Raw genomic sequence first — 56968 nt, forward strand, 5'->3', positions numbered from 1 at the left:
AGGGTTGGTTTCGGATGGCCGAAGTCGATTGACAGCGGCTGCCGGAAATGATCTTATTGCCCGGCCTCCTGACCCCCAACGCTTGCGGGAGACCTCATGTCAAAGCGTAGAGGCTTCACCCTGGCCGCCACTGCGGCCCTTCTCCTCCTCACCGTGACGACGCCGAGCGCGTCGGCCGTCGCGATGCTGGGGCCGAACGACCCCGGGCCGGTCTACCAGACGGTGACCGGCCTGAGCGGCAAGCTCTCCCTGCAGACCAACGGCCGTCCCGACGGCCAGGACATGGTCTTCAGGATCTCCGGCTCGGTCTACGCCAACGTGCCGGGCAACAACCTGGCGCCGCACATCGTGCACGGCCAGAAGCTGTTCAACATCGAAGGCTTCAACATCCGGCGGCTGTACCGCGTGCCCAACACCACGCAGCTCTACCAGCTCTCGCGCGAGATCGTCTTCTATACCGACCCGGCCAACCCCACGCAGATCCTGCAGACGTGGTACAACCCGGTCAGCAGCACGACCTATCCCGTCGTCCCCATCAACAACGACGCGGTGAACTTCGGCCCGTTCAACGTCACCCCCGGCTTCGCCGGACCGCCGCTGCGCCAGATGCACGACGAGACGCAGTGGACCTCCGACATCCCGGTGCGCACCGACTACGGCGCCACGCTGAGCGAGACCTTCGGCCTGCGCAACGGCGTGTACGTGGCCCAGGAGATGTTCGACTTCTATGTCGACGACCGTGAGGTCGCCGCCCGTACGGTCACCGGCACGGTGCCGACCGGCGCGATGAAGACCAAGATCAGCTGGGCCAGGACCAGCCCGTGGACGCCGTTCATGTGCATGCCCGAGCAGGTCATCGGCGGACAGCTCACCTACCACGCCCGCGCGTGGATCCTCGACAGCTACAACGACGTCGAGCCCTGGCTGCGCACGGCCGTCAACACCAACTACCCGCTGTACCAGGCCTCGCCCACGGCCCCAGGCCCGAGCGAGAACTCCTGGACCTCCTTCTACAAGAAGCAGCTCAACAACGGCGCCACCACCTGGCCCAACTGGTGCACCGCCAACGGCAGCAGCTAGCCGTACACCCGGGCCCGGAAGTTCAGCAGGAGGCAACCGTGACAGACGTCAGGAATCCGCTCACCGGACAGGTCGAGCGTCAGCTCGCCCCGCCCTCGGCGGAGCGGCTCGCGGCCACGGCCGACGAGCTGCGCGCGCTCGCGCCCGCCTGGCGGAACGCCGATCGAGGCGCCGCCCTGTCACGGTTCGCCGCCGCGCTCGCCGACGACACCGCCCTGCTCGACGCCCTGGTGGCCGACACCGGCAGGCACGTCGAGTCGGCCATGGAACGCCAGATCGTCGCCGCCATGCTCCAGCGCTGGGTACGGCAGGCGCCGGACCTGCTGGTGGCGGCGCCGGACACGCAGGCCGCCATGCCGGGCGTGGTCGTGGGGGCCGAGCTCGTGCCCTACGACCTCGTCGGTGTGATCAGCCCGTGGAACTTCCCGCTGCTGCTCGGCCTGATCGACGCCGTGCCGGCGCTGGCGGCCGGATGCGCGGTGCTGGTCAAGCCGAGCGAGGTCACCCCTCGCTTCATCGAGCCGCTGATGCGGCTGGTGCCGCCGGAGGTGCCGCTGCGGGTGGTCGAGGGCGCGGGCGAGACGGGCGCGGCGCTCGTCGACCTGGTCGACGTCGTCGTCTTCACCGGCAGTGTGCCCACCGGCCGCAAGGTCGCCGAGGCCGCCGCGCGTGCCTTCGTCCCGGCCTTCCTCGAACTCGGCGGCAAGGACCCGGCGATCGTCCTGGCCGGGAGCGACCTGGAGCGCGCCTCGTCGGCCGTCCTGTGGGGCGGCACGGCCAACGCCGGGCAGTCCTGCCAGTCGATCGAACGCGTCTACGTCGAGGAAGCGGCGCACGAGGAGTTCCTCGCCCTGCTGACGGCCAAGGCGGCCAGGACCGGGCTCACGTGCGAGGGCGGCCCGATCGGCCCGCTCATCTCGGCGGGCCAGGCCGACCGCATCGCCGCCCATCTGGCCGACGCCGTCGAGCGCGGCGCCGTCGTGCACACGGGCGGCACGATCGAGACGCACGGCGGCGGGCTGTGGTGCCGTCCCACGGTGCTTTCGGCCGTCGACCACTCCATGGCCGTGATGACCGAGGAGACGTTCGGCCCGATCCTGCCCGTCATGCCGGTCGCGGGCGTCGAGGAGGCCGTACGCGCCGCCAACGACTCGGTGTACGGCCTGTCGGCCGCCGTGTTCGCCGCCGACGAGGCCACCGCGCGGGCCGTGGCGTCGCGGCTGCTGGTCGGCGCGGTCAGTGTGAACGACGCCTCCCTGACCGCGATGGTGCACGAGGGGGAGAAGAACTCCTTCGGCCTGTCCGGCCTCGGCGGCTCCCGCATGGGCCCCTCGTCGATCCGCAGGTTCCTGCGCCACCGCTCCCATCTGGTCAGCCGTTCCACCCGGCCGTCGCCGTGGTGGCACCCGCTGGGCTAGGAGGCGTCCGTCAGGCGATCCAGCCCGGGGTGCCGAAGTCGGCGCCGTCGGCGCCGGCCGCCCTGGCCCGGCCCTGGGCGGTGACGATGGCGCTGAACCCCTCGTCCGCGCCGGGCGTCACGCGGCGCGGCGTCCGGGGCGGCATCACCACGGTGTCGCCCTCCGCCACGGTGAAGCTCTCGTCGCCCAGGTCGATCGCCGCGCTCCCCCTGAGGAACGTCCACACCTGCTCGCTGTCGAAGTCGTGCAGCGGACCGGCGGCCTGCCCGGCCGCGGCGTCGACGCGCCACAGCGACTGGGTGGCGCCGCCCTGGGTGGGGGAGGCGAGCGTGGTCATGACGGCGGCGGGGGTGCTGGTCGTACGGTTGTCGGCGTTGCGCATGACAGTCATCCGGTCGATCTCCTAAACTGGTCAATGTGATTGTCTATATCGTCAACCAGGTTGTCCATCATGTCAAGTAGCCCCCAGGACCCGCCGGGCTTCGAGCTCCCGCTGCGCCTGTTCCTCGGCTTCCGCGTGCTCATCGACGACCTGCACGCCGAACTCGCCCGCCAGGGGCATCCCGACCTGCGTCCCATGCACGGCTTCGTCCTGCAAGCCGTCGGCCCGCACGGCACCACGGCCGTGGAGCTCGCCCGTACGATCGGCGTCTCCAAGCAGGCCGCGGGCAAGACCGTGGAGACGCTGGAGCGCCTCGGCTATCTCGCGCGCACTCCCGATCCGCACGACGCGCGCTCCAAGCGCATCCACCTGACCGGCAGGGGAGTCGACGCGCTGGCCCGATCGGCCCGTGTCTTCGACGACCTGCGCGCCTCCTGGGCCACGCGTCTCGGCGAGGCCAACCTCCGCCGGATGGAGTCGGACCTGCGCAAGGTGACTCCGCCCGACATCTTCCGGCTCGACGTGCCGGGCTGGTTCGGCGGGTCGATGTAGGGCGTGTGCGGAGGTGGGGTCAGTGCGCGGCGGGGCTCTTGATGCCGCGCACGAGGCGGCCCACCTCGGCGCGCAGGTGCACGAAGGCGGGCAGTTCGCGGGTGGCGATCTGGTCGCGCGGGGAGGGCAGGTCGACGGGGAGGTCGCCGATGACCGACGACGGCGACTTCGACAGCACCACCACGCGGTCGCCCACGTACACGCTCTCGTCGATGTCGTGGGTGATGAGGACGATCGTCATACCGTGCACCTCGCGGACCTTGAGCACCAGGTCCTCCAGGTCCTCCCGTGTCTGGGCGTCGACCGAGCCGAAGGGCTCGTCCATCAGCATCAGCCTGGGCCGGTAGGCGATGGCCCTGGCGATGGCGACGCGCTGCTGCATACCGCCCGACATCTCCCACGGGTACTTCTCACCCGCGTCGGCGAGTCCGACCTGCTCCAGCGCCTCCTGGGCCTGGCTGCGCCTGGCGGCCTTGTCCAGGCCCTTGCGGCGCAGGGGGAGGGCGACGTTGCTCGCGGCCGACATCCAGGGGAACAGCGAGCGGTTGTAGTCCTGGAAGACGACGGCGAGGTCGTCGGGCGTGCCCTGGACCTGGACGTCGTTGAGCCTGATGGTGCCGCCCGTGGGCTTGAGCAGCCCGGCGACCGACCTGAGCAGGGTGGACTTGCCGCAGCCCGACGGGCCGACGACGCAGACGATCTCCCCTTCGGCCACCCGCAGGTCGATGCCGCCGAGAATCTGCTTGGCGGCGGGGCCGGTGCCATAGGTGTGGGTGAGATTGCCGATCTCAAGCATGTCTGTCCCTATTCACAGTCGAAATAGCGATATATCCGGATTGGGGTGCTCGTTGACACTGGCGGGGCGGGAGTGATCTTATGGTCGGCGCTCGCTCTGCGTTCCCGGAGTTCCGTGCGCGCACCAAAGACGTCGTCCGGGTGGAAATAATGGCATATCGGGCACTTGCCCTCCAGGTGGAGACGCGTGCTGTGAACAGCGTCGCCGATCCGAGGGCCGAGATTCGGGCCGCGGTCGAACGCGTGAATGCGAAGATCGGCGGTGCTCGCGCCTGGATCGGTCCTGACCTGCGACTCGTCGTCCTGCCGGAATACGTTTTCACCGGATTCCCCTTCGGGGAGAGCATCGGAGAATGGCGGGACAAAGCCGCACTCGCCCCCGACGGCCCCGAGTACAAATCGCTCGGCGAGATCGCACGCGCTCACGGCGTCTTCCTCTGTGTGAACGCCTACGAGAGCGACGAGCACTTCCCCGACCTCTTCTTCCAGGCCTCGGTCGTGTTCGACCCCACCGGCGCCGTCGTGCTGCGCTACCGGCGGCTGCACTCGATGTACTCGCCCTCGCCCTACGACGTGTGGGAGCGCTACCTCGACGTCTACGGCATGGACGGCGTGCTGCCCGTCGCCAGGACCGAGATCGGCAATCTGGCGGTGATCGCGTCGGAGGAGATCCTCTATCCCGAGCTCGCCAGGTCGCTGGCCCTGCGTGGCGCCGAGGTGTTCCTGCACCCGACGTCGGAGGCCACCTCGCCGATGCTCACCGGAAAGGCGATCGCCCGCAGGGCCAGGGCGGTGGAGAACATCGCCTACGTCGTCTCGGCCAACAGCGGCGGCCTGCGCGGCATCTCCATCCCCTCCGACTCCACCAACGGCGGCTCCGAACTCCTCGACTACGAGGGCAGGCAGCTGGTCCAGGCGGCGGCGGGCGAGTCGGTCGTCGCCGCGGCCGAACTCGACATCGAGGCCCTGCGCCGCCAGCGCACCCGCCCCGGCATGGGCAACCTGCTGTCGCGGGTCAAGCCCGCGCTGTGGGCCCAGGAGTACGGCAGGCACGACGTCGAGCGCCCCAACGGCCTCGAACACGTCGTGCCGGACCGGGCCTGGTTCGCCCAGCGCCAGCGCGAGGCCATCGAACGGCTCTACGGAGCGCCCTGACGGCAGGCCCCGCGACAACGGCGGCCCCGCCGCGGAGCCGTGCACGGCTGTGCGCTCCACGACGGGGCCGCCCGGTCCTTGACGCGTCAGGTCGTCCTCCTGGCACCCCTGTGCCAGCTCAGCAGGTGCCGCTCGGCGGCCAGGAAGCCGGTGTTCAGCAGCACGCCCAGCACGCCCAGCAGGACGATGCCCGCCCACATGGCCGGGATGTCGAACGCGCTCTGCGCCTCCAGCATGCGGTGGCCGATGCCCTCGCTGCTGCCGTACAGCTCGGAGATCACCATCATGATCAGGGCGAGCGAGACGCTGAGGCGAAGGCCCGCGAAGATCTTCGGGGCGGCGGCGGGCAGGATGACGCGCAGCAGGCGCTGGGTCCGGCTGACCTTGAACACCTCGCCGGTCTCGATGTACTGGCGGTCGACGAAGCGGGAGCCGTCGATGGCGTTGATCAGGACGGGCCAGATCACCCCGTAGACGATCGAGGCGAGCTGCATCGGCGTACCGATCTTGAACAGCAGCAGGAACACGGGCAGCAGCGCCGAAGGCGGCACCGAGCGGCCGAAGTGCAGCAGCGGGTCGACGAAGGCGGTCAGCCGCTGCGAGCGGCCGAGCGCCACGCCGAGGCCGACGCCGATGACGGCGGCCATCGCCCAGCCCGCGGCCAGTCTGCCCAGGCTCGGGATCAGGTCGTCGACGGCCTCGTCGGTCAGGAAGACCTGCGACAGCGGCCCGGAGAACCACATCTCGTGCAGCCTGGCGACGATCGTGGTCGGCGGCGGGAAGTACACGGCCTGGATCGAGCGGGTGCTCAGCTCCCAGGCGACGGCGGCGACCGGCAGCAGCCAGTACCAGCCGAGGCGGCGCAGCACGTTCACGTGGTCTCTCCAGCCCTGGCCTGGTGCCAGCGGAACAGCCGCCGCTCACCGGCCGTGAACAGCGCGTTGGCCAGCAGCCCGATGACCCCGGCCCACACGGTGGCGCCGAGCATGCGGTCGATCCGGTTGGCGCTACCCGCCTGGACGAGGAAGTTGCCGATGCCGCCGTCCCCGCCCGCGACCAGCTCCACGCTGACCGCGACGATCAGCGTGACGCCGACCGCGATCCGCACGCCGGTGGCGATGAAGGGAGCCGCGCTCGGCAGCGAGACCCGCAGCACGACCGACAGCGGCCCGAAGCCGAAGCTGCGCAACGTCTGCTTGGCCACCGGGTCGACGTCGCTCAGGCCGTACATCGTGTTGATGAGCAGCGGCCACGAGCAGGTGTAGACGATCAGCGCGGTCTTGGCGTCGTGGCTCTCGGTCCACAGGAACATCGCCAGCGGGATCAGCGACACCGACGGGATCGGCCGCAGGAACTCCACCAGCGGCCTGACCGACCGCTCGACCACGGGCACGGTGCCCAGCACCAGCCCCACGGGCACGGCCACGGCCACGGCGATGACGAGCCCGGTGGCGCAGGCGGCGAGCGTGGCGCCGACGTGGGCGAGGAACTCGCTCTCCACCAGCAGCCCGGCCGCCGCGACCAGGACGGTCGAGGCGTAGGGCAGTACCTCGGGGTCGATGAACCCGAGCCTGCCCGCCGCCTCAACGAGCACGAGGGCTCCCAGAACACCCAGGAGCCCTCGCACGATGTTCTTCAGTGTCATCCGAGCTTTGCCGCGATCAGCGTGGAGACGTCCGGCTTGGTCTTGAGGTAGCCGTAGCCGGTGAGCATGTCGGCGAGCTTCTGGAAGCTGGCGACGTCGGGCTCGGCGGAGAAGACGCCGAGCTTCATGGCGGCCGCTGCCTCGGCCGGGATCTGGGTATAGGTCGGGATGACCTCGTCGATCGCCTTACGGTCGGTGCCGGCCAGGGCCTGGGCCTTGGCGAGCGCGCGCTTGAAGGCGGCGGCGGTGTTCGGGTTCTTGGTCAGCCACTCCTCCGACACGCCCCAGCCGTCGATCGGCAGTCCGGCGGTCGGGCCGCTCATCGTGTCGATGAGCACCCGGTGACCGGCCTGCTCGGCGGCGGCGAGGAAGGGCTGCACCAGCCAGGCGGCGTCGACCTTCTTGCTGGACAGGGCGCCGAGCTGGTCCTGGAACTGCACCGCGACGAAGCTGACGTCCTCGGGCTTGAGCCCGGCCTCCTGCAGGTGGGCGTTGGTGACGGTCTGGCCGAGCGCCTTGAGCACGTTGACCGCGACCGTCTTGCCCTTGAGGTCCTTGGCCTCCTTGATGGGGGAGTCCTTGGGCACCACGACACCGGCGATCCCGGGAGCCGCCTCCTGCACGTGCTGGAACAGCTTCAGCTTGGCGGCTCCGGAGTCGTTGATGGTCAGCAGCGAGACATAGCTGGTCAGGAAGGCGTCCATGCTGCCGTTGAGGATCTTCGGCATGACCGCCTGGGGGGCCTGGATGATCTCGGTCTTGACCGTCAGGCCCTCCTCCTTGAAGAACCCCTTCTTCTCGGCGATGAACAGCGGCGCCGAGGACGGCACCGGCACCACGCCGATCGTCAGGGTGGTCTTCTCCAGCGCTGCTCCGCCGCCGCTCTTGGCGGGTTCGGCGGACTTCGCCGCGTCGGTCGTCCCGCCGCAGGCCGCGAGGGCGAGGGCGAGGGCCGTCACGGCCACGCTGATACGTGCTGACTTCATGGGATCGGTGCTCCTACTGTCCGGGGCCGGTGAAGATCATCGATTGGACGTCGACTTTGCTCTTGAGGTAGCCGAGTTCCAGCAACAGGTCGGAGACCCGCTGGATTCTGGTCGCGTTGAGCGAGGTGGGGAAGGTCCCCATGGCCATGGTCATGACGGCCTCCTTGGGGATCTGGGTGAAGGTGGGGACGACCTCGGCCAGCGCGCTGCGGTCTTCCGCGATCTCGCGCTGAGCCTTCGAGACCGCGCGCTGGAAGGCGGCGGCGGTCTTCGGGTACTTGATCGTCCACTCTTCTGTGGAGCCCCAGCCGTCGATCGGCATCGACTCGGTCGGCCCCGTGTTCGTGTCGATCAGGAGCGTGGCGCCGCTCTGCTGAGCGGCCGACAGGAACGGTTCGACCAGCCATGCGGCGTCGACCTGGCCGGTCTTGAGCGCGCCGATCTGGGCCTGGAAGTCGATGGCGACGAAGTTGACGTCCTCCGGGACCATGCCGTTGACCTGGAGATGGGCGCTGACCTGCATGGTGCCGAGGTTGTTCAGCGAGTTCACGCCGATGTTCTTGCCCTTGAGGTCCTTGGGCGAACGGATCTTCGACCCCTTGGGCACGACCACGCCCGAGATGCCTCGCGCACCCGCCAGGGTGTCTCCGAGGATCTTGAACTTGCCCATCCCGCTGCCCTGCATGGTGCAGAAGGCGACGTAGCTGCCCTTGAAGATGTCGATGCTGCCGTTGAGGATCTTCGGCATCACCGCCTGGGGAGCCTGGATGACCTCGGTCTTCATCGTCAGGCCCTCGGCCTTGAAGTAGCCGCGCTTGTCGGCGAGGAAGACCGGCGCCGACGCGGCGATGGGCACGATGCCGATGGTGATCGTCGACTTTTCGAGTTTGGTCGGGTCACCCGTGGCGTTCTCCCCTTCGGGGCTCGAGCCGCTGCAGCCGGCGAGTGCCAGCGCTGTGACGAGGCCGATTATGGACACACGGGTGAAAGGCCCGAAAGTCATGAGACTCCTCGACAGGTGACGCGGGGGACCGCACCCGGTTAAGGGCCAACTCGCGATGAGGCTGATGCCGGGCGGACAGGCGAGGATCGTACAGGAGAAGGTTTGGTATTGCCATGAATTGCCCGAATTCATTAGCCCGGATTTTGGCCATCCGTCACGAGTGTCCGAATACCTACCCATATTGAGCGGTTGGGGCTGATGTGAAAAATGTGAAGGTCGCCCAATTTGGAACGATTGAAACAGATGAGACCTCTGTAATGTTGGCCTGACTCATCAGTATGTGCTCCAATTGCCTCTTGTCTCAGGGGCGTCCGTTCACCCCCTGTACCCCCGTGGATCCGCGAGAGGGATGCGAGTCACGTGAGGACAGGAACGACCGCGAACGACCGCGGCCCCCATCGGTCCGGGCTTTCGCCCGCTGCGGGAGGAGCAACTCCCGTGACAAGAAGGGCGACACGCGTGAAAGACGGCAGGTTTGCGCTGCGCAACTGGCGCGTGCGGTGGCGTCTCATCGCGCTCATTGCCGTTCCCACTGCGGTAGGTGTCTGGGTCGGCGCGCTGCAGATCGTGGACTCGGTCGCCCGCGCCAACGACTACCAGCGCATCCTGCAGAAGGCCGAGCTCAGCGACTCCGTCGCCGGCCTGGTGCACGAGCTCTCCCTTGAGCGCGACCGCGCGGTGTACTTCGTGGCCAGCGGACGCGGCAGCAGGGCGAAGGCCAGCCTGCAGGACCAGTTCAAGGTCGTCGACTCCGCCGCCGCCGCGGTCAAGGCGAAGGCCGCCCTCATCGACGTGGACCACGGCCCCGGCGCCTACGCCATCGTGCAGCAGATGACCGGCCGCCTGGCCGAGGTGCCCTTCGCCAGGAAGACCGTCGTGGAGTCGGAGCTGCCCGCGCTGCCGACCATGCAGAAGTACGTCCAGATCATCGACGTCTTCCAGAAGTTCCACGACGAGATCGGCCGCGGTGACACCGACGAGACGCTGATCGACAGCATCCGTGCGCTCGGCGCCCTGACCAGGGCCAAGGACCAGGTCTCCCGCCAGCGAGGACTGCTGTCCTCGGCGATCCTGAACGGCAGCTTCCAGGCCAACGAACGCACGACCTTCCTCGCGGCACGCGCCCAGCAGGAGAGCGAGGTCGTCGCGTTCAAGTCGCTGGCCTCCATCGACCAGCTCCAGACCTACGAGGACACCGTCACCGGCGCCAAGATCGACCGCGCCGAACTCTTCCGCCTGCGCGCCATGGCCCAGGCCGACGAGGGCGTCAAGCTGGACGTCGACCCCAGGAGCAGGCAGGACGCCGACCGCTGGTTCGAGGCCGTCAGCGGCACCGTCGACACCATGCGCGCGGTGGAGAAGCGCCTGTCGGACTCCATCAACGTCCAGGCGCGCTCGCTGCAGGACTCGGCCCAGAGCTCCGCGCTCATCGCCGGTGTCGCCAGCGCCCTGCTGCTGCTCCTCGTCCTGGCCGTCACCGCCCTCATGGCCCGCTCTCTCGTACGCCCCCTGCGCACGCTGCGCGCCGAGGCCCTGCAGATCGCCGGACAGGGCCTGCCCGAGACCGTGCGCCAGCTGCGCGAGTCCGGCGAGGAGGCGGTGCCCGACGTCGCCCCGATCGGCGTCGACTCCCAGGAGGAGATCGGCGAAGTCGCCCGCGCCTTCGACGAGGTGCACCGCGAAGCCGTACGGCTGGCCGGTGAGGAGTCCAGGCTCCGCAGCAACATCAACGCGATGTTCGTCAACCTCTCGCGCCGCAGCCAGACGCTCGTCGAGCGCCAGATCACCCTGATCGACGGCCTTGAGCAGGGCGAGCATGACGAGGGCAGACTCGCCAACCTCTTCAAGCTCGACCACCTCGCCACCCGCATGCGCCGCAACAGCGAGAACCTCCTGGTCCTCGCCGGGCAGGAGACGCCGCGCCGCTGGAGCCAGCCGGTGCAGCTCGTCGACGTCGCCCGCGCCTCGCTGTCGGAGGTCGAGAACTACGAGCGCGTCACGCTCCAGGTCTCGGCCGGTGTCGCCGTCGCCGGCCAGGCCGTCAACGACGTCATCCACCTGCTCGCCGAGCTGGTGGAGAACGCGCTGGCCTTCTCGCCCCGCGAGACCCGTGTCATCGTCGCCGCCAACCGCATCGACACCGGCGGCGTGATGATGTCGATCACCGACTCCGGCATCGGCATGACGCCCGAAGAGCTGGCGCAGGCCAACTCCAGGCTCACCGACATGCAGGCCGTCGACGTCTCCGTCTCGCGCCGCATGGGACTGTTCGTGGTCGCCAGGCTGTCGCAGCGCCACGAGATCCGGGTGCAGCTGCGCCCGCACGGCTCGGGCGGCCTGACCGCCATGGTGCTCCTGCCCGAATCGCTGGTCGGCGCCCAGTCGGCGATGTTCAGCGGGGTCGGCGGCCGGGCCACCGAGGCCACGACCGGCAACTGGAGCGACGGGCCCAGCGGCGCCTGGACCGACTCGCCGAGCGGGGCGTGGACCGACGCGCCCAGCGGCAACTGGGCCGGAGCGGGAGCCGGGGGCCCCAGCACCACCTGGCCGCCCTCCGCGGGCTGGCCGTCCGACCCGGGCACCGGCGGCTGGCCGTCGGACCCCGGCACGGGCTGGGGCAACACCGGACCGCGCGAGCCCGCCGCACCCAGCGCCTGGAACACCTCCGACTCCCAGCCGCCCGCCGCGTGGAACTCCAGCGACCAGCAGCCGGGCAGCTGGAGCAGCCTCGACCGCACCAGCGGCAACGCCTGGGGCGAGCCGCGCCCGCAGGGCGCGCCCTCGGCCTTCGGCGGACCGCCTCCGGCCGCGCCACCTCGCCAGGGCGGCGACGCCTGGTCGACCGGTGGGCGCCAGGGCGGCGGCGACGTCTGGCAGAGCGCCGACCAGGGCGGCAGGCAGGCCGACGCCTGGCAGGGCGACCCCTCCGACCGCGACCGCACCTGGAGCTTCGGCGACCGGGCGCTGTCGGGACCGCTCGGCGCGCCCGTCGCCCAGCGCAGGCCCGACTTCGACTTCCCCGAGACCGAGTCGGCCGCGACCGGCCCGATCCCCATCGTGAAGCCGGCCGGCGGCGACGAGTTCCTGCCGATCTTCGCATCGGTCGAGTCGGCCTGGTTCCAGCAGGGCGAAGGCGGCCAGGAGGCGCCCTCGTGGGGCAGCGCCGCCGCCGACGCGGGCTGGAGCGCGGCCGAGGTCGTACGGGAGCCGGTCAAGGAGGCGCCCACCGCCGCGGGCCTGCCCAAGCGCGTGCCCAAGGCGAACCTCATCCCCGGCTCCGCCGACGTCGCCGCCGCACCCAAGCTCGCGCCGATGCCGGAGGTCTCACCCGACAGGGTGCGCAGCAGGCTGTCCAGCTTCCAGCAGGGCCTCAGGTCCGCGCGGGACGACATCAACGAGGGCCGGGCGTTCCCCAGCGGCCCCAGGGAGGAGGGCGAATGAACGAGCTGAGCCACGCGGCCAGAGGCGTCGACTGGCTGATCACCGATTTCGTCAACACGGTCCCAGGCGTTGCCCACGCGGTCGTGGTGTCGTCGGACGGACTGCCGCTCGCGGCCTCGTCCGGCTTCCCCAGGGACCGGGCCGACCAGCTCGCGGCCATCGCCTCGGGGCTGATCAGCCTCACCCAGGGCGCGGCCAGGGTGTTCGAGGGCGGTGTCGTCAACCAGACCATCGTCGAGATGCAGCGCGGCCTGATGCTGATCATGTCGATCAGCGACGGCTCCTGCCTGGCCGTGCTCGCCTCGCCCGAGTGCGACATGGGATTGGTGGCCTACCAGATGACGCTCATGGTCGACCGGGCAGGACAGGTCCTCACACCCGCGGTGCGGGCCGAACTACGATCCAGCCAGTCCAGGTGATGTAAGTGACGGACCACTGGCAGCCCCATCAGCCGATGCAGCCCGAACCGGCATCGCCGGTCCGTCCCTACGCGGTGACGGGAGGCAGAACCGCGCCGCGCACGAACTACGCCATGGAAGCACTGGTCTCCTCGGCGACCTCGCAACACCATGACCTCTCCCTGCACACGCCGGAGTACCAGGCCATCAGCGCGCTGTGCCGGCAGATCAGATCGGTCGCGGAGATCTCGGCGCTGCTGCGCATCCCGCTCGGCGTGGTCAGAGTGCTGGTCGCGGACATGGCGGCCGAGGGCCTCGTCCGCGTGCACCAGCCACAGCTGGACGCCGGCAGACCGGACGTCAACCTGCTCGAAAGGGTGCTCAGTGGACTTCGCAGGCTCTAGCCGCGGGCTGACCTCGACGAAGATCGTCGTGGCGGGCGGCTTCGGGGTGGGTAAGACGACGTTCGTCGGTGCGGTGTCGGAGATCCTCCCGCTCACCACCGAGGCCGTCATGACCGACGCCTCGCGCGGCATCGACGACCTCGGCCTCACGCCGAACAAGACCACCACCACCGTGGCCATGGACTTCGGCCGCGTCTCCCTGGACCAGGAGCTGATCCTCTACCTGTTCGGCACCCCCGGCCAGCACAGGTTCTGGTTCATGTGGGACGACCTGGTACGAGGGGCCATCGGCGCCGTCGTGCTGGTCGACACCCGCAGGCTAGAGGACAGCTTCCCCGCGGTCGACTACTTCGAGGAGGCGCAGCTGCCCTTCGTCATCGGTCTCAACGGGTGGGACGGCTCCCACCCGCACGGCGACGACGAGGTACGCGAGGCGCTGACCCTCTCCCCGCAGGTTCCCATCGTGCGACTGGACGCGCGGTCGCGCGACTCGGTCAAGGGCACGCTGATCACGCTGGTGGAACACGCGCTCACGATTCGCATGGCCGTACCCGGTTGGGGCCGTTAGGTTTCGCGGGAGCGCTCACACGGTGGGCCTGACCGGGTCGTCAGGTCCGCCGGAGCGGTTAGGCTGAGTCGGAGACCACGCACATTCGCTTCGAGGGCTGGCCAATCACGTGTTCGAGACGCTTTCCGACCGGCTGACATCGGTCTTCTCCTCTCTCCGCGCCAAGGGACGCCTCTCCGAGGCCGACATCGACGCCACCTGCCGCGAGATCCGCATCGCGCTGCTGGAGGCCGATGTCGCGCTGCCCGTGGTGAAGGCGTTCGTCGCCCAGGTGAAAGAGCGCGCGCGGGGTTCGGAGGTCTCCCAGGCGCTCAATCCGGCGCAGCAGGTCGTCAAGATCGTCAATGACGAGCTCATCGAGATCCTCGGCGGCGAGACCCGCAGGCTCCGCTACGCCAAGAACCCGCCGACCGTCATCATGCTGGCCGGTCTGCAGGGTGCGGGCAAGACGACGCTCGCGGGCAAGCTGGCCAGGTGGCTGAGCGAGCAGGGCCACGTGCCGCTGCTGGTCGCGGCCGACCTGCAGCGTCCCAACGCCGTGCAGCAGCTGGCCGTCATGGCCGAGCGCGCCGGTGTGGCCGTCTTCGCGCCCGAGCCGGGCAACGGCGTCGGCGACCCGGTCGCGGTGGCCAGGCAGTCGATCGAGCAGGCCAAGCGGGCCCAGCACGACATCGTGATCATCGACACCGCCGGTCGCCTCGGCATCGACCAGGAGTTGATGAAGCAGGCCGCCGACATCCGCGACGCGGTCTCGCCAGACGAGATCCTGTTCGTCGTCGACGCCATGATCGGTCAGGACGCCGTGAGCACGGCCCAGGCGTTCATGGAGGGCGTCGGCTTCGACGGCGTCGTGCTCACCAAGCTCGACGGCGACGCCAGGGGTGGCGCCGCGCTGTCGGTGCGGCACATCACCGGCAAGCCGATCATGTTCGCCTCGACGGGTGAGAAGCTCGAGGACTTCGACGCCTTCCACCCCGACCGCATGGCCTCGCGCATCCTCGACATGGGTGACATCCTCACCCTGATCGAGCAGGCGCAGAAGACCTTCGACGAGGCCGAGGCCGCCAAGATGGCGGGCAAGCTGACCTCGGGCGAGGGCTTCACGCTCGACGACTTCCTCGAGCAGATGCAGATGGTCCAGAAGATGGGCCCGATCAAGAACCTGCTCGGCATGATGCCCGGCATGGGGCAGATGCGCGATCAGATCAACAACATCGACGACCGCGACCTGGACCGCGTCGCCGCGATCATCCGCTCGATGACGCCGGGCGAGCGCCAGGACCCCAAGATCATCCAGGGCACGCGCAGGGCGCGCATCGCCAAGGGCTCGGGCGTCACGGTCACCGAGGTCAACAACCTGGTCACCCGCTTCTTCGAGGCCCAGAAGATGATGAAGCGGATGGCGGGCGGCATGGGCATCCCCGGCATGCCGGGCGGGCGCGGCAAGGCCGCCAAGGCCGCGCAGAAGAAGAACAAGAAGGGCCGTCGCGTCAGCGGCGACCCGCGCAAGGCCGCGCTCGGCAAGCAGGCCCAGCCCCAGCCGGAGCAGCCCGCGTCCGGCGGCACGGGCGGCGGCGCGCTCGGCAATCTCGGCGGCAAGCTGCCGCCGGGCCTGCAGCTCCCGCCCGGCTTCGACCCGTCGAAGTTCAAGCTGCCGGGCCAGGACAAATAATCACGGTCGCGAGCGGGTGTGTCCTCCTCACCCTCTCGCGTCTGGCACAATGACATGTTGGAACATCGTGGCCATGCGGGTGCCCTCTCACCCCCGCCGGTCATGCCTGTCCCTCGAACGGCCTGCACGTCGTGCCCCACTCGATGAGTAGCCCGCTCACCCACGCACTAATGCAGGAGAGACCACTCAAGTGGCAGTCAAGATCAAGCTCAAGCGGCTCGGCATGATCCGCAACCCGCAGTACCGCATCGTCATCGCCGACAGCCGCACCAAGCGTGACGGCCGGGCGATCGAGGAGATCGGCCTGTACCACCCGAAGGAGTCGCCCTCGCGCATCGAGGTCAACGCCGAGCGGGCGGCCTACTGGCTGGGTGTCGGCGCGCAGCCGACCGAGCCCGTGCTCAAGCTCCTCAAGCTGACCGGCGACTGGCAGAAGTTCAAGGGCGAGGCCGCTCCGGCTCCTCTCCTCGTGGCCGAGCCCAAGGCCGACCGGCACGCGATCTACGAGGCCGCGGCCAAGGAGGCCCTGTCCGGTGGCGACACCGGCTCGACCGCCACCACGCCGAAGAAGGCCAAGAAGGCCGTCGCTGAGGCCCCGGCTGAGGCCGCCCCCGAGGCTGCCGCCGCCGAGGAGAAGACCGAGGGCGAGGCCTGACGTGCTCGAGGAGGCACTCGAGCACCTCGTTAAGGGCATCGTCGAACACGGTGACGATGTCCGGGTCCGTGCTCGCCGCATCCGCAGCGGGCGCGTGCTGGAGGTCCGGGTCCACCCCGAGGACCTCGGCAAGGTCATCGGCCGTGGCGGCCGGACGGCCAAAGCGCTTCGCACGGTCGTGAACGCGCTGTCCGATGGCAAATACGTCAGGGTCGACCTGCTCGACCTCAACGAAGCCGTCCGCTAGCCACACAGTCAAGAGTCGCCCTCATCGGTTCTCCGGTGGGGGCGCTCCTGCTTTTCTCCCAGCACTTTTCTCCCAGCACTTTTCTTCCAGTACATTTCGACAGCTCTCAGGACGTCTCAGGAAGGTAGGTTGCCGCCGTGCAGCTAGTCGTCGGCCGGATCGGCCGCCCGCACGGGGTGCGCGGTGAGGTCACCATCGAGGTCCGCACCGACGACCCCGAGCTGAGGTTCGCCGCCGGGAGCACGCTGGTCACCGACCCCGCCTCGCGCGGGCCGCTCGTCATCGAGAGCCGCCGCTGGCACCAGGAGGTGCTGCTGCTGCGCTTCGCCGGGGTCACCTCACGCGAAGGCGCCGAGGAACTGCGCAACACGATGCTGGTCATCGACTCCGCCGACGTCGCCGCGCCCGAGGACCCCGACGAGTTCAACGACCACCAGCTCATCGGGCTGCGCGTCGTCACCGTGGGGGGCGAGGACGTCGGCGAGGTGTCCGACGTGCTGCACCACGGCCAGGACCTGCTCGTCGTCAAGCGCGCCGCAGGGCTCGACGACGCCTACGTGCCGTTCGTCAAGGCGCTCGTGCCCGATGTCGACCTGGACAAGGGCATACTCGTCGTGGACGCGCCGCCCGGACTTCTGGACTCCTGATGCGCCTCGACATCGTCTCGCTCTTCCCCGAGTACTTCTCCCCGCTCGACGTCTCGCTCATCGGCAAGGCGCGGGCCAGGGGCACCCTCGACGTGCACGTGCACCAGTTGCGCGACTGGGCGCACGACGTGCACAAGAGCGTCGACGACACGCCGTACGGCGGCGGTCCCGGCATGGTGATGAAGCCGGAGGTGTGGGGCGAGGCCATCGACGAGATCGCCGGAGACGGCGCCCCGCGCCTGGTCGTGCCCACCCCGAGCGGTCGCCCCTTCACCCAGGAGCTGGCCCAGGAACTGGCGGGCGAGCCGTGGCTGCTGTTCGCCTGCGGCCGCTACGAGGGCATCGACTCCAGGGTCATGCAGGAGTACGGCTCCCGCCTGCGGGTCACCGAGGTCAGCATCGGCGACTACGTGCTCGCCGGGGGCGAGGTCGCGGTCCTGGTCATGGTCGAGGCCGTCGGCAGGCTGCTGCCCGGCGTGCTCGGCAACGCCCAGTCGGTGGCCGACGACTCCTTCGCGCCCGGCGCCATGCGCAACCTGCTGGAGGGCCCCGTCTACACCAAGCCGCCCGTATGGCGTGGCCACGAGGTGCCCGACGTGCTGCTGTCCGGCCATCACGGCAAGGTCGCCCGCTGGCGTCGCGACCAGGCCCTTCGCCGCACGGTGGGCAACCGGCCGGACCTGGCGGCGGGGCTGGACCCGGCCTCGCTCGACAAGCACGACCGCAAGCTGCTCGATGAGCTGTCGTTTCGCTTGTCGCCGGAAGATGTGGCAAACTGAATCGCTGCCGACCGTCCTTCGGTCCGGCAGGCATGCCCGAGAAAGCCCAGCGGGCGTCATTCGAATCCAGCAGGCGTGTCCCCCTCGTCGCGGTGTCCCGGTCCGGGGCACGGCCGGGTGGACCTCCGCGTGCTCGCGAAACCTGAGGAACTAGCTGTCATGCACACGAAGATCCAGGAGCTTGAGAAGGCCACCCTGCGCAGCGACGTCCCGGACTTCCGTCCCGGTGACACGCTCGAGGTTCACGTCAAGGTCGTCGAAGGCAACCGGTCCCGCGTCCAGGTCTTCAAGGGCTTCGTGCTCCGCCGCCAGGGCAGTGGCGCCCGCGAGACCTTCACGGTCCGCAAGGTGAGCTACTCCGTCGGCGTCGAGCGCACCTTCCCGGTGCACAGCCCGGTCATCGAGAAGATCGTTCTCGTGACCCGCGGCGACGTGCGCCGTGCGAAGCTCTACTACATGCGCGACCTGCGCGGCAAGGCCGCCCGCATCCGCGAGAAGCGCGACGCCCTTCCGGCGAAGTAAACGCACTCCCGCTTTCCGAACGGCCCGTACTCCCGTTGAATGGGGGAGTGCGGGCCGTTTCGCGTGTTCTCCAGGGTGTGGGCGAGGCCGGTCGTGCGACGTCGCGGCGAGGGGCGGAGTCCTGCTCGGGCAGGCGTGATGGACGGAGGGTGGGCGGTGACCACGGGGGGCGTGCCTTGGCGGTAGCCGTCATATGTGGGGGCGAAAGGGGTAGGGGCCTTCCTTTATGTCGAGCGACGCGTCGGCGGTGTAGCGTTTCTCGGGCCTGGACATCATCTAGGCTCGTCAGCGATGACTAGCGAGAGCCAGGAGCACGGTGCGGCGCGCCGCCCTGTCGAAGACGAGGTGGACGTGGTCGCGGAAGACACCCAGAAGCCAGCCAAGAAGTCGAAGGACAAGAAGGGGTCGTTCTGGCGAGAACTTCCCGTTCTGGTCGTCGTCGCGCTGGTGCTGGCCCTGATTATCAAGACCTTCGTGATTCAGGCGTTCTACATTCCGTCGGAGTCGATGGAGAACACCCTGCTGAAGAACGACAGGGTCCTGGTCAACAAGCTCGTCTACCACACGCGTGACATCGAGCGCGGCGACGTGGTCGTCTTCTCCGGCGTCGACTCCTGGGACGGCGAGGTCCAGTTCGAGGAGCCGTCGAACCCGATCGCGGCGTTCTTCCGCTGGGTCGGCACGGCGTTCGGCGTCGTGCCCGGCGAGAAGGACTACATCAAGCGCGTCATCGGCGTGCCGGGCGACACCGTCAAGTGCTGCGACCCCAAGGGCCGCGTCACGGTCAACGGCACCGCCATCGACGAGGAGAGCTACCTCTATCCGGACGACGCGCCCTCGCGCGACTTCTTCTCGATCAAGGTTCCGCCTGGCCGGCTCTGGGTGATGGGCGACCATCGCGGCGTCTCCTACGACTCCCGCTCGCACCAGGGCGATCCGGGCGGGGGTACCATCCCCATTGGCCAGGTCATCGGCCGGGCGTTCGTGATCGTCTGGCCGTTCAACCGGGCCACCACCCTGTCCATCCCCGAGACGTTCTCGCAGCCGGGTCTGCAGGCGGCCGGGGCGCTGACCGGTGCCGTGCCGTTCCTGGCCGGATTCGTCGGTGCTGTGCCGCTGGTCCTGGTGCGTCGTCGCTGGCTTTCGAGGCGGTAGCCGTACCTCATGTCCGTTGTCGATCCCTCCACCGAAGAGCCCACCGAGCAAGAGCCCTCCGGATCCGACGCCGAGCCCGCCGCCAAGAAGAAGGGCGGGGGGCTGAAGGAGTCGGTCTTCCTCGTCGTGCTCGGCGTGGTCGTGGCGCTGCTGTTGCAGGCGTTCGTGCTCGGCTCGTTCTACATTCCGTCGGAGTCGATGGAGAACACCCTGCGTATCAACGACAGGGTGATCGTGAACAAGCTCAGCGGCTCGCCCGGGCGTGGTGAGGTCGTGGTGTTCAAGGGCTGGGACGGGCTCGACACGATCAAGAGGGTCATCGGCGTGGCCGGGGACACCGTCGAGTGCTGCGATGCCAAGAAGCGCATCAAGATCAACGGGGTGCCGCTCGAAGAGGACTACCTGTTCCCCGGGGACTTTCCTTCCGGTGACAAGTTCAAGGTCACGGTTCCGGCCGGGAAGTTGTGGCTGATGGGGGATCATCGCACGGCCTCGGCCGACTCGCGGGCGCACATGGATCAGCCCGGTGGCGGGTGGATCTCGGTGGATTCGGTGATCGGGCGGGCCGTGGCGCTGTACTGGCCGTTCTCGCATGCCGGGATCCTGTCGACGCCGAAGGGCTTCGAGAGCATCAAGTGATGGTGCGGGGGCTTCGCGGGGCTCAGGGGCTTCAGGGGCTTCGCGAGGTTCAGGGGCTTCGGGGTTTCGGGGGTTTCCGGTGGCTGGGGTCGGGCGCGTTCGCTGAGAGCTTTTCGGTCGCAGTTTGCGGTGATTGGGGCGTACGCTGCCTCTGTCATGACACATGCGTTTCGTCCACGGCCCAGCGTTGTACGGCGCGACTCGGGGCTCTACGCCTACGAGCGGGCGCTGGCACGTCGCGGCCTCAGCCCCATCGCGGGCGTCGACGAGGCCGGACGGGGCGCGTGCGCGGGCCCGCTGGTCGTCTCGGCCGTGATCCTCGCGAAGCCGATCGAGGGCCTGGGCGACTCCAAGATGCTGACCCCGGCGACCAGATCCAGGCTCTGCGACCAGATCATGGCTTCGGCCGCTAGCGTGGGTGTCGTGGTCGTACCCTCCACCGAGATCGACGCGCGCGGCGTGCACAAGTGCAACGTCGAGGGAATGCGCCGCGCGGTGGCGAGGTTGACCCTGGCTCCCGAGTACGTCCTCACCGACGGTTTCCCCATCCCCGGCCTGGCGGTGCCTTCGCTGGCCATGTGGAAGGGCGACCAGGTGGCGGCATGCGTCGCCGCAGCCTCGATCGTGGCCAAGGTGACACGGGACCGGATGATGGAGTCGCTCGACGTCCTTCACCCGGAGTACGGCTTCGCGGTGCACAAGGGGTATACAACCCTCGCGCATCGCAAGGCACTGGTGGAGCATGGGCCATGTGCCGAGCATCGCTTCTCGTTCGTCACCGTGGCGCGTACACGGACCCACGGGGGTAAGGGGATGGGCGAGAATGAAGTGGGGGCCGGTGTTGCCTGATCGGGCGGACCGGGGTTTGGGTTCAACAGGAGGACCGGGATGAGCGCAGAGGATCTCGAGAAGTACGAAACCGAGATGGAGCTGCAGCTTTACCGCGAGTACCGCGACGTGGTCGGCCTGTTCACCTATGTCGTCGAGACCGAGCGGCGTTTCTATCTGACCAACTCGGTGGACCTCGACGTGCGTACGGCCGAGAACGGCGATGTGTTCTTCGATGTGAAGATGCAGGACGCGTGGGTGTGGGACATGTATCGGCCTGCGCGGTTCGTGAAGAACGTGCGCGTGGTGACGTTCAAGGACGTCAACGTGGAGGAGCTGGCGAAGCCTGATCTGGAGATGCCTAAGGAAGGGTTCTCCAGCTAGGGGGTGGGGCTGGGGTTCGGGGGTGTTGGGTGGTGTGTGCGTGGCTTTTGGTGTGCGGTTTGGGGGATTGTCGTGATTTGAGAACCCGCGGGTTGGCGGTTGGTGGGGTGGAGGTTCTGGCGACCGCTCGGTGGTGAGGTGATGCTCGTCGGTGCCGGGCGGTGCCGGGCGGTGCCGGGCGGTGCCGGGCGGTGCCGGGCGGTGCCGGGCGGCGGGGGCTGGTTCGCTGGGTGACTGGCTTTTCGCGGGGAGGTCGGTAAGCGGTGGCCTGTTTGGAGAGGGCGTCGTCTCGGGCGTGGAGTAGATCTGCGCGGAGAACTTTCGCTGCGTCCCATGAAGGCTGCGTCCCATGAAGGCAGGGCAGGGCAGGGGAGGGCAGGGCAGGACGGGCATGGGTGCGGGCCTGTGGCTTGACCTCAAGTCCGGTAGAGGTTGCAGAGTGGGTGCGCTCCAGTAGATCCACCGGAAGGAACGGTCATGCGCGCCGTCGTACTGCACGAGTTCGGTCCCCCTGAGAACCTTCGCTACGAGAGCGTCCCCGATCCCGTGCCGGGGCCGGGCGAGGTACGCGTCTCGGTGAGGGCCGCGGGAGTCCACCAGATCGAGACGGCGATGCGCGAAGGGCTGGACATCGGCCCGCCCCTCCCCGAACTCCCGGCGATCTTCGGAGGTGAGATCGCCGGCACGGTCGAGTCCGTCGGGCCGAACGTGGACGAGGCCTGGCTCGGCGCCCAGGTGGTAACCGCGCAGAGCCGACCCGGTGGCTACGCCGAACTCGCCGTCGCCGACGTGTCGTCCCTGCACCGGATTCCGCCCGGCCTGACGTACGAGGCCGCCGTCACCATGGTCGTCACCGGCACCACGACCGTCGGGCTGCTCGACATCGCCGAGCTCACGCCAGACGACGTGGTCCTGGTCACCTCCGCGGCCGGAGGCATCGGCCGTCTGGTGGTCCAGTTCGCCCGTGGTCTCGGCGCCACGGTCATCGGCGCGGCGGGCGGTCCGGCCAAGACGGCGGCCGTACGGGAGCTCGGCGCCGACGTCGCAGTCGACTACAACCTGCCCGGCTGGACGGACGCCGTACGCGACGCCTTGGGTGGGCGTGCCTTGGGCGGGCGTGGCGTCACCGTCGTACTGGACGGCGTCGAGGGGGCCAAGGGGCGCGCGGCGTTCGAGTTGCTGGGCGAGGGAGGGCGTTACATCACCATCGGCGCGGCATCGCGGGAGGAGTTCCGCCCCGACGAGGCGGAGCTGAAGAAGCGCGGCGTGCGCTTCACGGATGCGCTGATGCTGCTCCTGGAAGGGCAGGACGCCCTTGCCGACGAGGCCCGCGCTCTCTCGGCAGCTGCTGACGGGGCCATGGTGCCCGCCTTCCAGGTGTTTCCCCTATCGCAGGCGGCTGCGGCGCATGCTGCTCTGGGGGCTCGGGCCACGACGGGCAAGGTCGTCCTTGTTCCTGATGTCTACCTGTGAGGTGTGGTGGGGTGAGCGTGGGGGGTGATGCCTTGCGCTAGTGATGGTGGGCGTGGGGTGGTTGATGCCTTCTGCGTGTGACGCTGGTGGGCGTGGGTCGGCCTTCTGACGCCTGCCTAGGTCGGCTCTGGTGACAGGCGCTTGGCTTGCGGCGGTGGCTCTGGCGTCACGCGCGTGGCCTATGACAGTGGCTCTGGTGTCACGCGCCGTGCTGGCCGTTCATATCCGGCATCACGTGCATGGCCTATGACGACGGCTCCGGTTCCGCGCGCCGGGCCGGCCGTTCATACCGCTGGTTCCACGCGCCCGGCCAGCCGCTCATACCGCTGCCGTGCCGCCTGGGCCGTACCCAGTCCCAGGCCGAACGCGATCTCCTGCCAGGTGAGCCCACGCCCACGCGCCATGAGCAGCAGCGCCGCCTCCAACTGATCCATCTCGCCCCGGACCAACGGCACCAGCGTCAACGCCGCAGTGATGTCGGCATTGTCGACTTCCGCCTCGCCCTCCTCCCGCAAGGCACTCCCACCCGCCAGAAACGACACCAGTCGCACGGCTTCATGCGCTCCCAGCACATCCGGATGAACCTGCCGAGCCCTCTGCTCCGGCGTAGCCGCATGCCGCTCGGCAATCCGCATCAACGAGGCGTAGACACGATGCGCCCGAGCCTGAGCAGGGTCGGGCGGAGTGAACGGATCGTTTCCATCAGTCATAGGCCCAAGAATGACAACACAATCAATACGTTGTCAACAGCCTGATGCAAACAGAACGTTCAAAACACATCATTCACGCCCACGCCCACGCGTCGAGCATTGCCAGCTCAAGATCGTCAATCGTGCAGGCTTATCCACAACCTCACGCCACCCGAGCGCCTCCGTCCCCAGAACCTCATTCGCCCGCCCGGCCCCACCCCCACCTGCGACACCCTCAACCCCGGAGGTGGTCACATGGCCGCGAAGGACGAGTTGGGCAGACACGGCGAGCAGGTAGCGGTCGACTACCTGACGGCCCAGGGCATGCAGATCCTCGACCGCAACTGGCGCAGCCCCCAAGGTGAGATCGACGTGCTCGCCCAAGACGGCACCAAGCTGATCGTCGTAGAGGTGAAGACCAGATCGGGCCGCACCCACGGCACAGCCCTCGAATCCGTCAGACCGTCCAAGATCGCCAAGCTCCGCATCCTGACCGGCCAATGGCTGTCGGCCCACCCCCAGCGTTTCGACTCCGTCCGCATCGACGTGATCGCCCTCGAACGCCTCGGCGACGACTACACCCTGCGCCACGTACGGGGGGTGTTCTAGATGGCGGTGGCCCGCACCCGCAGCGTCGCCCTGGTCGGCGTGACCGGCCGAAGCGTCGAGGTCGAAGCCGACGTGGCCAACGGCCTGGCCGGAATCCACATCATCGGCCTACCGGACACCGCCCTGAGCGAGGCCCGGGACCGCGTGCGCTCGGCCGTGGTCAACAGCGGGTACTCATGGCCCGACGCCCGCATCACCGTGAGCCTGTTCCCCGCCAGCCTCCCCAAGCGCGGCAGCCAGTTCGACCTGGCCATAGCCGTCGCCATACTCGGCGCAGCGGGAGTGGTCCCCGCCGACCGCATCGTCGAGCCGTTCTTCCTCGGCGAGCTGGGCCTCGACGGCAGACTCAGACCCGTACGCGGCGTTCTGCCCTCCGTCATCGGCGCGGCGAAAAGCGGCGACGCCACCATGGTCGTCCCAGCGGCCAACGCCGCAGAGGCTAGCCTCGTCCCGGACGTCGCCATCGTCGCCATTTCCGACCTACGCCAACTGGTCACCTGGCTCCAGCGCGACAGGGACGCCCCCGCCGCCGCACCCGAGCCCCCTGTCGACCAGCCGAGCGCCGGATCGCTCATCCCCGAGCCGGGCCCTGTGCCGTCCGAGCCGCCCACAGTCGACCTCTCCGACGTCGTGGGCCAGGCGACAGGCCGCCGAGCCATCGAAATCTGCGCCGCAGGCGGCCACAACCTCTGGCTGCTCGGCCCGCCGGGCACCGGCAAAACCCTCCTGGCCGAACGCCTCCCCACCCTGCTGCCCGACCTGGAGCCGGACCACGCCCTGGAGGTGACAGCCATCCACTCCGTGGCCGGGGCACTGCCGCACAACAGCCCGATGATGACCCGTCCACCGTTCGTCAGCCCCCACCACACCGCCACGGCCGCCTCCATCATCGGCGGAGGCAGCGCCGTCATCCGTCCGGGAGCAGTCTCCCTGGCCCACAGGGGAGTGCTTTTCCTGGACGAGGCTCCCGAGTTCCCGCGCCACGCCCTCGACTCCCTTCGCCAGCCCCTCGAATCCGGCAGCGTCACCGTCGCCCGCTCGGTCGGCACGGTCACCTTTCCTGCCCGCTTCATGCTGGTCCTCGCGGCCAACCCCTGCCCGTGCTCCCAGCCCCCCACAGCCACAGACCTGTGCCAATGCTCACCCGTCACCAGACGCCGCTACCTGGGCAGACTGTCGGGCCCACTCCTCGACCGCATCGACATGAAGGTAACCGTCGCCCGTTCCACCCGTCGCGAGCTCATGGCCGACCGAGCCTTCGTCGAATCCAGTCAAACCGTCGCCGAACGCGTTCTCCTGGCCCGCGACCGCGCCGCCAAACGCCTGGCCGCAACCCCGTGGCGCACCAATGCCGAGATCCCGTCCTCGGCCCTGCACAGCACGTTCCGCCCCGCCCCTGCGGCCATGAAGCCGATGACGTCCTGCCTCGACTCCGGCACCCTCAGCGCCCGGGGCCTGGACCGCGTCCTCCGCGTCGCCTGGACCATCGCCGACCTGTCCAACAGGCCTCGCCCCACAGAAGAAGAAACCACCCAGGCCCTCGCATTCTGGCTAGGAGTAGGCCGTTGACCCCCACACAGCCCACCCCAACGCCACCACCATGCGACACCCCCGACCCCAACCACACGCCACCGCCCCTACCTCAGACGCCCCCAAGCAGCGAAGCCCCCACCCCGACCACCCATCCTTACCCCCATCACACACACGACCAAGATCGTGCTGAACTCCTCGCCCGTGTGGCACTCATGCGCGTCACCGACTCCGGTGACCCTGCGATGGGTCGCCTGGTGACGGAGTACGGCGCCATCGAGGCCGTGGCCCGAGTACGCGCAGGCACCCTCCCCGAGGCGTACATCGCCGAAGAACACCACCTCGACCGCGCCGACAGGCTGGAAAAGCGCCTGAACAGCTGGCACGCCCGCCTCGCCCACACCGACCCCAGAGCCGACCTGACCGCAGGCGAACGCTCGGGAGCCCGCCTGATCATCCCCAACACCGTCGAATGGCCCAGCCAACTGAACGACCTGGGCCCCACCACCCCCCTGGCCCTCTGGCTGAGCGGCACAGCCGACCTCCGCTACACCTGCCTGCGCTCGGTAGCCGTGGTCGGCGCCCGAGCCGCCACGCCGTACGGCACGCATGTGGCAGGCGAGTTCGGCATCGCGCTGAGCGACGCGCAATGGTCGGTGGTCTCGGGCGGCGCGTACGGCATCGACGGAGCCGCCCACCGAGGCGCACTGGCAGGCCCCACGCCCACCATCGCCGTACTGGCCTGCGGCACCGACGTCAGCTACCCGACCGGTCACCACGACCTGTTCGCTGCGATTCGCGCCCAAGGCCTGGTGGTCAGCGAATGCCCTCCCGGCGTACACCCGACAAGGGCGAGATTCCTCATCCGCAACCGCCTGATCGCGGCCCTCTCCCGAGGAACCCTCGTGGTCGAAGCAGCCCTCCGCAGCGGCGCCCTGAACACCGCACACCACGCCATCACCCTCGGCCGTCACGTGGCGGCGATCCCCGGCCCGATCATGTCGAGCATGTCCATGGGCTGCCACCGCCTCCTCCGCGAAGGCAAGGCCGTCTGTGTCACCACACCACCCGAGCTGATCGAACTGGTAGGCCACCTCGGCGAAGACCTGGCCGAACGCCCCCAAGGCCCCATCATCCCCCGCGACCACCTGAACGAAGACAGCACAAGAGTCCTCGACGCCGTCCCCGCACGCACCGGCGCGGGCCCAGCCACCATCGCCCTCCAGGCCGGCGTCGACCTCAACACCGTCCTCACCTGCCTGGGCCGCCTGGCCGCCGCCGGCTACATCGAACGAGTCCCCAAAGGCTGGCGCACCCGCCGCATCAACACCCCTTGAACCCCCCGAATACGCAGCATGCGTTTCGGGCGCTTTGAGACCAACCGTGTGACACGCGCGGCGAGTGCGTTGTGTCAGAAATGCTGGGTGATCAGAGGCAAGGTAGGGAGATACACATCAAAGAACGGCTATGAGGGAGGAAGGCATGATGTCTGCCCAAGGCGAAGTCCCCACCACCGACAAGCCGCCGACCGACGTCCCCGAATCCCGCCGCAAAGGTGTGACAACCACAGGGGCCGACGCCCGCCACCCCAAGCCCGAAGCGCGAGCCCCCCAGAAGACCAACGAGCCGAGGAAACACAAGCAACCTGCAGCAGAACGGCCAGCCGATCCCGACAGGGGTGGCCCCGCCACCCCAGACCTGGTAGAGGGCAGCCCTGCTGCAGCCGGATCTGCTGAGGCACTAACAGAGTTCGAACGACACTTGAAGTTCGAACGAGATCTGTCCCCTCACACCTTGCGGGCGTACGTGAGGGACGTACGGGCGTTGCTGGAGCTGGTGGACGGCGAGGTATCCGCCTTGGACATCGCGCTCCTGCGCGAGTGGCTGGCCCAACAACATGCCGTCGGCCTGTCACGAGCAACACTCGCCAGAAGAACAGCCTGCGTACGAACATTCACGGCCTACGCGGTACGTCGAGGCTGGCTAGACAGCGACCCGGGCCTATTGCTGGGCGCCGCCAAAGCAGGCCGCGAACTGCCGGCCGTACTCGATCAAGAGGACGCGCGTGCCGTGCTCGACAGCGAGTACAACGAGGACCCGAAGGGCCGCCGAGACCGGGCAATCATGGAGTTGCTGTACGCCACCGGAATCCGAGTAAGCGAACTGTGTGCCCTCGACGTGGACGACGTCGATCGCGAACGACACGTGGTCCGCGTACTAGGCAAGGGCAGGAAGGAGCGCTCGGTGCCGTTCGGGCTGCCCGCACTGCGAGCGCTGGACGACTGGTGCATCCGAGGGCGTGTGTTGTGGATACGTGAGGGGTCAGGCCCTGCGCTGTTCCTGGGAGCGCGAGGCGGGCGGGTGGACGCGAGCACAGTCCGACGGGTGGTGCACGCGCGTCTGGGCGGCGTCGAGGGCGTGCCCGACATGGGACCGCATGGCCTCCGGCACTCGGCTGCCACCCACTTGCTCGAAGGCGGAGCCGACCTACGAAGCGTCCAGGAACTGCTCGGCCACGCGTCCCTCAACACCACACAGGTCTACACGCACGTGTCCATCGACCGGCTGAAGGCCGCGTACCAGCAAGCTCATCCAAGGGCGTAGAACACCGGGCGGAAGGTGGAGGGCGGTAGCGGCGAAGGGCTAAGGCGCCGAGAGAGTGAGGGGCCGAGGGGCTGAGTGGTGGTGGGAGGGTGCGGTTCAGAGCTCTCAACAGAATGAGGTGCTCCTCCTATGCCCCGCGTGGTCTGCGCGGGCGCGGCGTGTGGCTAGCACCTGCGGTTGCTCATGCCTCTGCGCTCTGCGAGGTGCTTTGAGAGGGAAAGGCATGAGAGGTGAGGGACGCGGTCAGTGGTTGTGCGGGGTGGCGAAGGTGCGGCGGTGGGCTTGGGGTGCGGGAGGGAGCGGGGAGGCGGGCCAGACGGGGAGCAGGCGGATTGGGCCTAGGCCCAGGAGGTGGAGCGGGTCGAGGTAGTGGGTTCCTCTGAGGAGGCCCCAGTGGAGGCATGTGGTTGGGCAGTGGGGAGTCCTGGTGGAAGTTTCGGTTGGGCTTGGGGTGGGTGTGGGGGCGGCGGACACAGTGCCTAGCAGGGTGCCTGGGGAGATCTGGTCGCCTGGTTGTACGGCGGGGTTGAGGTTGAGGGGGAGGTAGGTCGTGCGGAGGCCGTTTGGGTGAAGGACGGTTATTACGCCTCGGCCGTCTATGGGGCCTGCGAAGCCGATATGGCCTGCGCCTGCGGCTGACACAGGGGTTGTGGGGGCTGCTGCGAGGTCTACGCCTCGGTGGCCTGAGAGCCAGGGGGCTGGGGGAGGGGTGAAGGGGCGTAGGACCCTTGGGGTTCCAGGGAGTGGCCATTGCCAGGTGGGTGGGGCGGTGGGGAGAAGTTGCTGGGGGTGTGACGGAGGGGGTTGGGGTGGTGGGGGAAGGGCGAGGGCTGTGAGGGGAAGTGTGTTGGTGATGCCCGTGGGGTCTGTGGGGTCAGGAGGTTGTGTGTTGGTTGGGGCTCTTGCCGTGAGGGAAGTGGGGCGGAAGCTGGTTGGCGCGGTAGCGGAGGCTGTGGGATTGGTGAGGTGGGTGGCCATTGCGAGGGGGCCCACGTGTGTAGCCGCGGAGGAGGCGCTGGAGATGTAGACGAATGCGCAGGTCAGGGTGAGTAGGAGGACGGCCTGCGCCAGGCGTCTGAGGGTGGGATTGAGGTGGGCGGGAGTCGTCATGGAAGGAGGATGACGTTGGGGCGAGTGGGGGGCGGAGGTGAACGCGGTTCTGTGGAAAGGGCATGGCGGATGAGGATGGCTGTGGATAGGCGGTCGAGGTACAACTGGCCGGGAGCCGGGAGCCGGGAGCCGGGAGCCGGGAGCCGGGAGCCGGGAGCCGGGAGCCGGCGGGTTGGCCGGGTCGGGAGCTGGTGGGTCGGTGGGCCGAGCACCGACTACGTGTGTTGAAGCCCGTGCCGAAGGCGTTCGTCGAACCTCGTGGGATCGTTGGCCCCAAGGCAGGGGCTGAGCTGGGCGAGGATCTGTGGCCACACGCGACCTGGGGAAGCGGTGAGCTTCCTACGCGTGAAGGGCAGGTCAGCGCGCCGACATGTCAGCATGTCAGCACCTCGCCAGGTCGCCAGGCTGGTCGATGGTGGCGGTGGAGTCGGGAGGGGGTGGCGTTGGGTATGTCGGCAGGTGTGATGGGGATTCGCGTCGGGTGGCCGGGGTGGGGCAGGCCGGTCTGGTGTGGGCGGCGGTGAGTGGGTGGGTTACATGTAGGAGCGGTGGGTGTGGAAGGTTTTGGCGGCCATGAGGGTGTTGATGTGGCTCTGGTCGTGGGGGTGGGGATTGTGGGCGAGGGGAGCGCGCGGGTGGGGGAAGGAGCGGGGTCGGCGGGGTGCTGGGCGGGGGCGGAGGGGGGAGAGCCAGATCCAGAGGGTTGCGGCGGTGACGCCTGTGGTGGCGATCCATAGGACGGGGCGGAGGCCGAGGAGTTCGCCGAGGAGGCCGCCGGTGAGGGCGCCGAGGGCTATGACGCCCTGGATGGCGAAGGTGAGGGTGGCGTCCACGCGGCCTCGGGCTTCGGCAGGGGCCTCGCGGAGGACCACTGCGCTCATGCAGGTCGCAAAGGCGACAATCGTGGCGCCGAGGACGAGCGAACTGGCGCATAGCATCGCCGTACGCATCCAAAGAGGGCCGGACGCCAGCCCCAGGGTGATCAGGTCGCAGGGGAGAAGGAGTACGGCGACCAGGAGGATTTTGTTCGCGCCGAAACGGTGGTTCAGGCGGGCGGTGACAGCGGCGCCGATGAGGCCGCCGATGCCGAAGGCCGCGACCAGTACGCCGATGAACGCCTTGGGCATGTGCAATTCGTCCAGCATGTACAGCACGTGGACGGCGTGGTACGTCGTGAAGAAGAAGTTCACCGTCGCACCAGCGCACAGGAGTGCTCGCAGTACGGGGTGAGTCAGGCAGATCCGCATACCGAGGGCTATGTCGCGCCACATGCCCTTGGAAGGGGCGGGGGTGCGGTCGTCGGGTGCACGGATCGCGCGCAGCATCAGGGCCGAGGCAAGGAAGGCCAGACCTTCGACCAGTACGGCGAACGGTGCGGTGAGCACTTGGACGAGCACGGCGCCGAGGCTGGGGCCACCGATGTAGCCGACGGAGTACGCGGCCTGGAATCCGGCGATGGCCTCCGTACGCTGCCTTTCGGGGATGACCGCGGCCAAATGCAGGAAGTTCGCAGCGCGGAACAGTACGGCGCTTGAGCCGATCACCAGGGCGACCACGATCAGCCAGGGGATGCTCAGCAGGCCGGTCAGCCAGGCGATGGGCACGCTGATGGCCGCCGCGGCCGCGACCAGCTCGCAGCCGATCATGAGTGGCCGGTGCCGATGCATACGGTCGACGAGCGACCCCGCCTGCAGGCTGATCAGCAGCGCGGGCACCGACGCCGCCGCGGTGAGCAGCCCCATGTCGAACGGCGACGCGGCCAGCAGGGTGACGGCGGTGAGGGGCACCGCCAGCCGCGACACCTCCGAACCCGTGATGGAGGTCGCACGTGCCGACCACAACAGCCGATAGTCGCGCTGCTTGCGGAGCGGGATCGCCGGGTAGGCAGAGGAAGCATCTTTCTGAAGGATTTGCTTCATAGTTCTGAAGGTAATCCTTCAGAGTTGTGAAGGCAATACTTCATATCGAAAGCGGGTACCGTCGTGACCATGAAGCAGGGACGTTCTCCGGCGGTCAGCGACCCCAAGGCGATGCGGGCACTCGCCCATCCGGCGCGGCTGGCGATCATGAACCGCCTCATGGTCGAAGGCCCCGCGACCGCCACCGAGGTGGCCGAGGTCGTAGGCGTTACGCCCAGCGCTGCGAGCTATCACCTGCGCATGCTGGAGAAGTACGGCTTCGTACGGGACGCGCCCGCCAGAGGGGATGGCCGCGAACGGCTGTGGCAGGCGGCGGTCCAGGGGCTGAGCGTGGTGACCACGCCCGAGGACGCGCCTGACGTACGGCTGGCGAAGGACCTGCTGATCAAGACCATTCGCGACGACGCGGACGCCGAGTCGAGCCGGGCGCTGAGCAATCTGGACAGCGAATCACTCGAATGGCGAGACGCCACCAGCTGGCAGCGGACGATCATGCTGCTCGACGCACGGGAGATGCAGCAGCTCGTCGAGGATATTCATGCGCTGGTGAACCGGTATCGGATTCAGGCCCGGAATCCCGCGGACGTGCCGAGCGGGGCGCGGTTGTCGGAGGCGATCGTGGACATCTTTCCGCGTGCGCCTCGGCGGGTTCCTGGAGTGCCTACGGAGTCGCATGGGTGGCTTGGGGGCGCTGGGGTTAGCGATGCTGGTGGGGCTAGTGACACTGGTGGGCTTAGCGACGCTGGTTGGGCTGGCGATGCTAGTGGGGCTGGTGGGACTGATAGGGCTAGCGAACCTAGCGGGCCCGGTCGGCCTGGCGGGCCGAATGAGGCTGGCGGGCCGGATGGGGCTGATGGCGTGAGTGGGGCTGATGGTGTGGGTGGGGTTGATGTGGCGGGGAGCGAAGGGCGGGTGCAGTCTGGAGTTTCGGAGCCTTTGAGGCCTCCTGTCCCGCCGACGCCGCCTCCCGCTGCTCCTTCCGCTCCTGTTCCTGTTTCTGTTCCTGCTCCTCCCGTTCCTGCTGTTCCTGCTGTTCCTTCCGTTCTTGCTACTCCTCCTACTCCTACTCCTCCTGCTTCTCCGGGCGTTGCTGGGCTGATGGGTGGGCTGGCTCCGCGAGAGGATTCCTGAGCCGCAGGGGGTGGCGGCTCCTGTAGAGGTGCTAGAGGGCATAGAGGTGCTAGGGGCGGTCAAGGAACAGAGCGGCGCCGAGCAGCCCGGCCGGTGGCGGCTTCTGTAGAGGTGCTAGGGCGTTGGATGTGCCAGCCTTGCCTGGCCGTCGTCGAGTACGCCGAAGGCCCGGGCTCACCGCCCCCAGATGCGCTTCTGTCGGGTGCTGGGCCCTGGGTGGGCTCGGCGTGTGGGGGGCGTCTCGGCTCGGGTCGAGTGGTGGCATGTCCAGTGAGTGTCTGCGTGTCGCGGATGGCGTGATCGGTCTGCCGTGTTGCTGTGGCTGCGCCATCGGCTCTTGGGTTTGTTCCAGTACCTGGTGGATTGGGGTGGGGGCTGGGCGTGGGGTGGGGGTGGGCAGGTGGGGGTTGGGCTGGGGCGGTCGGGTGGGGGTGCTGCGGGAGGTACACTTTTCGATGGCCTGTCAGTGGCGGGCCGACTTCGCATGCCTCGTCGCGAACCGTTCCCTCGGTCCGGGTGAGAGTCCGGCTGGAGCGGATGCGGGGCATCAGGGCGACGGTCACAAGACCGCCGCGTCGAAACCGAGAACCGCGCTCACGGCCGTGGGCGCGCCGACCTGGAGGACCAGCACATGGCCCCCGTCGTCACCATGCGACAGCTGCTCGAAAGCGGCGTTCACTTCGGTCACCAGACCCGGCGCTGGAACCCGAAGATGAAGCGCTTCATCTTCACCGAGCGCAACGGCATCTACATCATCGACCTGCAGAAGTCGCTGTCGTTCATCGACCGCGCCTACGACTTCGTCAAGGAGACGGTCGCCCACGGCGGCACGATCCTTTTCATCGGTACGAAGAAGCAGGCCCAGGAGGCCATCGCCGAGCAGGCGACGCGCGTCGGCATGCCGTACGTCAACCAGCGTTGGCTGGGTGGCATGCTCACCAACTTCTCCACCGTGCACAAGAGGCTTCAGCGTCTGAAGGAGCTCGAGGAGCTCGACTTCGACAACGTCGCCGGCTCGGGGCTCACGAAGAAGGAGCTCCTCATGCGCCGTCGTGAGAAGGACAAGCTTGAGCGTACGCTCGGCGGCATCCGTGACATGGGCCGCGTGCCCAGCGCCGTGTGGGTCGTCGACACGAAGAAGGAGCACATCGGGATCAACGAGGCTCGCAAGCTCGGTATCCCGGTTGTCGCCATCCTGGACACCAACTGCGACCCCGACGAGGTCGACTACCCGATCCCGGGTAACGACGACGCCATCCGCGCCGTCAGCCTGCTCACCCGCGTGATCGCCGACGCGGTCGCCGACGGTCTCATGTCGCGTTCCGGCGCCAGCCGTGGCGACGAGAAGCCCGCCGCCGCCGAGCCGCTGGCCGAGTGGGAGCGCGAGCTGCTTGAGGGCGCCAACGAGCGCGCCGTCGAGGACTCCGCCGTCGCCACCGAGGCTGTCGCCGAGGACACCGCTGAGGTCGCCGCCGAGACCGAGGCCGCTCCGGCCGAGGCCGAGGCCGGCGTCGAGGCTGAGACGGTCGCCGAGCCGGTCGTCGAGGCCGAGGCCGAGGGCGAGGGCGAGCCCGAGAAGGCGTAGTGCCTGTCCGCGCGATACGCGCACGCCTCCGGCATCGAGGCGGCCACGGTCGAAAGGCCACGTGACCGCCTCGCCGGAGACGAGCAGCCGGATCGCGCGGGCCTCGGGGAGTGACGGAAGCGTGCCCCCGAGGCCAGGGCCGAGACGTGAGGTACGTGTTCGCGTCACACAGGCGTACGCCCATCGAGCCGACGAGGCTCAACGGGCGCATGCCGTCTGACCGGTCGGAGCACCGCGACCATCCCGCTCATCGCGAAAGCGACGAAACGGGAAGCGCCGAGGTACGAAGGCCGCACGACACAACACGACGTGCACAGCGCCACACCGGCGCAGGCCCCACGACTCCACGCCCACGGTTCACGGCCCACGGCTTTCAGAGGCCCCTCGGCACACAGTGCCGAGGGCCGGGCTCCAGGGCCGGGCTCCAGGGCCGGGCTCCAGGGCCGGGCTCCAGGGCCGGGCTCCAGGGCCGGGCTCCAGGGCCGGGCTCCAGGGCCGGGCTCCAGGGCCGGGCTCCAGGGCCGGGCTCCAGAGCCGGGCTCCAGAGCCGGGCTCCAGAGCCGGGCTCCAGAGCCGGGCTCCAGGGCCGGGCTCCAGAGCCGGGCTCCAGAGCCGGGCTCCAGAGCCGGGCTCCAGAGCCGGGCTCCAGGGCCGGGCTCCAGGGTGAACGCACAATGGCTCACGCCGAACGCGGACACCCGGCCCGCTCCCGCCCCAACCCGGCCAAGCCAGGCCAGGACCAAGCCAGGCCAGACGAGCACCCCGAAGCGAAGGCGTGAACAGCAGTACACCCCGCCCAGCGGGGCAGTACCACTCAAGCGCCACCGCCGTAGGCCGACGCAGCACCACCCACGCCGGCATACGACCAAGAACGCGAACCAAGCGTGAACCAACAGCGCGAACGTACTCAACCGTACGAGCGCGACCGCGGACACGGCACGACCGCACGTACAGAACCGCATGCGCGTGACAGCAGCACCGGGTCGCGCAGGATGGCGGGGACGTACCCGGGCGGGCCGTATGCGCACCACAAGGCTTCCTGACGGTGGGGGCCGGACCGGAACCCACCTGATCCACGACGAACTTCCACGAGGAAAAGCAATGGCTTCCGTGAACATGGCCGACGTCAAGCGGCTTCGTGAGCTGACCGCCGCGGGCATGATGGACTGTAAGAAGGCGCTCGAGGAGTCCGACGGCGACTTCGACCGCGCGGTCGAGATCCTGCGTCTCAAGGGCGCCAAGGATGTCGGCAAGCGCGAGGCGCGCACCGCGTCCAACGGCCTCGTCGCCCTCAAGCAGGACGGCGACTCCGCCGCGGCGCTGCTCGAGCTCAACTGCGAGACCGACTTCGTCGCCAAGGGCGAGCGCTTCCAGGAGCTCGCGGGCCAGGTCGTCGACCACATCCTGGCCGCCAAGCCGGTCGACGTGCCGAGCCTGCTGGAGTCCTCCTTCGACGGCAAGACCGTCAAGGAGCACCTGGACGAGGCCAACGCCGCGCTGGGCGAGAAGATCGAGATCCGCCGTTTCGCTGTCCTCGAGGGCGGCTTCATCGGTGCGTACATGCACAAGACCGACCCCCAGCTTCCCCCGGCCGTCGGCGTGCTCGTGCAGCTCGACAAGCCCAACGCCGAGGTCGCCAAGGACATCGCGCAGCACGCCGCCGCGATGGCGCCCAAGTACCTCGACGCCGCCGCCGTACCGGCCGACGTGGTCGAGAAGGAGCGGGCGCTGTTCGAGGAGATGACGCGCGACGAGGGCAAGCCCGAGCCGGCCATCGCCAAGATCGTCGAGGGTCGCGTCAACGGCTGGTACAAGGACTTCACCCTGCTCCAGCAGGCCTTCGTGAAGGACAACAAGAAGTCGATCGCCAAGTACGCCGAGGACAACGGCGTCACCGTGCTCGGGTTCGTCCGCTTCAAGGTCGGCCAGGCCTAGGAGGGGTCGCGGGTGCGGGGGGCGTCTCCCCGCGCCCGGCCCCGGGTCTAGGCTTGGGTCGAGCTTTCCAGCGAACGCCAAGCTTCCAGTCATCAGCGCCGTCAACGAGGAGGCCGCCGCCGTGCAGGAGAACCAGGAGCCCGCTACGTCGGCGGCTTCGTCGTATACGGGAGCACTCGGCTGGAAGCGGGTGATGCTCAAGCTGTCAGGCGAGGCGTTCGCCGGCAGCGAGCCGCTGGGCATCGACGCCGATGTCGTCGGCCACCTGGCCGATTCGATCGCCGAGGCCGTGCGTGAAGGCGTGCAGGTCTCCGTGGTGGTCGGCGGGGGCAATATGTTCAGGGGGGCCGCGCTGTCCGCACGCGGCATCGACCGGGCGCGTGCCGACTACATGGGCATGCTGGGCACGGTCATCAACTGCCTGGCGCTCCAGGACTTCCTGGAGAAGCGCGGCATCGACACCCGGGTGCAGACCGCGATCACGATGCAGCAGGTGGCCGAGCCGTTCCTGCCGCGTCGTGCCATCAGGCACCTGGAGAAGGGCCGCGTGGTCATCTTCGGCGCCGGGCTCGGCTCGCCGTACTTCTCCACCGACACGTGCGCCGCGCAGCGCGCCCTGGAGATCGGGGCCGAGGCGCTGCTCAAGGGCACGCAGGTCGACGGGGTCTACGACTCCGACCCGCGGAAGAACCCCGACGCCGTGCGGTTCGACCACCTGGAATACGGTGAGGTGCTCACGCGCGATCTCGCCGTCATGGACCACACCGCGATCAGTCTGTGCAAGGACAACGGCCTGCCGATTGTGGTATTCGACCTTATGGGCGAGGGCAATATCCTCCGCGCTGTCCGCGGTGAGAAGATCGGCACGCTGGTGAGTCCGGCAGGTAAATAGGGAGCCGCTGTGATCGACGAAACCCTCCTCGAAGCCGAGGAAAAGATGGACAAGGCCGTCACGGTCGCGAAGGAGGACTTCGCGGGCATCCGGACGGGTCGCGTCACCCCGTCGATGTTCAACAAGATCAATGCTGAGTACTACGGCTCGCCGACCCCGATCCAGCAGCTGGCCTCGTTCCATGTGCCCGAGGCCCGCATGGTCATCATCCAGCCCTACGACAAGGGTTCGATGGCCGCGATCGAGAAGGCGATCCGCGACTCCGACCTGGGCGTCAACCCTGGCAACGACGGAGCTGTGATCCGTGTGGCCTTCCCCGAGCTGTCGGAGGAGCGCCGCAAGGAGTACATCAAGGTCGCCAGGACCAAGGGCGAGCAGGCCAAGGTCTCGGTGCGCAACATCCGCAGGTCGGCCAAGGAGACCCTTGACAAGATGATCAAGGATGGCGACGCGGGTGAGGACGAGGTGCGCCGCGCCGAGAAGGAGCTCGACGACATCACGCAGCGCCACGTCGCGCAGATCGACGAACTGCTCAAGCACAAGGAAGCCGAGCTGCTCGAGGTCTGAGACCTCCGGCGCAGGCGTGTGCCTCCTGGTCCCCGCATCCCGCACCTGGGGTGCGGGGGCCGTGGCATATCCGCCTCGGAGGACATATCCGCTTGGGGAGACATGTTCGCTTGGGGAGACATGTTCGCCCGGGACGCATATGCGCCCGGGAGGCATCGCCACCCGCCCCGAGGGCAGGACGGCGTCGCACACCCAGTCCGAAAGCCGCGTTCGGGACACCGGAAGCGCCTATCCGAGAGCCGCGTTCGGGACACCGAAGTACCCATCCGAGAGTGAGACCCGTCAGTGGACAGTACGGCCGGCACCCAGCCGAGCGGCGGTAGCCGTACCGGGCGCAATCTGCCCGCCGCCATCGCGGTGGGTGTGGGGCTCGGTGCGCTGATCATCGTTTCGCTCTACACCGTCAAGGAGATCTTCCTCGCGGTGGTCGTGGCGGCGGTCGGCGTCGGGGTGATGGAGCTCGTCAGGGCGTTCGGCGCGCGGGAGATCCGGGTGCCCGCCGTTCCGGTGCTCGCGGGCATGGCGACGATGATCGGCGGGTCGTACTGGGGCGGGCCGACGTGGCTGGTGTTCTCGCTGGCGGCGACGGTGTTCGCGCTGTTGCTGTGGCGGATGTTCGACGGCCGGGGCGCCGATGGCTATGTGCGTGACGCGACCGGGTCGGTGTTCGTCGCGGTCTATCCGGCGTTCCTGGCCGGGTTCGTGGCGTTGCTGCTCGCGCCGGACGACGGGGCGCACCGGGTGGTGGTGTTCATCGCGACGACCGTGGCCAGCGACGTGGGCGGGTACGCCGCGGGTGTGCTGTTCGGCAGGCACAAGATGTCGATCATCAGTCCGAAGAAGACCTGGGAGGGTTTCGCCGGGTCGGTGCTGGCATGCATGGCGGTGGGCGCCTGGCTGGTGGTCTGGCTGATGGACGGGAAGATCTGGCAGGGCGCGCTGATCGGCGTGCTGGCCGCGGTGATGGCGACGCTGGGCGACCTGGTCGAGTCGATGATCAAGCGGGATCTGGGGATCAAGGACCTGGGCACGATCCTGCCGGGACACGGCGGGCTGATGGACCGCCTGGACTCCCTGCTGGCGACCCTCATTCCGTGCTGGGCACTGCTGACGCTGTTCTTCCCGGCCCAGTAGAGTCCCGTACCCTGGTGGACGCTCAGTCCTCCAGATGTGCCACCGGCTGCAGCCAGAGCCAGCGCACCACCTCGCCCCCGAATGCGAACCCCGACATGTTCGGCATCCCGGGATGGTCGGCCGTCATCAGCACGCCCTCGTAGCCGGGCCCGAGCGGGAACGTCGACGGCTCGTGGTACCACCGGGCCGTGTGCCCGTCGCCCAGCCAGGTCACCGAGTGCCAGGGGTACTGCGACAGCCACACCAGCAGCAGTGCGGCGTCGCGCGGATCGCCCTGGGTGGCCACGGCCAGTTCGATCCTGGCGAAGGCGTCGGGCCGTTCCAGGTACTGCTCCACGGTCGGCATCCGCTGGCAGCTCATCCCGACCGTCGACAGGATCGTGAAGGCACGCCCGGAGTGCGCGGGCCGCTCGGTGATCCCGACGGTGGGCAGCCGGTCGCCTCCCGCGTCCCAGTAGCGCCCGGCCGGTCCGGCCACCCGGTCAAGGTGGCCCATGACGAACTGCTGGAAGGAGGGCCAGGCGCCGTCGCTGTGCCGCCACTGCCAGTACGCCTTGGCCTTGGCCAGACGCGGGTCGAGCCCTTCGAGCGCCTCCGACAACGCCCAGGCGAACGGTGTCTCGCCGATCGCGTCCCTGGCGTAGCCCGGCATGCCGCGTGACATGTCGGCCCAGCCCGGAATGACGGCGAGCAGGTCGTCGTTCTCGTAGATGGCGACGCCGTCGCCTTCCTCGAACCAGAGGGTGGTCAGACGGCCGAGCGGCGGGCGGCCTGTGGGATGACGGGTGTTGGTCCTGGGCATCACCGGAGGCAGTCCGGAGTTGAGCCTGGCCAGATCGATCACCTCGGGGGCGTCGCGGTGGTTGGCCAGCCATACGGCTCCATGCACCGCCCCGTCCGGCGAGCAAAGGTAAGCTACCGAGGATGTCTCGTCGCGTTCGACGACCAGCGTGCGGCTGCCGTAGGGGTTGCCGTCGGTGAGCACGACCTCTTGATCGCGTGGTTCACCGGAGCCGGACGCCGACCGGATTATCGCCATACATCTGGACTTTAGATCACTGAACGCCTCCGTCCACGGCTGTCGGACGATTGCGTGAGGTGAGGCATGAGTCCACTGCCGATCGACAGGCCGGCCGAGCCCGCAGCACGTGCACGGGTCGTGCGCGGAGCCGCTGAGGAGAGAAGTCGCATGACCGCCGACAAGACCCGCCCGTTGCTGCAGTTCGCGGCGCCGCGCAGGGCCAAGCCCGCCCGCCACATCGCGGACCTCTCCATGGCCGAGCGCCGCGCCGCGGTCGCCGAGCTCGGCGAGAAGCCGTTCCGGGCCGACCAGCTCTCCCGCCACTACTTCGAGCGCCTGACCACCGACGTGGCCGAGATGACCGACCTTCCGGCCGCCGCCCGCGAACGGCTCGGCACGCTGATGCCGCCTCTGCTCACCTCGGTACGCGAGATGACCAGCGACGGCGGCACCACGCGCAAGACGCTCTGGCGGCTGTTCGACGGCGCGCTGGTGGAGTCGGTCCTCATGCGTTACACCGACAGGACCACGATCTGCGTCTCCTCCCAGGCGGGATGCGGGATGAACTGCCCCTTCTGCGCCACCGGCCAGGCCGGGCTGACCCGCAACATGTCCACGGCCGAGATCGTCGAGCAGGTCGTCGCGGGCGCCAGGGCGCTGGCGAAGGGCGAGGTGCCGGGTGGGCCGGGCCGGATCAACAATGTGGTCTTCATGGGCATGGGCGAGCCGATGGCCAACTACAAGGCCGTGATCGGCGCGGTCAGGCGGATGGTCGACCCGGCGCCGGACGGTCTCGGCATCTCCGCACGCGGGATCACGGTCTCGACGGTCGGCCTGGTGCCCGCGATCGAGAAGCTGTCCAACGAGGGCCTGCCGGTGACGCTGGCGCTGTCGCTGCACTGCCCGGACGACGAGTTGCGCGACACGCTGGTCCCGATCAACACCAGGTGGAAGGTCGCCGAGGTGCTCGACGCCGCCTGGTCCTACGCCGCCAAGACCAAGCGCCGTGTCTCGATCGAGTACGCCCTGATCAAGGACGTCAACGACCAGGAGTGGCGGGCCGACCTGCTCGGCAAGCTGGTCAAGAACAAGCTGGTGCACGTCAACCTGATCCCGCTCAACCCGACGCCCGGCTCCAAGTGGACGGCGTCACGCCCGCAGGACGAGCGCGCGTTCGTCAGGCGCCTGGAGTTCCACGGCGTCCCGGTGACCGTCCGCGACACCCGGGGCCGCGAGATCGACGGCGCCTGCGGCCAGCTCGCCGCCGCCGAGTGAGGCGTCGGCCGAGCCCGTCGTTTCCGGCCCCAACCAATTGTGATCTTCGGGACTCTAACCGGATGTGGAACCGCAGAGGGTAGGGGAGTACTGGCTGGCCGGACGCCTGGGCGCCGGCGGTCAGGGCGTGGTCTACGACGCCTACGACGGCCAGGGCAGGCGGGTCGCGCTGAAGATGCTGCACGGCCCGGACCCGGGGCGTCTTCGGCGTGAGGCGGTGGCGGCGCGGGCGGTCGCCAGCTTCTGCACGGCACGCGTCCTGGAGGCGAACCTCGACGCCGACCAGCCGTACATCGTCAGCGAGTACGTCCAGGGCCCGAGCCTGCGGGCGGCCGGCCGGGTGTTCGAGGGCGACGACCTGCACCGGCTGGCCACCGGCATCGCCACCGCCCTGACGGCCATCCACGACGCGGGAGTCGTGCACAGGGACCTGAAGCCGGACAACGTCCTGCTCGGCCCCGACGGCCCACGGGTGATCGACTTCGGCATCGCCAGAACCCTGGACATGACCTCGACCAGGACGGGCGAGGTCTCGGGCACGCCGAGCTACATGGCGCCCGAGGTGTTCACCGGGCAGAAGGCGGGCCCGGCGGCCGACGTGTTCGCCTGGGGCGCGGTCGTCGTGTTCGCCGCGATCGGCCGGGACCCCTTCCAGGGCGACACCATGGGCGCGGTCATGCACCGGGTGCTGTCCTCGGACCCCGATCTGGGCGCCCTGCCGCCGCTGCTGGCCACCCTGGTCGCCTCCGCCCTGGACAAGGACCCGTCGCGGCGACCGGCCGCCAGGGACCTGCTGCTCGCCCTGCTGAGCGTGGTCCCGAAGGCACGGGCGACGGCGGGTACGGAGGATCAGCTGGCCGAGGGCAGCCGGACGGCCGAGGCGTTGCGACAGGCCGCGACGGCCGACCCGGGGCTCGGCACGATCGCCGAGGACGCCTACGCGGCCCTGCGTCAGGAGGAGCGCGCCGTGGCCGCCGAGGTGTTCCTCCGGCTGATCTCGGTCTCGCGTGACGGTGACGAGGGCGTGCGCGCGGTCTCGCTGCGGGAGTTGCTGGGCGGGCGCGGCGAAGCGGAGTGCGAGGCGATCGGCCGTGTCCTGCGGGCGTTCGCGTATCTGGTCGCCGAACGCGACGGGGTGATCTCGCTGTCGCGCCCGGCGGTGCTGCGGGCCTGGCCTCGGCTGCGGACGTGGGTGGAGGCCGACCGCGACGGGCTGGCCGTACTGGGGCAGATCAGTGCGTCGGCCGGGCACTGGGCCGAGCACGGGCGCAAGGACGGCGACCTGCTGCAGGGCTCCCGCCTGGACCAGGCGCTGACCTGGGCGGCGGCCGACCGGCGGCACGTGACGCTGACACCGCACGAGCGCGACTTCCTGAGGGCGGGCACCCGGCTTGCGGCCAGGCGCGCACGCCGTCGCCGTACCACCACGGCCGCCCTGGCCGGGCTGCTGCTGGTGGCGCTGGTGGCGGGCGGCGCGGCCGTGTGGCAGGGGCGGCAGGCGGCGGCGCAGCGTGACATCCTCTCGGCCAGGCAGATCGCGGTCGAGGCCGACCGGCTGCGTTCGGTCGACCCCAGGGCGGCCATGCAGCTCAGTGTGGCGGCCTGGGAACTGGCGCCACAGGTGGAGACCCGCGCCGGCCTCACCGCGGCGCTCCAGCAGCGCGAGCTGAGCGCCTTCCGCGACCCGCAGGTCAAGCAGGTGGCCACCCGCACGCTGAGCCCGGACGGCCGCACGCTCGTCAGCGTCACCCGGCAGGAGGTCACCCTGCTCGACGTCGTGACGGGCCGCAGGACCGGCGGCTGGCCGCTGCCGAGGTTGAAGGGCGACCTGATCGAGCCGACGCTCAGCGCCGACGGCAGGCTGATCGCGATCAACACCTTCGGCGACCCCGGCGAGTGGGCGGTCTTCCGTGTCGCCGACGGCCGGCGGCTGAGCGGCGGCGAGTTGAGCGCGTCCGGCGAGGGCGGCCTGAAGGCGACCTTCAGCGGTTCGGAGAACGTGATCGCGGTGTGGTGGGCCGCGGGCCTTGACGCCCTGTACGACGCCGGGACCGGCGACATGATCGGCACGAGGTTCCCGCCCGGCGGCGAGATCACGCACTCCGACGTGCCCGCCATCGATCCGAAGGGGCGCGAACTGCTGACCACCGGCGACCGCTGGAATGCGGTCACCCTGCCCGGCAGGCAGCCCAGCGGGCGCTACAAGGGCTGCGCCGATCTCCACCACGCGGCGGCGTTCAGCGCCGACGGCAAGGCGATGGCCTGCGCGGGGGAGTCGCTGGTCGTCCTGGACACCGCGAGCGGCACAACCGTGCTGCCCCGGTCGGACTCGGCCGTCTGGAACTGCGCGATCTGCGCCGAGTACGGCACGGCCCTGCGCTTCAGCGGCGACCGTCGCCACCTGGCCGCGTTCAACGGGCGCGACATCGTCGTGTGGGACATCCGGCAGGGCGTCGTCGTGCTGACCCACCGGGCGGGCGGCCGGCTGAGCGACGTGCGCTTCGACGCCGAGCGGCCGATCCTGCGCTACCTGGCGGGCGACACGGTCGTCGGCCTCGACCTGCTGCCGCACGGCCCGCGCAGGCCGATGCCGAAGGGCGAGGTCCAGGTCGCGCCCGGCGGTCATTGGGCGGTCGTCCAGGAGTTCGACAGGGAGCCGGTGCTGTGGGACGTGCGGGAGGGCGCGGCGGCCTGGACGATTCCCGACCGCGACGCGACGCTCAAGGGCTTCGACCTGTCGGGGACGCGGCTGCTGACGGTCTCCGACCGGGCCAGGCTGTGGGACCTGAAGAGCCGCAAGCAGGTGTGGAGCCTGCCGGGGAACATGCTCACCGAACTGAGCTTCTCACCCGACGGGCGTCTGGTCGTCCTCACCTACATGCTCAGCCAGGGCGGCAACGCCGACGTGGTGACCGTCGAGGCCGCCACCGGAAAGGTCCTGCACACCACGGCGAACACCACCACGCTGGGCGGCCGGTTCCTGCCCGACAACCGCACGGTCGTCGCGCCGTCGGGCGCGCTGCACGACGCGCTCACCGGCGAGGTCAGAGGCGCCGTCGACGTCGCCGAGACCCGCGCGACGGCGGTCAGCCCGCAGGGGCTCATCGCCATGGCCACGAGCGACGGCCGTCTCGCGCTGTGGAAGGACAAGGGGCCCGAGGCGGTGCGCCCGGCTCTGCCGCGTCCTGCGGGCGAGGTCGAGGCGATGGCGTTCGCCCCGGACGGCGGCGTCCTGGCGGCGGTCGGGGAGGCGGGCCTGCAGCTGTGGGACGTGGCGGGAGGCAGGCTGCTCGGCGAGGGGTACGGGCTGGACATCACCGAGCCGTCCTCCGTCGCCTTCACCGAGGACGGCGGCGCGATCCTGGTGAGCGGGCAGAGCGAGGGCATCCGGGAGATCCCGCTGGCCCCGGCGCGTGTGGCGCGGGCGGTGTGCGCCAGGTCGGGCCCGCCGCTGACCGAGGCGGAGTGGGCCGCGCACCTGCCCGACATCCCCTATCGCCGGGTCTGCGGCTAGGGCCTGCTGCGGCGCAGCCACGTGTAGGCGGCGACCGCGGCCAGCGACCAGGCGAAGGCGGGCAGGGCGAGCACGGCGGCCTGCGCGGCGAGTGCGCCGTCGCTCGCCGCGCGCATCCAGCCGGTCAACGGCACCAGGAAGCGCCCGGCGGGCGACATGCTGAGCAGGAGAAGGGCGAGGTACCCCAGCAGCAAGGCCATGATCGACAACGCGGGAGAGCCGAGGATCGCCCGGCTGGTCAGCGCCCCGACCGCGGTGCCGACCAGCGCCGCGACGCCGTACAGGACGATCACCGCGGTCAGGGTCTGGCCGGACGGCTGTGCGCTCAGCCCGAACACCAGCCCGCAGCCCAGTACGAAGGCGGCCAGGGCGAAGGTGACCAGCGCGGCGGCGGCGAGCCCGGCAGACACCTCGCGCGAGGGGCCGCCGACAGCGGTGGCCGAGATGGCGCGCTGCGTGTCGGGTTCGGCGTCGAGCAGGCCGCGTGCGGCCCAGGCCAGCAGCGGGATGACGAGCACGGCGGCGTCGGTCAGCGTCGAGGCCTCGCCGCCCACGGGGGCGCGCTGGGCGAAGACCAGGGCCAGCAGGATGAGGATCGGCAGCAGCGCCTGGACGATCCGGTGCGAGAGCACGTAGGCGGCCAGCCGGAAGCGCACGAGAGCGATCATGATGTGGGTATCCTCGCCGCGTAACCGCGTCTGCGCAGGTCGGTGAGCAGGTCGTCGGCCTCGCCCGCCGGAAGGGTGACCTCGATCGTCGCCATCGTGGCGGTCTCGGCCTCGGGGGCACGGCTCTCCTCGCGCAGCCGGGCCCCGGCGATCGTCCAGTAACGCGCCGGGAGCGACGAACGCAGGCCGCCCTGGTGGTCGCTGACCACGATCATGCTCCCGGCCGAGGCGAGTTCGGCCACGATCGCGGGCAGTTCGGCCCGCACACCGGCGTCGAGCCCGGCGAACGGCTCGTCGAGCACGAGCAGGCCCGGCCTGGCCATCAGCGCCTGGACCAGGCCCACCTTGTGCGCGCTGCCCTTGGACAGCTCGCTCAGCCGGTGGCCCATCAGCTCGCCGAGCCCGAGCCGCTCGGCCCAGGGCTCGAACGCGGCCCCGCCTCGCACCCGTGCCAGGTGCCGCAGGTACGCGGTGACGGTGAACGGCTGGTCCGCCGGCAGGTGGTCGGGCGCGTAGCCGACGGCGGCGGGCCTGCCGGTGATCGTGCCGGAGAGCGGCCTGGTCAGTCCGGCGAGCAGTCTGAGCAGCGTCGACTTGCCCGCGCCGTTGCGACCGGAGAGCTCGACCACGTCTCCCGCCGCCAAAGAGGCCGTCACGTCACGCAGGACGGGCGGGGCTCCTCGCCGATACCTGAAGGAGATGTCCGTGAGGTGCATAGGCCTCGAAGCCTAAGCGGTCGGGCCTTTCGCCGTGCTCCGGCGGCCGGTGGACTTCCTGCGGGCCCACTTGAGCGCGCGCGACACGACGGGACCGGCCAGGCTGATCTCGCCGGTGGCCCGCTTGAGCGCCTCGGTCGTGCGCTTGAGCTCATCGGAGGTCCTGCGCAGCTCGGCGCTGATCTGCTTGAGGTCGGGGGCGGCGGCGGGCGCGGCCTTCTTCCTGGCCTGGTTGATCCGCAGCAGCTCCCAGTCGCCGAAGGAGTCGGCGGCGTGCCACAGCTCCTCCTGCCCGGTCAGCCACTGCCGCAGCGCGGCCCTGATCGGCTCGGGGTCGCTCCAGGTGGCGTAGAGCTTCTGCGTGCTGACGCAGATCGGGTGCAGGCCTTGGGCGGACACCGCCTCCCAGACGGCCAGCGAGACGCCCGGCGTGTGCTCGCTGCGGTAGTCGTCGAACACCACGACGCCGCCGGGCCGCAGCACGGCACGCGCCGACTGGACGTCCTGCCGTACGTGGACGTAGAGGTGGGAGGCGTCGACGTGCACGAATCTGCACGAGGTGGGCTTGACGTGGTCGAGGATGACCGAGGTCGGGCCGTGGACGACGTGCGGGAGGCGCTCGTGGAAGGTGAGGTAGTGCTCCTCGAAACGCCGCCTGGTGAGCTCGGCGTAGGAGGCGCTGGTCTCCCTGTTGTTGGCCTCTTCGGGCGCGTCGGACTCGAACAGGTCGCAGACCGTGAACCGCTCGCCCGGCCGTAGGTGCTCGCCGACGAGGATGGCGCTCTTGCCCATGAAGACGCCGAGCTCCAGCAGGTCGCCGGGCTCCTCCGCGCTCAGGAACCAGCGAAACAGCGCCCTGTCGGTCGGCCAGAACCAGCCTGGTACCCGATCGAGGGCCTGCGCGGTGACGGCTGCAGTCGGCATGGCCGGACGCTAACAGCAGACAGGGGGTGCGAAACCGGGTGCGGCGAGGTGTTCACCCAGCCGACGCCCGTGCGTCAGGCGGTGGCGACCTGCCGGTCAGGCGGAGGCTCCTGGGCGTTCTTGATCAGCGCCACCAGTACCGAGGCGACGGGCGCGGCCAGGAAGGCCCCGGTGATCCCGGCCAGCACGCTGCCCAGTGTGATCGCGATGAGGATGACGGCCCCGGGCAGGTCGAGCGCCCTGCCGTAGATCTGCGGCGCGAGCACGTGGCCCTCGACCTGCTGCACGAGCACGGTCACCGCGACCACGACGAGCGCGACCAGCCAGCCCTTGGCCACGAATGCCACCACCGCGGCCAGCAGCCCGGCCATGAACGCCCCCACGACCGGCAGGAAGGCCCCGACGAAGGTGAGGACGGCCAGCGGCAGTGCGATCGGCACGCCGAGTATCCACAGCGCGATGCCGATGAAGAACCCGTCGACGAGGCCGACCATGGCCACGCCCCTGATGTAGCGCCCGACGACGTCGAACACCGTGTCGCCCGCCTCGCGCGTGTGCTGCCTGACGCTCGGCGGCAGCAGGTCGGTCAGCCAGGTGAACAGCCGGTCGCCGCCGTGCACGAAGTAGATCGACAGGATCACCGCCAGCACCGCGCCGACGACGATCTCGCCCGCTGTCTTGGCCCCGGCGAGTGCGCCGGTGGCGATGCTGGAGCTCTGCTTGGCGAACCACTCCCTGCCCTGGGCGACCATCTCCTCCAGGCGTTTGTCGTCCAGGCCGAGCCTTCCGGCCAGGGAGTGCAGGTCGTCGACGGCATGGCCGACACTGGACTGCAGCTGGGCGAACCCGTTGACGGTCGGCGGCACCAGCAGCGCCACGAACGCGCCGCCGAGCACGAGCCCGCCGACGCACACCAGCGTCGTGGACAGCCCTCTGCCCATGCCGCGCCCGCGCAGCCATCGGGCGGGCGGCAGCAGCAGGGCGGTGATGAAGACGCCCAGGATGACGGAGATCACGACGGTCCGGACGAGGGCGATCGTCCAGAGTGCGACCCCGATCAGCGCCAGGACGCACAGCAGGTGCCAGGCCCGCACGCCCGCTCGTTGGAGACCTCCACTAGCCATACGGGGATCCCTGCCCGGAAGGCAACCCAGTTGAACTGGGCAAATGCCTAAAGTTCCGGCTTTAGCGGGTGCCCCAGGAGTAGGTCTGCTTGCGGAGCTTGAGATAGACGAAGGACTCGGTGGTCCGGACCGAGGGGATGTTGCGGATCTTGCCGAGGATCTCCAGCAGATGGCCGTCGCCCTCGCAGACGACCTCGACGATCAGGTCGAAGGAGCCGGCCGTCAGCACGACGTAGTCGATCTCCTCGATGGCCGACAGCTTGTCGGCGACGACCTCCAGGTCGCCCTCGCACTTGACGCCGATCATCGCCTGGCGGGGGAAGCCGAGCGTGAGCGGGTCGGTCACCGCGACGATCTGCATGACGCCGCCGTCGAGCAGGCGTTGCACGCGCTGGCGTACGGCGGCCTCCGACAGGCCTACGGCCTTGCCGATGGCCGCGTAGGGCTTGCGGCCGTCCTCCTGGAGCTGCTCGATGATCTGCTTGGAGATGTCATCGAGTACGACCGGGCCACCGCCCTGCCGGGACTCCGGCGCACGGCGTACTTTGGGCGGGGTCGTCATTCGACGATTCCTCCTACATTGCGGGGGTTACCGGTGGGTTCCCGGCGCGTTGCCGTCCTGGTGCGACATGTTGTCAGTTCTAGGCCTTCTGTCAAGCGATTTCGTAGCAATTTGATATCTTCACGACGAAATCCCTTGTCGTGATGCACCTGCTCTGTCAGAGTCGCGGCAACTCAGCCACCTCACCTGGAGGTCAACGTTGACCACCCGTCTGCAGAACTTCATCAACGGTGAGTTCGTGGACGCCAAGAGCGGCCGATTCTCCGACGTCGTCGACCCGTGCACGGGAGAGGCCTATCTCCAGGCCCCCGTCTCCGGGCAGGAGGACGTCGACGCAGCTTACGCCGCCGCGGCCGTCGCGTTCCAATCCTGGGGCTCCACCACACCCGGCGAGCGCGCCGGTCTGCTGCTGAAGATCGCCGATGCGATCGAGGCGCGGGCCGACGAGATCAACGAGGCCGAGTGCCTCAACACCGGCAAGCCCCGCGCCCGCATGGCCGAGGACGAGACTCCTGTCGCCGCCGACCACTTCCGGTTCTTCGCCGGGGCCGCGCGCACGCTGGAGGGCCCCACGGCGGGTGAGTTCCTCGCCGACCACACCAGCGTCATCAGGCACGAGCCGATCGGCGTCATCGGTCAGGTCACGCCGTGGAACTACCCGATGATGATGGCGGTCTGGAAGATCGCCCCCGCGCTGGCCGCGGGCAACACCATCGTGCTCAAGCCGTCGGACACCACGCCGGTCTCCACGGTCAAGCTCGCCGAGATCATCGGAACGGTCCTTCCGCCCGGCGTGTTCAATGTCGTCACCGGCGACCGCGAGACCGGCGCCCTGGTCGTGGGCCATCCGACCGCCGCGATGGTCGCCATCACCGGCTCGGTCGGCGCGGGCATGGCCGTGGCCAAGACCGCGGCCGACGACCTCAAGCGCGTGCACCTCGAACTCGGCGGCAAGGCGCCCGTCGTGGTCTTCGAGGACGTCAAGGACCTCAAGGCCGCGGCCGAGTCCATCGCGACCGCCGGGCTCTACAACGCGGGCCAGGACTGCACCGCCGCCTGCCGCGTGCTGGTGCACGAGAGCGTGCACGACGAGTTCGTCGCCGCGCTCACCGAGGCCGCGTCGGGCACCGTCACCGGCGACCTGGCCGACGAGGACGCCCTGTACGGCCCGCTGAACAACGAGACGCAGCTCAGCCGCGTCTCGGCCTTCTTCGACAACGTCCCGGCGCATGCCAAGGTGCTCACCGGCGGCCACCGGGTCGGCGACAAGGGCTACTTCTTCGCCCCCACCGTCGTCGACGGCCTGCGCCAGGACGACGACATGGTGCAGAACGAGATCTTCGGCCCGGTCATCACCGTCCAGACCTTCACCGACGAGGCCGACGCCCTGGCCAAGGCCAACGGCGTGCGCTACGGCCTGTCGGGTTCGGTGTGGACCTCCGACCACGGCCGGGCGATGCGGATGTCGAACAGGCTCGACTTCGGCGTCGTCTGGGTCAACACCCACATCCCGTTCGTCTCGGAGATGCCGCACGGCGGCTTCAAGCACTCCGGGTACGGCAAGGACCTGTCGGTGTTCGGCCTGCACGACTACACCCGTGTCAAGCACGTCATGCACTACATCGGCGAATAACCACAACGCCTGATAGCCGCAAGACACTAGATAGAGGGATAATTCCTGGTCATGACCGAACTGCGGGATGCGACGAACACCCCCCACGTCGCGCAGGTGCCCGCCATCGAACTGGATGGCGTCGTCAAGGAGTACCTCTCGCACGGTGAGGTCGTCCAGGCGGTCAAGGGCGTCACGCTGAGCATCGCCGAGGGGGAGTTCTTCTCCCTCCTCGGCCCCTCAGGCTGCGGCAAGACCACGACCATGCGCATGATCGCCGGTTTCGAGGATCCTTCGCGTGGCGTGGTCAGGCTGCACGGCAAGGACGTCACCGACGTGCCGCCGAACAAGCGTGACGTCAACATGGTCTTCCAGTCCTATGCGCTGTTCCCGCACATGAACGTCTGGGACAACGTCGGGTTCGGCCTCAAGCAGCGCAAGGTGCCCGACGCCGAGATCAGGCGCCGCGTCGGCGAGATGCTGGAGATCGTCGACCTGACCGGGCGCGAGAAGCGCCGCCCGCGTGAGATGTCGGGCGGCCAGCAGCAGCGGGTCGCCCTGGCCAGGGCCCTGGTGAACAACCCCAGGGCGCTCCTGCTCGACGAACCGCTCGGCGCGCTCGACCTCAAACTGCGTCAGGCCATGCAGATCGAGCTCAAGCGCATCCAGCGCGAGGTCGGCATCACGTTCGTCTACGTGACGCACGACCAGAACGAGGCCCTCACCATGTCCGACCGCATCGCGGTCATGAACGACGGCCTCGTCGAACAGCTCGCGGGCCCGCGCGAGATCTACGAACGCCCCGCCACGGCGTTCGTCGCGGGCTTCATCGGCACCTCCAACCTGCTCAGCGGCACGCTGGCGAGCGAGGGCGTGCTGAAGCTCGGTGAGAGGGGACGCGTGCTCGTCGAGGGGCAGGCGGGCGCGTCCGTCGTCGTCACCGTGCGGCCGGAGAAGATCACGATTTCCACCGAGGAGCCGACGGGGGACGTGAGTGCCGTGCCCGGCACCGTCTCCGAGGTGGTCTATCTGGGGACCTACAACAGCTACACGGTGCATGTCGCCGATGGAGCCGAGGTGACCGTGTTCCAGCAGAACGCGGTCGACGCGACCACCACGGCAGAGCGTGGTGACTCCGTATGGCTGTCGTGGCAGCCGCAGCACTCGTACGCGATTGGACGTTGATAGCACCCCATGGACCCCCGCACGAACCCCGCCTTCCTCCGTGGCATGACCACCTCGCGCCGTGACGCGCTCAAACTCGCCGGTCTGTCGGCAGCGGCCCTCGCGCTCAGCGCGTGCGGCGTGCAGGGCAAGAAGGTCGAGGCGCCCAAGAAGGACGCCATCGCCGACTACTGGGCGAGCAAGAAGCAGAACGGCTCCCTGCGCTTCGCCAACTGGCCGCTCTACATCGACAAGGACGGCAAGAGGTACCCGTCCCTGGAGAAGTTCACCGCCGACACCGGTATCAAGGTGACCTACGCCGAGTCCATCCAGGACAACGGCACCTGGTTCGGCAAGATCCAGCCGCAGCTCGCCGCCGGCACCGACATCGGCTGCGACCTGATGGTGATGACCAACGGCATCCAGCTCGGCAAGGCCATCGCCCTGGGCTACCTGGTGCCGCTGGACCACGCCAAGCTGCCGACGTTCGCCGCCAACGCCGCGCCGAAGGTCAAGAACCCGCACTGGGACCCGAACAACACCTACACGATCCCGTGGACGATCGGCGTCACCGGCATCGCCTACAACCCCAAGTACGTCGACGAGGTCACCACCATGGCCGACCTCTGGAACCCGAAGTACAAGGGCAAGGTCGGCATGATGCTCGACACGCAGGAACTGGCCAACTTCGGCCTGTTCGCCCTCGGCATCGACCCCGACAAGGCCACCGAGGCCGACTGGCGCAAGGCAGCGGTCAAGCTCCAGGAGCAGCGCGACGCCGGACTCGTCCGCAAGTACTACGAGAACGACTATGTCGAGGCGCTGGTACGCGGCGACATCTGGATCACCATGGCCTGGTCGGGCGACGTCTTCCAGCAGATCGCCGAGGGCAAGGACCTGAAGTTCGTGGTCCCCGCCGAGGGCGCCACGATCTGGACCGACAACATGTGCATCCCCAAGACCTCGCAGAACCCGGTCGACGCCCTGGCCCTGATGGACTACGTCTACAAACCGGACATCGCGACCATGCTGGTGGAGTACATCAACTTCATCACCCCCGTCCCGGCCTCCAAGGACCTGGTCATGGCCAACGCGGCCAAGGCCAAGGGCGAGGACAAGGCCTTCCTCGAGCAGGTGGCGGGCAGCCCGCTCATCTACCCGTCCGAGAGCGACATGGCCAAGCTGCGTTCGTACCAGACGCTGACGCCGCCGCAGGAGAAGGTCTTCGAGAGCATCTTCCAGCCCATCAGCCAGGGCTGACCGGCCATGAAACGCCTCACCCCCTACCTGCTGGTCCTGCCGGGCGGACTCTGGCTGGCGATCTTCCTGGTGGTGCCGATGGTCTTCATGGCCTCGGTCTCCACCCAGGAGGGCGACGTCGTCAACGGCTTCGTCCAGACGTTCAACGTCGGCGCCTACGCCGACGTGCTGGTGCAGTACAAGACGCAGTTCCTGCGCTCGGCCTGGTACGGCCTGGCCGGGACGGTGGTGTCGATCGCACTCGCCTATCCGATGGCGTACTGGATCGCCTTCAAGGGCGGGGCGCGTAAGTCGACCTATCTGCTGCTGGTGCTGCTGCCGTTCTTCGTGTCGTTCGTGCTGCGGACGGTGTCGTGGAAGTTCCTGCTGGCCGACGAGGGCATCGTGCTGGAGCCGTTGAAGGCCGTGGGCGTGCTGCCCGAGGACTTCCACGTGCTGCAGACGACGGTGGCGGTGGTGGGCGGGCTGGTCTACAACTACCTGCCGTTCATGATCCTGCCGATCTACGTGGCGCTGGAGCGGGTCGATCCCCGGGTGGTCGAGGCCGCGCAGGACCTGTACGCGACGCGGCGCAGCGCGTTCGCCAAGGTGGTGCTGCCGCTGTCGCTGCCGGGGGTGTTCGCCGGGGTGCTGATGACATTCGTGCCGATGACGTCCGACTACGTCAACGCCGGCATTCTCGGAGGGCCGGAGAACACGATGATCGGCAACATCATCCAGACGGAGTACCTGCAGAACAACGACTATCCCTCGGCGGCGGCGCTGTCGTTCACGCTGATGGCGGCGATGCTGATCGGCATCTTCGCGTATGCCAGGGCGCTCGGCACCGAGAACGTCCTCGAGGCGGCGGCCCGATGACCCGGCTGCCCGACCGGCTGCTGAAGGGCTATGTCTGGCTGGTGCTGGCCTGGCTGTTCCTGCCGATCGTCGTCATGATCGCCTTCGGCTTCAACGACATCACCAGCAAGTCGAACGTCAGCTGGGAGGGGTTCACGCTCAAGTGGTGGACCCGGCTCGACGAGTATCCCGACCTGGTCGCGGCCGTGCGCAACTCACTGATCATCGCGGTCGTCTCGACGGTGATCACCACGGCCATCGGCACGCTGATGGGGCTGGCGCTCGGGCGCTACCGGTTCAAGGGGCAGGGCGCGACGAACCTGGTGATGTTCGCGGCGATCTCCTCGCCCGAACTCGTCATGGGCGCCTCGCTGCTGTCGTTGTTCATCAGCGCGGGCGTGCAGACCGGTTTCGTCACTGTGGTGATCGCGCACGTGCTGTTCTCGCTGTCGTTCGTGGCGGTGACCGTACGGGCCAGGGTGGTCGGCATCGATCCCTCGATCGAGGAGGCGGCCCGTGACCTCGGGGCCTCGACGCTGGTCACGTTCTGGCGGATCACCCTGCCGATGATCATGCCGGGTGTGGTGTCGGGCGCCTTGCTGGCGTTCGCCCTGTCGATCGACGACTTCGTCATCACCCAGTTCACCACCAGTGGCGACGTCCAGACGTTCCCGTTGTGGATCTGGGGGGCCACCCGTATCGGGGTCCCACCCCAGGTGAATATCCTGGGCACACTCATCTTCGCGGTGGGCGTGGCCATCGCCGTGGTCAACATGGTGCTGTCGCGCCGCCGTGCCTAGAGTTCCGGCGTCCCCCGCTCCGGCGGGGGATTTCGGCATATCCACAGTCGTCTGCAGTGAACAGGGAGGCGAGATCGGATTTCGGCGGGGGGAACCCGTGCGTGGTCGAAAGGGCCGCGCGATACCACCAAAAAAGATGAATCTACGCTTCACGTAGGGAAGTGAAATGTGTGGATCCGCTGAAGGCTCTTGCTGACGCGGAGCGCAAGCCCTTCTGGCTGGACACTCCGGCCAGACCCGAACCGCTGAGGCGGCTCGTCGGGCACACGGACGCCGACCTGGTCGTGGTCGGCGGTGGCTTCTCAGGGCTGTGGACGGCCCTGATGGCCAAGGAACGCGACCCGTCCATGGACGTGGTCCTCCTCGAAGGCCGCCGGATCGGCTGGGCGGCATCGGGACGCAACGGGGGATTCGCGATGGCGACCCTCACCCACGGCATCGCCAACGGACTCGAACGCTGGCCGCAGGACATCGAACGCCTGGAACGCATGGGCGTGGACAACCTCGATGAGCTGGAGCGCACCGTCGAGCGCTACGGCATCGACTGCTCGATCGAGCGCACCGGCGAACTGCACGTCGCCACCGAGCCGTGGCAGCTCGACGACCTGGACGAACATCTCGGCCTGATCCAGGAGCTCGGGCTCGACTACGTGCCGATGGACCAGCAGCAGGTGCGGGCGGAGGTGAACTCGCCCACCTACCTCGGCGGACTGTGGGAGCGCAGCGGCTGCGCCATGCTCGACCCGGCCCGCCTGGCGTGGGGGCTGCGCGACGCGTGCGTGCGGCTCGGCGTGCGCATCTACGAACGCTCACCCGTGCGCTCGCTCGACGACAACGGCGTCACCATCGAGCTGCGCACACCGTACGGCACGGCCAGGGCCGGGCGGGTGGCGCTGGGCACAGGGGTGTTCCCGCCGCTGCTCAAGCGGCTCAAGCACTTCCTGGTGCCGGTCTACGACTACGCGCTGATGACCGAGCCGATGTCGGCCGAGCAGCTCGCCTCCGTCGGCTGGCACAACAGGCAGGGCGTGGGCGACTCGGCCAACCAGTTCCACTACTACCGGCTGACCGACGACAACCGCATCCTGTGGGGCGGTTACGACGCCGTGTACTACAACGGCGGTCAGCTCAAGCCCGAGTACGACCAGCGCGACGAGACCTTCGTCAAGCTGGCCGGGCACTTCTACACCACCTTCCCGCAGCTCGAAGGGATGAGGTTCACCCACCGCTGGGGCGGCGTCATCGACACCTGCAGCCGCTTCAGCGCCTTCTACGGCCAGGCGCACGGCGGTCGTCTCGCCTATGCGGTGGGCTACACCGGCATGGGCGTCGGCGCCACCAGGTTCGGTGCGAACGTGATGCTCGACCTGCTGTCGGGCGAGCGCACCGAGCGGACCGAGCTGGCGATGGTGAAGGAGAAGCCGGTGCCCTTCCCGCCCGAGCCGGTGCGGTCGGGGGTGATCCAGTTCACCCGGTGGTCGATCGCACAGGCCGACCTCCACCAGGGCAGGCGCAATCTGTGGCTGCGCACGCTCGACCGCTTCGGTCTGGGGTTCGACTCCTGACCCGTCCACGGGGGTACGGCTCGCGCCCGATGGTGCGAGCCGTACGCGCCGCCGTACACAATGGCCGGTATGAGCGAGCGGATCGAGTTCACCGTGGACGGCCTGCGCCTGGTCGGCGACCTGCGGACGCCTGCCGGGCCCGGCCCGCATCCGGCGCTGGTGCTGACCGGGCCCCTCACCGGGGTGCGCGAGCAGGTCACCGGGCTCTACGCCGCACGCCTGAGCGCGCTGGGGTTCGTCACCCTGGCCTTCGACCATCGCAGCTGGGGCGAGTCGCAGGGTGAGCCCCGCTGTCACGAGGACCCGCAGGGCAAGCTGCACGACCTGCGGGCCGCGGTGTCGGCGCTGCGGGCCAGGCCCGAGGTCGACGCCGGGCGCGTCGGCGCGGTCGGCATCTGCCTGGGCGGCGGCTACGCGCTGAAGTTCGCGGCGTTCGACCCCAGGGTGAAGGCGTTCGCCGGGATCGCGGGCGGCTATGCCAACCCCTACGGCATGCGGGGCGAGCAGGAGGAGTCGCTCGGCGAGCTCACGGCGGTGCTGGAGCGCCAGGACCTCGGCGGCGAGGTGGAGTACATCGCGGCCGTGGCCGAGCAGGGCGAGGCGGCCATGCGGGGCGCGGAGCCTTTCGCCTACTTCGGCACCGCGCGCTCGGCGGCGCCGCGCTGGCGCAACGAGGTGACGCGGGCCTCGCTCCGAGAGCTGATCACCGTCGACAACATGATGGGCGCCGACTTCCTCTCGCCCAAGCCCGGCCTCATCGTGCACGGCGTCATCGACGCCTCCTGCTCGCCCGAGGGCGCCGAGGAGGCCTACAAGCGCCTCGACGAGCCCAAGCGCATCGTCTGGGTGGACGCCAGACGCCATGTCGACCTGTACGACGCCGAGCCGTACGTGAGCCAGGCGGTCGAGGCGACGGCCGCCTTCCTCCACGAGTACCTCTAGCGGCCGCCTGCCTGCATACAAGGATGTAGGCCGATCTCGCCACGGCGGACGATTCCCGGCCCGGCCCGGCGCGCGACGCTGGAAGCATGCGACGCATCGATGCCCTGGACGTGCTCCGGGGTGTGGCGATCATGGGCACCCTCGGCACCAACATCTGGATCTTCACCGCTCCCGGCGGTCCCGCCGCGCTGACCGTCGCCGGGGCCGGGACGGGCATCGTGGAGATCGTTCTGAGGTTCCTGTCCAACGGCAAGTTCCTCGGTCTGCTCACGCTGCTGTTCGGCGTGGGGCTTGAGATCCAGTACCGCAGTGCGGTGCGCAGGGGCATGGGCTGGCCGGGCAGGTACTTATGGCGGGCTGCGCTGCTGCTGGCCGAAGGGGCGCTGCACTACGTCCTGATCTTCGAGTTCGACGTGCTGATGGGCTATGCGGTCGTGTCGATGCTGGTCGC

Annotated in this window: 54 protein-coding genes (1 of these 54 running past the window's edge); 39 read left to right on the forward strand and 15 right to left on the reverse strand. The window is 69.0% G+C overall.

The genetic code is table 11. The features are described 5' to 3' along the window. Positions 1-96 precede the first annotated feature (96 nt). Complete coding sequence (locus tag ACTWNK_RS10775) at positions 97-1080, forward strand: DUF1838 family protein (protein ID WP_474303745.1); 984 nt, start codon at positions 97-99, stop codon at positions 1078-1080. A 38-nt stretch (positions 1081-1118) separates the two neighbouring features. After that, a complete protein-coding gene (locus ACTWNK_RS10780; RefSeq protein WP_474303746.1) occupies positions 1119-2498 on the forward strand; it encodes an aldehyde dehydrogenase family protein in 1380 nt (459 codons plus the stop codon). A 10-nt stretch (positions 2499-2508) separates the two neighbouring features. On the opposite strand, the gene ACTWNK_RS10785 is transcribed toward ACTWNK_RS10780, so the two are convergent. Continuing rightward, positions 2509-2889 carry a cupin domain-containing protein gene (locus ACTWNK_RS10785; RefSeq protein ID WP_474303747.1) on the reverse strand — a complete coding sequence of 127 codons (381 nt, stop codon included), beginning with the start codon at positions 2887-2889 and terminating at the stop codon, positions 2509-2511. A gap of 60 nt (positions 2890-2949) precedes the next feature. Between ACTWNK_RS10785 and ACTWNK_RS10790 the strand changes: the two genes are divergently transcribed. Further along, positions 2950-3432, forward strand: a complete 483-nt coding sequence (locus ACTWNK_RS10790) for a MarR family winged helix-turn-helix transcriptional regulator (protein ID WP_474303748.1) — start codon at positions 2950-2952, stop codon at positions 3430-3432. Positions 3433-3451: 19 nt separating this feature from the next. Here ACTWNK_RS10790 and ACTWNK_RS10795 read toward each other — a convergent pair whose 3' ends face one another. Then, positions 3452-4228 carry an ABC transporter ATP-binding protein gene (locus tag ACTWNK_RS10795; protein WP_474303749.1) on the reverse strand — a complete coding sequence of 259 codons (777 nt, stop codon included), beginning with the start codon at positions 4226-4228 and terminating at the stop codon, positions 3452-3454. Positions 4229-4419: 191 nt separating this feature from the next. Between ACTWNK_RS10795 and ACTWNK_RS10800 the strand changes: the two genes are divergently transcribed. Beyond that, complete coding sequence (locus tag ACTWNK_RS10800) at positions 4420-5382, forward strand: nitrilase-related carbon-nitrogen hydrolase (RefSeq protein WP_474303750.1); 963 nt, start codon at positions 4420-4422, stop codon at positions 5380-5382. 86 nt (positions 5383-5468) lie between these two features. On the opposite strand, the gene ACTWNK_RS10805 is transcribed toward ACTWNK_RS10800, so the two are convergent. From ACTWNK_RS10805 to ACTWNK_RS10820, 4 genes are read right to left on the reverse strand one after another with little or no spacing between them, the layout of a single operon-like run. Beyond that, entirely contained in the window at positions 5469-6257 is a 789-nt protein-coding gene (locus ACTWNK_RS10805) for an ABC transporter permease (protein WP_474303751.1), read from the reverse strand. Then, positions 6254-6976: an ABC transporter permease gene (locus tag ACTWNK_RS10810; protein WP_474303752.1), complete on the reverse strand. Its 723-nt coding sequence runs from the start codon at positions 6974-6976 to the stop codon at positions 6254-6256. The genes ACTWNK_RS10805 and ACTWNK_RS10810 overlap by 4 nt, the downstream gene beginning before the upstream one ends. Before the next feature lie 47 nt (positions 6977-7023). Then, positions 7024-8013, reverse strand: a complete 990-nt coding sequence (locus tag ACTWNK_RS10815) for an ABC transporter substrate-binding protein (protein ID WP_474303753.1) — start codon at positions 8011-8013, stop codon at positions 7024-7026. A 13-nt stretch (positions 8014-8026) separates the two neighbouring features. Next, a complete protein-coding gene (locus ACTWNK_RS10820) occupies positions 8027-9148 on the reverse strand; it encodes an ABC transporter substrate-binding protein (RefSeq protein ID WP_474303754.1) in 1122 nt (373 codons plus the stop codon). A gap of 327 nt (positions 9149-9475) precedes the next feature. Here ACTWNK_RS10820 and ACTWNK_RS10825 point away from each other — a divergent pair, with 327 nt between their 5' ends. The 15 genes from ACTWNK_RS10825 (at position 9476) to ACTWNK_RS10895 (ending at position 22828) form a co-directional block, all read left to right on the forward strand. Continuing rightward, positions 9476-12457, forward strand: coding sequence for a sensor histidine kinase (locus tag ACTWNK_RS10825; protein ID WP_474303755.1), 2982 nt, complete (start codon positions 9476-9478; stop codon positions 12455-12457). Then, positions 12454-12876, forward strand: a complete 423-nt coding sequence (locus ACTWNK_RS10830; RefSeq protein ID WP_474303756.1) for a roadblock/LC7 domain-containing protein — start codon at positions 12454-12456, stop codon at positions 12874-12876. Before ACTWNK_RS10825 ends, ACTWNK_RS10830 begins: the two co-directional genes overlap by 4 nt. A gap of 35 nt (positions 12877-12911) precedes the next feature. Continuing rightward, positions 12912-13259 carry a DUF742 domain-containing protein gene (locus ACTWNK_RS10835; RefSeq protein ID WP_474310886.1) on the forward strand — a complete coding sequence of 116 codons (348 nt, stop codon included), beginning with the start codon at positions 12912-12914 and terminating at the stop codon, positions 13257-13259. A 7-nt stretch (positions 13260-13266) separates the two neighbouring features. After that, on the forward strand, positions 13267-13827 hold the full coding sequence (locus ACTWNK_RS10840; RefSeq protein WP_474310888.1) for a GTP-binding protein: 561 nt from the start codon (positions 13267-13269) through the stop codon (positions 13825-13827). Positions 13828-13936: 109 nt separating this feature from the next. After that, on the forward strand, positions 13937-15499 hold the full coding sequence (gene ffh / locus ACTWNK_RS10845) for a signal recognition particle protein (protein ID WP_474303757.1): 1563 nt from the start codon (positions 13937-13939) through the stop codon (positions 15497-15499). Positions 15500-15689: 190 nt separating this feature from the next. Further along, on the forward strand, positions 15690-16154 hold the full coding sequence (gene rpsP, locus ACTWNK_RS10850; RefSeq protein WP_474303758.1) for a 30S ribosomal protein S16: 465 nt from the start codon (positions 15690-15692) through the stop codon (positions 16152-16154). A 1-nt stretch (position 16155) separates the two neighbouring features. Then, positions 16156-16401, forward strand: coding sequence for an RNA-binding protein (locus ACTWNK_RS10855; protein ID WP_474303759.1), 246 nt, complete (start codon positions 16156-16158; stop codon positions 16399-16401). 137 nt (positions 16402-16538) lie between these two features. Beyond that, entirely contained in the window at positions 16539-17048 is a 510-nt protein-coding gene (gene rimM, locus ACTWNK_RS10860) for a ribosome maturation factor RimM (protein ID WP_474303760.1), read from the forward strand. Next, positions 17048-17827 carry a tRNA (guanosine(37)-N1)-methyltransferase TrmD gene (trmD, locus tag ACTWNK_RS10865; RefSeq protein ID WP_474303761.1) on the forward strand — a complete coding sequence of 260 codons (780 nt, stop codon included), beginning with the start codon at positions 17048-17050 and terminating at the stop codon, positions 17825-17827. The genes rimM and trmD overlap by 1 nt, the downstream gene beginning before the upstream one ends. Positions 17828-17986: 159 nt before the next feature. Then, on the forward strand, positions 17987-18349 hold the full coding sequence (rplS, locus tag ACTWNK_RS10870; protein WP_474303762.1) for a 50S ribosomal protein L19: 363 nt from the start codon (positions 17987-17989) through the stop codon (positions 18347-18349). 291 nt (positions 18350-18640) lie between these two features. Further along, positions 18641-19504 carry a signal peptidase I gene (gene lepB / locus ACTWNK_RS10875; RefSeq protein ID WP_474303763.1) on the forward strand — a complete coding sequence of 288 codons (864 nt, stop codon included), beginning with the start codon at positions 18641-18643 and terminating at the stop codon, positions 19502-19504. Between the two features lie 9 nt (positions 19505-19513). Next, the gene (gene lepB / locus ACTWNK_RS10880; protein WP_474303764.1) at positions 19514-20143 is read left to right on the forward strand and encodes a signal peptidase I; all 630 of its coding nucleotides are present in this window, start codon (positions 19514-19516) and stop codon (positions 20141-20143) included. A gap of 156 nt (positions 20144-20299) precedes the next feature. Further along, positions 20300-20992, forward strand: coding sequence for a ribonuclease HII (locus tag ACTWNK_RS10885; protein WP_474303765.1), 693 nt, complete (start codon positions 20300-20302; stop codon positions 20990-20992). Between the two features lie 39 nt (positions 20993-21031). Next, positions 21032-21355 carry a DUF2469 domain-containing protein gene (locus tag ACTWNK_RS10890; RefSeq protein WP_030511723.1) on the forward strand — a complete coding sequence of 108 codons (324 nt, stop codon included), beginning with the start codon at positions 21032-21034 and terminating at the stop codon, positions 21353-21355. A 477-nt stretch (positions 21356-21832) separates the two neighbouring features. After that, the gene (locus ACTWNK_RS10895; RefSeq protein ID WP_474303766.1) at positions 21833-22828 is read left to right on the forward strand and encodes a zinc-binding dehydrogenase; all 996 of its coding nucleotides are present in this window, start codon (positions 21833-21835) and stop codon (positions 22826-22828) included. A gap of 284 nt (positions 22829-23112) precedes the next feature. Here the strand turns inward: ACTWNK_RS10895 and ACTWNK_RS10900 are convergent, their stop codons facing one another. Continuing rightward, positions 23113-23538 (reverse strand): DNA-binding protein, encoded by a 426-nt coding sequence (locus tag ACTWNK_RS10900; protein ID WP_474303767.1) that lies wholly within the window; start codon positions 23536-23538, stop codon positions 23113-23115. A gap of 234 nt (positions 23539-23772) precedes the next feature. On the opposite strand from ACTWNK_RS10900, the gene ACTWNK_RS10905 reads away from it, so the two are divergent. The 4 genes from ACTWNK_RS10905 (at position 23773) to ACTWNK_RS10920 (ending at position 28260) form a co-directional block, all read left to right on the forward strand. Continuing rightward, positions 23773-24126: a YraN family protein gene (locus ACTWNK_RS10905; RefSeq protein ID WP_474303768.1), complete on the forward strand. Its 354-nt coding sequence runs from the start codon at positions 23773-23775 to the stop codon at positions 24124-24126. After that, positions 24127-25695: a YifB family Mg chelatase-like AAA ATPase gene (locus ACTWNK_RS10910; RefSeq protein WP_474303769.1), complete on the forward strand. Its 1569-nt coding sequence runs from the start codon at positions 24127-24129 to the stop codon at positions 25693-25695. Positions 25696-25871: 176 nt separating this feature from the next. Beyond that, positions 25872-26993: a DNA-processing protein DprA gene (gene dprA, locus ACTWNK_RS10915; RefSeq protein ID WP_474303770.1), complete on the forward strand. Its 1122-nt coding sequence runs from the start codon at positions 25872-25874 to the stop codon at positions 26991-26993. A 361-nt stretch (positions 26994-27354) separates the two neighbouring features. After that, positions 27355-28260, forward strand: a complete 906-nt coding sequence (locus tag ACTWNK_RS10920) for a tyrosine recombinase XerC (protein WP_474310889.1) — start codon at positions 27355-27357, stop codon at positions 28258-28260. Positions 28261-28503: 243 nt separating this feature from the next. On the opposite strand, the gene ACTWNK_RS10925 is transcribed toward ACTWNK_RS10920, so the two are convergent. Then, positions 28504-29370 (reverse strand): M23 family metallopeptidase, encoded by an 867-nt coding sequence (locus ACTWNK_RS10925; RefSeq protein WP_474303771.1) that lies wholly within the window; start codon positions 29368-29370, stop codon positions 28504-28506. 533 nt (positions 29371-29903) lie between these two features. Then, positions 29904-31289 carry an MFS transporter gene (locus ACTWNK_RS10930; RefSeq protein WP_474303772.1) on the reverse strand — a complete coding sequence of 462 codons (1386 nt, stop codon included), beginning with the start codon at positions 31287-31289 and terminating at the stop codon, positions 29904-29906. A 159-nt stretch (positions 31290-31448) separates the two neighbouring features. On the opposite strand from ACTWNK_RS10930, the gene ACTWNK_RS10935 reads away from it, so the two are divergent. The 6 genes from ACTWNK_RS10935 to ACTWNK_RS10960 all read left to right on the forward strand — a co-directional run bounded on the left by ACTWNK_RS10935 (position 31449) and on the right by ACTWNK_RS10960 (position 38533). Continuing rightward, on the forward strand, positions 31449-32420 hold the full coding sequence (locus tag ACTWNK_RS10935) for a helix-turn-helix domain-containing protein (protein ID WP_474310890.1): 972 nt from the start codon (positions 31449-31451) through the stop codon (positions 32418-32420). A 631-nt stretch (positions 32421-33051) separates the two neighbouring features. Then, entirely contained in the window at positions 33052-34005 is a 954-nt protein-coding gene (gene rpsB, locus ACTWNK_RS10940) for a 30S ribosomal protein S2 (RefSeq protein WP_474303773.1), read from the forward strand. Between the two features lie 1101 nt (positions 34006-35106). Further along, on the forward strand, positions 35107-35940 hold the full coding sequence (gene tsf / locus ACTWNK_RS10945) for a translation elongation factor Ts (RefSeq protein WP_474303774.1): 834 nt from the start codon (positions 35107-35109) through the stop codon (positions 35938-35940). A 121-nt stretch (positions 35941-36061) separates the two neighbouring features. After that, positions 36062-36832, forward strand: a complete 771-nt coding sequence (gene pyrH / locus ACTWNK_RS10950; RefSeq protein WP_474303775.1) for a UMP kinase — start codon at positions 36062-36064, stop codon at positions 36830-36832. 9 nt (positions 36833-36841) lie between these two features. After that, positions 36842-37399: a ribosome recycling factor gene (gene frr / locus ACTWNK_RS10955; RefSeq protein WP_474303776.1), complete on the forward strand. Its 558-nt coding sequence runs from the start codon at positions 36842-36844 to the stop codon at positions 37397-37399. A gap of 285 nt (positions 37400-37684) precedes the next feature. Beyond that, positions 37685-38533: a phosphatidate cytidylyltransferase gene (locus ACTWNK_RS10960; protein ID WP_474303777.1), complete on the forward strand. Its 849-nt coding sequence runs from the start codon at positions 37685-37687 to the stop codon at positions 38531-38533. Between the two features lie 22 nt (positions 38534-38555). Here ACTWNK_RS10960 and ACTWNK_RS10965 read toward each other — a convergent pair whose 3' ends face one another. Continuing rightward, the gene (locus tag ACTWNK_RS10965; RefSeq protein WP_474303778.1) at positions 38556-39572 is read right to left on the reverse strand and encodes a suppressor of fused domain protein; all 1017 of its coding nucleotides are present in this window, start codon (positions 39570-39572) and stop codon (positions 38556-38558) included. 150 nt (positions 39573-39722) lie between these two features. Here ACTWNK_RS10965 and rlmN point away from each other — a divergent pair, with 150 nt between their 5' ends. Then, the gene (gene rlmN / locus ACTWNK_RS10970) at positions 39723-40829 is read left to right on the forward strand and encodes a dual-specificity RNA methyltransferase RlmN (RefSeq protein ID WP_474303779.1); all 1107 of its coding nucleotides are present in this window, start codon (positions 39723-39725) and stop codon (positions 40827-40829) included. Positions 40830-40893: 64 nt separating this feature from the next. Continuing rightward, the gene (locus ACTWNK_RS10975; RefSeq protein ID WP_474303780.1) at positions 40894-44343 is read left to right on the forward strand and encodes a protein kinase domain-containing protein; all 3450 of its coding nucleotides are present in this window, start codon (positions 40894-40896) and stop codon (positions 44341-44343) included. On the opposite strand, the gene ACTWNK_RS10980 is transcribed toward ACTWNK_RS10975, so the two are convergent. The 5 genes from ACTWNK_RS10980 to ACTWNK_RS11000 form a co-directional block, all read right to left on the reverse strand. Next, complete coding sequence (locus ACTWNK_RS10980) at positions 44340-45011, reverse strand: hypothetical protein (protein ID WP_474303781.1); 672 nt, start codon at positions 45009-45011, stop codon at positions 44340-44342. The genes ACTWNK_RS10975 and ACTWNK_RS10980 overlap by 4 nt on opposite strands. Further along, positions 45008-45727 carry an ATP-binding cassette domain-containing protein gene (locus ACTWNK_RS10985; RefSeq protein WP_474303782.1) on the reverse strand — a complete coding sequence of 240 codons (720 nt, stop codon included), beginning with the start codon at positions 45725-45727 and terminating at the stop codon, positions 45008-45010. The genes ACTWNK_RS10980 and ACTWNK_RS10985 overlap by 4 nt, the downstream gene beginning before the upstream one ends. Before the next feature lie 12 nt (positions 45728-45739). After that, positions 45740-46651 (reverse strand): class I SAM-dependent methyltransferase, encoded by a 912-nt coding sequence (locus tag ACTWNK_RS10990; RefSeq protein ID WP_474303783.1) that lies wholly within the window; start codon positions 46649-46651, stop codon positions 45740-45742. A gap of 74 nt (positions 46652-46725) precedes the next feature. Further along, the gene (locus tag ACTWNK_RS10995; RefSeq protein WP_474303784.1) at positions 46726-47775 is read right to left on the reverse strand and encodes an AI-2E family transporter; all 1050 of its coding nucleotides are present in this window, start codon (positions 47773-47775) and stop codon (positions 46726-46728) included. A gap of 61 nt (positions 47776-47836) precedes the next feature. Beyond that, positions 47837-48337, reverse strand: coding sequence for an Lrp/AsnC family transcriptional regulator (locus ACTWNK_RS11000; protein ID WP_474303785.1), 501 nt, complete (start codon positions 48335-48337; stop codon positions 47837-47839). Positions 48338-48536: 199 nt separating this feature from the next. Here ACTWNK_RS11000 and ACTWNK_RS11005 point away from each other — a divergent pair, with 199 nt between their 5' ends. From ACTWNK_RS11005 to ACTWNK_RS11040, 8 genes are all read left to right on the forward strand, one after another. Further along, positions 48537-49970, forward strand: a complete 1434-nt coding sequence (locus ACTWNK_RS11005; RefSeq protein WP_474303786.1) for a gamma-aminobutyraldehyde dehydrogenase — start codon at positions 48537-48539, stop codon at positions 49968-49970. A gap of 51 nt (positions 49971-50021) precedes the next feature. After that, positions 50022-51134 (forward strand): ABC transporter ATP-binding protein, encoded by a 1113-nt coding sequence (locus ACTWNK_RS11010; protein WP_474303787.1) that lies wholly within the window; start codon positions 50022-50024, stop codon positions 51132-51134. Between the two features lie 45 nt (positions 51135-51179). Next, positions 51180-52373: an ABC transporter substrate-binding protein gene (locus ACTWNK_RS11015; protein ID WP_474303788.1), complete on the forward strand. Its 1194-nt coding sequence runs from the start codon at positions 51180-51182 to the stop codon at positions 52371-52373. Between the two features lie 6 nt (positions 52374-52379). After that, positions 52380-53231: an ABC transporter permease gene (locus ACTWNK_RS11020; RefSeq protein WP_474303789.1), complete on the forward strand. Its 852-nt coding sequence runs from the start codon at positions 52380-52382 to the stop codon at positions 53229-53231. Then, positions 53228-54010 carry an ABC transporter permease gene (locus tag ACTWNK_RS11025; protein ID WP_474303790.1) on the forward strand — a complete coding sequence of 261 codons (783 nt, stop codon included), beginning with the start codon at positions 53228-53230 and terminating at the stop codon, positions 54008-54010. The genes ACTWNK_RS11020 and ACTWNK_RS11025 overlap by 4 nt, the downstream gene beginning before the upstream one ends. A 170-nt stretch (positions 54011-54180) precedes the next feature. Then, positions 54181-55575, forward strand: coding sequence for an NAD(P)/FAD-dependent oxidoreductase (locus ACTWNK_RS11030; RefSeq protein ID WP_474303791.1), 1395 nt, complete (start codon positions 54181-54183; stop codon positions 55573-55575). A gap of 69 nt (positions 55576-55644) precedes the next feature. Continuing rightward, on the forward strand, positions 55645-56517 hold the full coding sequence (locus tag ACTWNK_RS11035; protein ID WP_474303792.1) for an alpha/beta hydrolase: 873 nt from the start codon (positions 55645-55647) through the stop codon (positions 56515-56517). 86 nt (positions 56518-56603) lie between these two features. Continuing rightward, positions 56604-56968: the 5' end (the start) of a DUF418 domain-containing protein gene (locus ACTWNK_RS11040; RefSeq protein ID WP_474303793.1), read on the forward strand. 778 nt of this gene lie beyond the right edge of the window; the window shows 365 of its 1143 coding nt (coding positions 1-365); it begins with the start codon at positions 56604-56606; the stop codon falls past the right edge of the window.

This window comes from Nonomuraea sp. IBHARD001 (assembly GCF_056106265.1).

Coding starts and splice junctions, on each gene's coding strand:
- ACTWNK_RS10885 (WP_474303765.1), top strand. CDS start 20,300: ATGACACATGCGTTTCGTCCACGGCCCAGCGTTGTACGGCGCGACTCG.
- ACTWNK_RS10900 (WP_474303767.1), bottom strand. CDS start 23,538: ATGACTGATGGAAACGATCCGTTCACTCCGCCCGACCCTGCTCAGGCT.
- ACTWNK_RS10995 (WP_474303784.1), bottom strand. CDS start 47,775: ATGGCTAGTGGAGGTCTCCAACGAGCGGGCGTGCGGGCCTGGCACCTG.
- dprA (WP_474303770.1), top strand. CDS start 25,872: ATGCGCGTCACCGACTCCGGTGACCCTGCGATGGGTCGCCTGGTGACG.
- ACTWNK_RS10905 (WP_474303768.1), top strand. CDS start 23,773: ATGGCCGCGAAGGACGAGTTGGGCAGACACGGCGAGCAGGTAGCGGTC.
- lepB (WP_474303764.1), top strand. CDS start 19,514: ATGTCCGTTGTCGATCCCTCCACCGAAGAGCCCACCGAGCAAGAGCCC.
- ACTWNK_RS10830 (WP_474303756.1), top strand. CDS start 12,454: ATGAACGAGCTGAGCCACGCGGCCAGAGGCGTCGACTGGCTGATCACC.
- rlmN (WP_474303779.1), top strand. CDS start 39,723: ATGACCGCCGACAAGACCCGCCCGTTGCTGCAGTTCGCGGCGCCGCGC.
- ACTWNK_RS10775 (WP_474303745.1), top strand. CDS start 97: ATGTCAAAGCGTAGAGGCTTCACCCTGGCCGCCACTGCGGCCCTTCTC.
- ACTWNK_RS10835 (WP_474310886.1), top strand. CDS start 12,912: ATGCAGCCCGAACCGGCATCGCCGGTCCGTCCCTACGCGGTGACGGGA.
- ACTWNK_RS10925 (WP_474303771.1), bottom strand. CDS start 29,370: ATGACGACTCCCGCCCACCTCAATCCCACCCTCAGACGCCTGGCGCAG.
- ACTWNK_RS11015 (WP_474303788.1), top strand. CDS start 51,180: ATGACCACCTCGCGCCGTGACGCGCTCAAACTCGCCGGTCTGTCGGCA.
- ACTWNK_RS10890 (WP_030511723.1), top strand. CDS start 21,032: ATGAGCGCAGAGGATCTCGAGAAGTACGAAACCGAGATGGAGCTGCAG.
- ACTWNK_RS11025 (WP_474303790.1), top strand. CDS start 53,228: ATGACCCGGCTGCCCGACCGGCTGCTGAAGGGCTATGTCTGGCTGGTG.
- ACTWNK_RS10895 (WP_474303766.1), top strand. CDS start 21,833: ATGCGCGCCGTCGTACTGCACGAGTTCGGTCCCCCTGAGAACCTTCGC.
- ACTWNK_RS10910 (WP_474303769.1), top strand. CDS start 24,127: ATGGCGGTGGCCCGCACCCGCAGCGTCGCCCTGGTCGGCGTGACCGGC.
- tsf (WP_474303774.1), top strand. CDS start 35,107: ATGGCTTCCGTGAACATGGCCGACGTCAAGCGGCTTCGTGAGCTGACC.
- ACTWNK_RS11000 (WP_474303785.1), bottom strand. CDS start 48,337: ATGACGACCCCGCCCAAAGTACGCCGTGCGCCGGAGTCCCGGCAGGGC.
- ACTWNK_RS11035 (WP_474303792.1), top strand. CDS start 55,645: ATGAGCGAGCGGATCGAGTTCACCGTGGACGGCCTGCGCCTGGTCGGC.
- ACTWNK_RS10785 (WP_474303747.1), bottom strand. CDS start 2,889: ATGACTGTCATGCGCAACGCCGACAACCGTACGACCAGCACCCCCGCC.
- ACTWNK_RS10935 (WP_474310890.1), top strand. CDS start 31,449: ATGGTCGAAGGCCCCGCGACCGCCACCGAGGTGGCCGAGGTCGTAGGC.
- lepB (WP_474303763.1), top strand. CDS start 18,641: ATGACTAGCGAGAGCCAGGAGCACGGTGCGGCGCGCCGCCCTGTCGAA.
- ACTWNK_RS10790 (WP_474303748.1), top strand. CDS start 2,950: ATGTCAAGTAGCCCCCAGGACCCGCCGGGCTTCGAGCTCCCGCTGCGC.
- ACTWNK_RS10965 (WP_474303778.1), bottom strand. CDS start 39,572: ATGGCGATAATCCGGTCGGCGTCCGGCTCCGGTGAACCACGCGATCAA.
- rpsB (WP_474303773.1), top strand. CDS start 33,052: ATGGCCCCCGTCGTCACCATGCGACAGCTGCTCGAAAGCGGCGTTCAC.
- ACTWNK_RS10985 (WP_474303782.1), bottom strand. CDS start 45,727: ATGCACCTCACGGACATCTCCTTCAGGTATCGGCGAGGAGCCCCGCCC.
- ACTWNK_RS10990 (WP_474303783.1), bottom strand. CDS start 46,651: ATGCCGACTGCAGCCGTCACCGCGCAGGCCCTCGATCGGGTACCAGGC.
- ACTWNK_RS10795 (WP_474303749.1), bottom strand. CDS start 4,228: ATGCTTGAGATCGGCAATCTCACCCACACCTATGGCACCGGCCCCGCC.
- ACTWNK_RS10930 (WP_474303772.1), bottom strand. CDS start 31,289: ATGAAGCAAATCCTTCAGAAAGATGCTTCCTCTGCCTACCCGGCGATC.
- ACTWNK_RS10980 (WP_474303781.1), bottom strand. CDS start 45,011: ATGATCGCTCTCGTGCGCTTCCGGCTGGCCGCCTACGTGCTCTCGCAC.
- rplS (WP_474303762.1), top strand. CDS start 17,987: ATGCACACGAAGATCCAGGAGCTTGAGAAGGCCACCCTGCGCAGCGAC.
- trmD (WP_474303761.1), top strand. CDS start 17,048: ATGCGCCTCGACATCGTCTCGCTCTTCCCCGAGTACTTCTCCCCGCTC.
- ACTWNK_RS11010 (WP_474303787.1), top strand. CDS start 50,022: ATGACCGAACTGCGGGATGCGACGAACACCCCCCACGTCGCGCAGGTG.
- ACTWNK_RS10815 (WP_474303753.1), bottom strand. CDS start 8,013: ATGAAGTCAGCACGTATCAGCGTGGCCGTGACGGCCCTCGCCCTCGCC.
- ACTWNK_RS10820 (WP_474303754.1), bottom strand. CDS start 9,148: ATGAATTCGGGCAATTCATGGCAATACCAAACCTTCTCCTGTACGATC.
- ACTWNK_RS11020 (WP_474303789.1), top strand. CDS start 52,380: ATGAAACGCCTCACCCCCTACCTGCTGGTCCTGCCGGGCGGACTCTGG.